Origin of the sequence: Chryseobacterium sp. GM_Chr_2 (genome assembly GCF_026540445.1) — a bacterium.
Classification (GTDB): Bacteria; Bacteroidota; Bacteroidia; order Flavobacteriales; family Weeksellaceae; genus Chryseobacterium.
The window spans coordinates 115,343-173,013 of the sequence record NZ_JALNUD010000009.1 but is presented as its reverse complement, the minus strand read 5'-3'; the positions used below and the strand labels follow the sequence as shown (position 1 = coordinate 173,013).

General features: G+C 34.5%; 51 protein-coding genes (2 of these 51 running past the window's edge). 37 read left to right on the top strand and 14 right to left on the bottom strand.

The genetic code is table 11. The features are described 5' to 3' along the window. Nucleotides 1-112: the start of a thioesterase family protein gene (locus OXQ85_RS14725; RefSeq protein WP_267405440.1), read on the bottom strand. It extends 305 nt beyond the left edge of the window; 112 of the gene's 417 nt are visible here — the first part of the coding sequence; it begins with the start codon at nucleotides 110-112; the stop codon falls past the left edge of the window. Between the two features lie 136 nt (nucleotides 113-248). Here OXQ85_RS14725 and dnaA point away from each other — a divergent pair, with 136 nt between their 5' ends. The 3 genes from dnaA (at nucleotide 249) to OXQ85_RS14710 (ending at nucleotide 3,016) form a co-directional block, all read left to right on the top strand. After that, the gene (dnaA, locus tag OXQ85_RS14720) at nucleotides 249-1,703 is read left to right on the top strand and encodes a chromosomal replication initiator protein DnaA (RefSeq protein ID WP_267405439.1); all 1,455 of its coding nucleotides are present in this window, start codon (nucleotides 249-251) and stop codon (nucleotides 1,701-1,703) included. Nucleotides 1,704-1,814: 111 nt separating this feature from the next. After that, on the top strand, nucleotides 1,815-2,273 hold the full coding sequence (locus OXQ85_RS14715; RefSeq protein ID WP_267405438.1) for a low molecular weight protein-tyrosine-phosphatase: 459 nt from the start codon (nucleotides 1,815-1,817) through the stop codon (nucleotides 2,271-2,273). 44 nt (nucleotides 2,274-2,317) lie between these two features. Beyond that, complete coding sequence (locus OXQ85_RS14710) at nucleotides 2,318-3,016, top strand: SAM-dependent methyltransferase (protein ID WP_267405437.1); 699 nt, start codon at nucleotides 2,318-2,320, stop codon at nucleotides 3,014-3,016. A 191-nt stretch (nucleotides 3,017-3,207) separates the two neighbouring features. Here the strand turns inward: OXQ85_RS14710 and OXQ85_RS14705 are convergent, their stop codons facing one another. Continuing rightward, complete coding sequence (locus OXQ85_RS14705) at nucleotides 3,208-4,059, bottom strand: DUF4349 domain-containing protein (protein ID WP_267405436.1); 852 nt, start codon at nucleotides 4,057-4,059, stop codon at nucleotides 3,208-3,210. A gap of 157 nt (nucleotides 4,060-4,216) precedes the next feature. Here OXQ85_RS14705 and OXQ85_RS14700 point away from each other — a divergent pair, with 157 nt between their 5' ends. Continuing rightward, nucleotides 4,217-5,284, top strand: coding sequence for a DUF2891 domain-containing protein (locus tag OXQ85_RS14700; protein ID WP_267405435.1), 1,068 nt, complete (start codon nucleotides 4,217-4,219; stop codon nucleotides 5,282-5,284). A gap of 85 nt (nucleotides 5,285-5,369) precedes the next feature. Here the strand turns inward: OXQ85_RS14700 and OXQ85_RS14695 are convergent, their stop codons facing one another. Then, the gene (locus OXQ85_RS14695) at nucleotides 5,370-5,843 is read right to left on the bottom strand and encodes an Mpo1-like protein (protein WP_267405434.1); all 474 of its coding nucleotides are present in this window, start codon (nucleotides 5,841-5,843) and stop codon (nucleotides 5,370-5,372) included. A gap of 70 nt (nucleotides 5,844-5,913) precedes the next feature. On the opposite strand from OXQ85_RS14695, the gene OXQ85_RS14690 reads away from it, so the two are divergent. The 4 genes from OXQ85_RS14690 to OXQ85_RS14675 all read left to right on the top strand — a co-directional run bounded on the left by OXQ85_RS14690 (nucleotide 5,914) and on the right by OXQ85_RS14675 (nucleotide 11,150). Further along, nucleotides 5,914-6,759 (top strand): AraC family transcriptional regulator, encoded by an 846-nt coding sequence (locus OXQ85_RS14690; protein WP_267405433.1) that lies wholly within the window; start codon nucleotides 5,914-5,916, stop codon nucleotides 6,757-6,759. A gap of 89 nt (nucleotides 6,760-6,848) precedes the next feature. Next, nucleotides 6,849-8,159 (top strand): TolC family protein, encoded by a 1,311-nt coding sequence (locus OXQ85_RS14685; RefSeq protein WP_267405432.1) that lies wholly within the window; start codon nucleotides 6,849-6,851, stop codon nucleotides 8,157-8,159. A gap of 137 nt (nucleotides 8,160-8,296) precedes the next feature. After that, entirely contained in the window at nucleotides 8,297-9,412 is a 1,116-nt protein-coding gene (locus tag OXQ85_RS14680) for an HlyD family secretion protein (RefSeq protein WP_267405431.1), read from the top strand. Between the two features lie 145 nt (nucleotides 9,413-9,557). Then, nucleotides 9,558-11,150, top strand: coding sequence for an MFS transporter (locus OXQ85_RS14675; protein WP_267405430.1), 1,593 nt, complete (start codon nucleotides 9,558-9,560; stop codon nucleotides 11,148-11,150). 382 nt (nucleotides 11,151-11,532) lie between these two features. Here the strand turns inward: OXQ85_RS14675 and OXQ85_RS14670 are convergent, their stop codons facing one another. After that, the gene (locus tag OXQ85_RS14670; protein WP_267405429.1) at nucleotides 11,533-12,987 is read right to left on the bottom strand and encodes a sigma 54-interacting transcriptional regulator; all 1,455 of its coding nucleotides are present in this window, start codon (nucleotides 12,985-12,987) and stop codon (nucleotides 11,533-11,535) included. A 101-nt stretch (nucleotides 12,988-13,088) separates the two neighbouring features. After that, nucleotides 13,089-14,228, bottom strand: a complete 1,140-nt coding sequence (locus tag OXQ85_RS14665; protein ID WP_267405428.1) for a VWA domain-containing protein — start codon at nucleotides 14,226-14,228, stop codon at nucleotides 13,089-13,091. A gap of 199 nt (nucleotides 14,229-14,427) precedes the next feature. Between OXQ85_RS14665 and OXQ85_RS14660 the strand changes: the two genes are divergently transcribed. From OXQ85_RS14660 to OXQ85_RS14650, 3 genes are all read left to right on the top strand, one after another. After that, entirely contained in the window at nucleotides 14,428-14,973 is a 546-nt protein-coding gene (locus tag OXQ85_RS14660; RefSeq protein WP_267405427.1) for a hypothetical protein, read from the top strand. A 12-nt stretch (nucleotides 14,974-14,985) separates the two neighbouring features. Continuing rightward, nucleotides 14,986-15,996, top strand: a complete 1,011-nt coding sequence (glsA, locus tag OXQ85_RS14655; protein WP_267405426.1) for a glutaminase A — start codon at nucleotides 14,986-14,988, stop codon at nucleotides 15,994-15,996. 319 nt (nucleotides 15,997-16,315) lie between these two features. Next, on the top strand, nucleotides 16,316-17,020 hold the full coding sequence (locus tag OXQ85_RS14650; RefSeq protein ID WP_267405425.1) for a class I SAM-dependent methyltransferase: 705 nt from the start codon (nucleotides 16,316-16,318) through the stop codon (nucleotides 17,018-17,020). A gap of 237 nt (nucleotides 17,021-17,257) precedes the next feature. Here the strand turns inward: OXQ85_RS14650 and metG are convergent, their stop codons facing one another. Beyond that, nucleotides 17,258-19,294, bottom strand: a complete 2,037-nt coding sequence (metG, locus tag OXQ85_RS14645) for a methionine--tRNA ligase (RefSeq protein WP_267405424.1) — start codon at nucleotides 19,292-19,294, stop codon at nucleotides 17,258-17,260. A gap of 333 nt (nucleotides 19,295-19,627) precedes the next feature. On the opposite strand from metG, the gene OXQ85_RS14640 reads away from it, so the two are divergent. The 22 genes from OXQ85_RS14640 to guaA all read left to right on the top strand — a co-directional run bounded on the left by OXQ85_RS14640 (nucleotide 19,628) and on the right by guaA (nucleotide 47,951). Next, nucleotides 19,628-22,348, top strand: coding sequence for a SusC/RagA family TonB-linked outer membrane protein (locus OXQ85_RS14640; RefSeq protein WP_267405423.1), 2,721 nt, complete (start codon nucleotides 19,628-19,630; stop codon nucleotides 22,346-22,348). Nucleotides 22,349-22,364: 16 nt separating this feature from the next. Then, nucleotides 22,365-23,957, top strand: a complete 1,593-nt coding sequence (locus OXQ85_RS14635) for a RagB/SusD family nutrient uptake outer membrane protein (protein WP_267405422.1) — start codon at nucleotides 22,365-22,367, stop codon at nucleotides 23,955-23,957. Between the two features lie 17 nt (nucleotides 23,958-23,974). Beyond that, nucleotides 23,975-25,048 carry a SusE domain-containing protein gene (locus OXQ85_RS14630; RefSeq protein WP_267405421.1) on the top strand — a complete coding sequence of 358 codons (1,074 nt, stop codon included), beginning with the start codon at nucleotides 23,975-23,977 and terminating at the stop codon, nucleotides 25,046-25,048. Between the two features lie 102 nt (nucleotides 25,049-25,150). Then, nucleotides 25,151-27,310: a glycoside hydrolase family 97 protein gene (locus OXQ85_RS14625; protein ID WP_267405420.1), complete on the top strand. Its 2,160-nt coding sequence runs from the start codon at nucleotides 25,151-25,153 to the stop codon at nucleotides 27,308-27,310. An 87-nt stretch (nucleotides 27,311-27,397) separates the two neighbouring features. Continuing rightward, nucleotides 27,398-27,634, top strand: a complete 237-nt coding sequence (locus OXQ85_RS14620; protein ID WP_267405419.1) for a hypothetical protein — start codon at nucleotides 27,398-27,400, stop codon at nucleotides 27,632-27,634. 71 nt (nucleotides 27,635-27,705) lie between these two features. Further along, nucleotides 27,706-28,947 (top strand): radical SAM protein, encoded by a 1,242-nt coding sequence (locus tag OXQ85_RS14615; protein WP_267405480.1) that lies wholly within the window; start codon nucleotides 27,706-27,708, stop codon nucleotides 28,945-28,947. Beyond that, entirely contained in the window at nucleotides 28,944-29,774 is an 831-nt protein-coding gene (locus tag OXQ85_RS14610) for a hypothetical protein (RefSeq protein ID WP_267405418.1), read from the top strand. Before OXQ85_RS14615 ends, OXQ85_RS14610 begins: the two co-directional genes overlap by 4 nt. A gap of 3 nt (nucleotides 29,775-29,777) precedes the next feature. Then, nucleotides 29,778-30,653, top strand: a complete 876-nt coding sequence (locus OXQ85_RS14605; protein ID WP_267405417.1) for a hypothetical protein — start codon at nucleotides 29,778-29,780, stop codon at nucleotides 30,651-30,653. Nucleotides 30,654-30,667: 14 nt separating this feature from the next. Next, entirely contained in the window at nucleotides 30,668-31,822 is a 1,155-nt protein-coding gene (locus OXQ85_RS14600) for a hypothetical protein (protein ID WP_267405416.1), read from the top strand. Between the two features lie 93 nt (nucleotides 31,823-31,915). Then, nucleotides 31,916-32,905 carry a bile acid:sodium symporter family protein gene (locus tag OXQ85_RS14595; RefSeq protein WP_267405415.1) on the top strand — a complete coding sequence of 330 codons (990 nt, stop codon included), beginning with the start codon at nucleotides 31,916-31,918 and terminating at the stop codon, nucleotides 32,903-32,905. 34 nt (nucleotides 32,906-32,939) lie between these two features. Then, nucleotides 32,940-33,989 (top strand): M14 family metallopeptidase, encoded by a 1,050-nt coding sequence (locus OXQ85_RS14590; protein ID WP_267405414.1) that lies wholly within the window; start codon nucleotides 32,940-32,942, stop codon nucleotides 33,987-33,989. Between the two features lie 397 nt (nucleotides 33,990-34,386). Then, the gene (locus OXQ85_RS14585; protein WP_267405413.1) at nucleotides 34,387-36,243 is read left to right on the top strand and encodes a glycoside hydrolase family 13 protein; all 1,857 of its coding nucleotides are present in this window, start codon (nucleotides 34,387-34,389) and stop codon (nucleotides 36,241-36,243) included. A gap of 286 nt (nucleotides 36,244-36,529) precedes the next feature. Then, nucleotides 36,530-37,045, top strand: coding sequence for a nuclear transport factor 2 family protein (locus tag OXQ85_RS14580; RefSeq protein ID WP_267405412.1), 516 nt, complete (start codon nucleotides 36,530-36,532; stop codon nucleotides 37,043-37,045). Nucleotides 37,046-37,049: 4 nt separating this feature from the next. After that, nucleotides 37,050-38,432 carry an MFS transporter gene (locus OXQ85_RS14575; protein ID WP_267405411.1) on the top strand — a complete coding sequence of 461 codons (1,383 nt, stop codon included), beginning with the start codon at nucleotides 37,050-37,052 and terminating at the stop codon, nucleotides 38,430-38,432. A gap of 95 nt (nucleotides 38,433-38,527) precedes the next feature. Further along, the gene (locus tag OXQ85_RS14570) at nucleotides 38,528-39,028 is read left to right on the top strand and encodes a YfbM family protein (protein WP_267405410.1); all 501 of its coding nucleotides are present in this window, start codon (nucleotides 38,528-38,530) and stop codon (nucleotides 39,026-39,028) included. Between the two features lie 222 nt (nucleotides 39,029-39,250). After that, a complete protein-coding gene (locus OXQ85_RS14565; protein ID WP_267405409.1) occupies nucleotides 39,251-39,979 on the top strand; it encodes a pirin family protein in 729 nt (242 codons plus the stop codon). A 185-nt stretch (nucleotides 39,980-40,164) separates the two neighbouring features. Continuing rightward, complete coding sequence (locus OXQ85_RS14560; RefSeq protein ID WP_267405408.1) at nucleotides 40,165-40,716, top strand: NAD(P)H-dependent oxidoreductase; 552 nt, start codon at nucleotides 40,165-40,167, stop codon at nucleotides 40,714-40,716. A gap of 268 nt (nucleotides 40,717-40,984) precedes the next feature. After that, on the top strand, nucleotides 40,985-41,977 hold the full coding sequence (purM, locus tag OXQ85_RS14555; protein ID WP_267405407.1) for a phosphoribosylformylglycinamidine cyclo-ligase: 993 nt from the start codon (nucleotides 40,985-40,987) through the stop codon (nucleotides 41,975-41,977). Nucleotides 41,978-42,126: 149 nt separating this feature from the next. Further along, on the top strand, nucleotides 42,127-42,693 hold the full coding sequence (gene purN, locus OXQ85_RS14550; protein WP_267405406.1) for a phosphoribosylglycinamide formyltransferase: 567 nt from the start codon (nucleotides 42,127-42,129) through the stop codon (nucleotides 42,691-42,693). Nucleotides 42,694-43,243: 550 nt separating this feature from the next. Then, the gene (purH, locus tag OXQ85_RS14545) at nucleotides 43,244-44,761 is read left to right on the top strand and encodes a bifunctional phosphoribosylaminoimidazolecarboxamide formyltransferase/IMP cyclohydrolase (RefSeq protein ID WP_267405405.1); all 1,518 of its coding nucleotides are present in this window, start codon (nucleotides 43,244-43,246) and stop codon (nucleotides 44,759-44,761) included. Between the two features lie 91 nt (nucleotides 44,762-44,852). Next, nucleotides 44,853-46,091, top strand: a complete 1,239-nt coding sequence (gene purD, locus OXQ85_RS14540; protein ID WP_267405404.1) for a phosphoribosylamine--glycine ligase — start codon at nucleotides 44,853-44,855, stop codon at nucleotides 46,089-46,091. Nucleotides 46,092-46,421: 330 nt separating this feature from the next. Beyond that, entirely contained in the window at nucleotides 46,422-47,951 is a 1,530-nt protein-coding gene (gene guaA / locus OXQ85_RS14535; RefSeq protein WP_267405403.1) for a glutamine-hydrolyzing GMP synthase, read from the top strand. Between the two features lie 290 nt (nucleotides 47,952-48,241). Here the strand turns inward: guaA and OXQ85_RS14530 are convergent, their stop codons facing one another. Next, on the bottom strand, nucleotides 48,242-48,718 hold the full coding sequence (locus OXQ85_RS14530; RefSeq protein ID WP_267405402.1) for a hypothetical protein: 477 nt from the start codon (nucleotides 48,716-48,718) through the stop codon (nucleotides 48,242-48,244). A 19-nt stretch (nucleotides 48,719-48,737) separates the two neighbouring features. After that, on the bottom strand, nucleotides 48,738-49,040 hold the full coding sequence (locus OXQ85_RS14525; RefSeq protein ID WP_267405401.1) for a hypothetical protein: 303 nt from the start codon (nucleotides 49,038-49,040) through the stop codon (nucleotides 48,738-48,740). A gap of 48 nt (nucleotides 49,041-49,088) precedes the next feature. Between OXQ85_RS14525 and OXQ85_RS14520 the strand changes: the two genes are divergently transcribed. Beyond that, nucleotides 49,089-50,591, top strand: coding sequence for a bifunctional GNAT family N-acetyltransferase/carbon-nitrogen hydrolase family protein (locus tag OXQ85_RS14520; protein ID WP_267405400.1), 1,503 nt, complete (start codon nucleotides 49,089-49,091; stop codon nucleotides 50,589-50,591). A gap of 54 nt (nucleotides 50,592-50,645) precedes the next feature. Here OXQ85_RS14520 and OXQ85_RS14515 read toward each other — a convergent pair whose 3' ends face one another. Continuing rightward, nucleotides 50,646-50,804 carry a hypothetical protein gene (locus OXQ85_RS14515; RefSeq protein WP_267405399.1) on the bottom strand — a complete coding sequence of 53 codons (159 nt, stop codon included), beginning with the start codon at nucleotides 50,802-50,804 and terminating at the stop codon, nucleotides 50,646-50,648. A 300-nt stretch (nucleotides 50,805-51,104) separates the two neighbouring features. Continuing rightward, nucleotides 51,105-51,461 carry a hypothetical protein gene (locus OXQ85_RS14510; protein ID WP_267405398.1) on the bottom strand — a complete coding sequence of 119 codons (357 nt, stop codon included), beginning with the start codon at nucleotides 51,459-51,461 and terminating at the stop codon, nucleotides 51,105-51,107. A 280-nt stretch (nucleotides 51,462-51,741) separates the two neighbouring features. On the opposite strand from OXQ85_RS14510, the gene OXQ85_RS14505 reads away from it, so the two are divergent. The 3 genes from OXQ85_RS14505 (at nucleotide 51,742) to OXQ85_RS14495 (ending at nucleotide 55,402) form a co-directional block, all read left to right on the top strand. After that, nucleotides 51,742-53,394 (top strand): AarF/UbiB family protein, encoded by a 1,653-nt coding sequence (locus tag OXQ85_RS14505; RefSeq protein ID WP_267405397.1) that lies wholly within the window; start codon nucleotides 51,742-51,744, stop codon nucleotides 53,392-53,394. A gap of 16 nt (nucleotides 53,395-53,410) precedes the next feature. Further along, nucleotides 53,411-53,920, top strand: a complete 510-nt coding sequence (locus OXQ85_RS14500; protein WP_267405396.1) for a VCBS repeat-containing protein — start codon at nucleotides 53,411-53,413, stop codon at nucleotides 53,918-53,920. A 129-nt stretch (nucleotides 53,921-54,049) separates the two neighbouring features. After that, complete coding sequence (locus OXQ85_RS14495; RefSeq protein ID WP_267405395.1) at nucleotides 54,050-55,402, top strand: DEAD/DEAH box helicase; 1,353 nt, start codon at nucleotides 54,050-54,052, stop codon at nucleotides 55,400-55,402. 47 nt (nucleotides 55,403-55,449) lie between these two features. On the opposite strand, the gene OXQ85_RS14490 is transcribed toward OXQ85_RS14495, so the two are convergent. The 4 genes from OXQ85_RS14490 to OXQ85_RS14475 form a co-directional block, all read right to left on the bottom strand. Continuing rightward, nucleotides 55,450-55,881, bottom strand: coding sequence for a lipocalin family protein (locus OXQ85_RS14490; RefSeq protein WP_267405394.1), 432 nt, complete (start codon nucleotides 55,879-55,881; stop codon nucleotides 55,450-55,452). Nucleotides 55,882-56,018: 137 nt separating this feature from the next. Further along, nucleotides 56,019-56,675 carry a GDSL-type esterase/lipase family protein gene (locus OXQ85_RS14485; protein WP_267405393.1) on the bottom strand — a complete coding sequence of 219 codons (657 nt, stop codon included), beginning with the start codon at nucleotides 56,673-56,675 and terminating at the stop codon, nucleotides 56,019-56,021. Nucleotides 56,676-56,745: 70 nt separating this feature from the next. Beyond that, on the bottom strand, nucleotides 56,746-57,219 hold the full coding sequence (locus tag OXQ85_RS14480; RefSeq protein ID WP_267405392.1) for a lipocalin family protein: 474 nt from the start codon (nucleotides 57,217-57,219) through the stop codon (nucleotides 56,746-56,748). Between the two features lie 205 nt (nucleotides 57,220-57,424). Then, nucleotides 57,425-57,671, bottom strand: the 3' portion of a protein-coding gene (locus OXQ85_RS14475) for an iron-containing alcohol dehydrogenase (protein ID WP_267405391.1). Its footprint extends 917 nt past the window's final position; 247 of the gene's 1,164 nt are visible here — the last part of the coding sequence; its start codon lies beyond the right edge, outside the window — the gene reads right to left on this strand; it ends in the stop codon at nucleotides 57,425-57,427.

Sequence of the window (57,671 nt, the reverse complement as noted above, 5' to 3'; positions counted from 1 at the left end):
AAAGCTCAACTCTGGCAACTTCAAAATACTCGGCGTAATTTCCGTAGTAAACATATTTCATGGGGTCTGTTTCTCCGTAACGTACTCTTATTGAGAGTGTTGTATGTATCATTTTAAGGTGTATTTTAGACATACAAATATATTTTTAAATAATCAATACCTGCAATATTTTTTTTTGAAAAGAAAAAATTCGACCTTTGTCCTCCTTCTAAAAATGTAATAATCTAGAGTTAATCGGGGCGTAAATTATGGATGAAAATTTAATGTTGATTTGGCAGAAATGTCTGCAGTTTATGCGTGATAACTTAAACGCGGCTGAAGATAATTCTGATTTAAAAAAGCTTGAAAAATCTTTCGATCTTCTGTTTGATAAAGTTCAGCCAATTTCTTTGGTTCAGAACAATCTTACGTTGATGGTTCCGAGCGATTTTTACAAGGAATATATTGAGGATAATTACTTGTCCTTACTTTCTGCTGCCCTGAAGAAAAATATTGGAAAAGGAGTGAAACTATGGTATTCTGTAATGGAAAATAAACCTAGCGGTTTAGAAAAGCCTGTTACCATGAATATGAAGGGAAAAACAGTTCCTCCTCCAAAAATGCAGGAAACGATGCCTCAAGGGTTTTCGTCAAATATAGTAAACCCGTTCGTGGTTCCTGGAATCAGAAAAGTAAATATTGATTCTAACTTAAAGCCAGACTTTTCTTTTGATAATTATATAGAAGGAGAAAGCAACAAATTTGCGGCTACCGTAGCTAGATCTATCGCTAAAAGACCTGGTGCAACGGCTTTCAACCCATTATTTTTATATGGTGGTTACGGAGTTGGGAAAACGCACTTGGGACAGGCCGTTGGTTTAGAAGTTAAAAGCCAGTTTCCGGATAAAGTAGTTTTGTATCTGTCTTCTGAAAAATTCATCCAGCAGTTTATTTCAGCTGCTAAAGCTCATAAGCAGACCGAATTTGCGAATTTCTATCAAATGGTAGATGTTTTGATTATCGATGATATTCAGTTCCTTTCAGGAAAATCTGCGACTCAGGATAGTTTCTTCCACATTTTTGATTATTTACATCAAAACGGAAAACAGATCATCTTGACATCGGATAAAGCTCCGGCTGATATTATGGATATTCAGGACAGGATTGTTTCCCGTTTCAAATGGGGACTTTCTGCAGAAATTAAATCACCGGATTTGCCAACGCGTAGACAGATTATTGTAGACAGATTAAGCCGCGACGGAATTGTTCTTCCGGATGATGTGCTTGATTTCTTAGCAACTGAAACTAAAACAAATGTAAGAGAGCTTATTGGAGTTATCAACTCGGTAATTGCTTATTCTACCATTTATAAGAAAGATCTTAGCCTTGAATTATTAAAAGATACCATTAATAAGATCGCTGCCAATCAGAAAAAGGTTATCAATATTCCTTATATTCAGGAAGTTGTTTGCGATTATTTCGGAATCAAAAAAGAACAGCTTTTATCTAAAACAAGAAAAAGAGAAATTGCATTACCAAGACAATTGGCAATGTATTTCTCAAAAGAATATACAAACTCTACATTCAGCAAAATTGGTGAAGAAATGGGAGGAAAAGACCACTCTACGGTAATGTATGCTTGTGATACGATTAAAGATGTTTCTAAAATTGATAAAGAGATCAAAAAGTATGTAAAAGACTTGACTGAGAAAATCAAGCAATAAGAAATAATTCAATTAAAAATATAAAAATGGAGAATAAAATTTATTCTTCATTTTTTGTTTAATACAATAATTTTTTAATCATTAAATCTTTTAATTTTTAAATAAAACAGTATGAAAATATTAATGGTTTGTCTTGGTAATATTTGCAGAAGCCCTTTAGCAGAAGGGATTATGAAAACAAAGGTACCTTCTCATTTTATGATAGATTCTGCCGGAACAATTTCCATGCACGAAGGAAAACATCCTGATAATAGATCGATAAAAACGGCAGCAAATCATCAGATTGATATTTCACAACAGAGATCAAGACCCATTACCAATGCTGACTTTGATAAATTTGATAAGATTTATTGTATGGATATTGATGTGATGGCAGATGTTATCTCAAAAGCTAAAAACGAAGAACAACGCCAGAAGGTTTCTCTGTTTTTGGAGGCTTTGAATGATGATGAAAATGCAGAAGTTCCTGATCCTTATTGGGGAGATATGAAGGAATTTGAAGAAGTTTTCCAGCTTATTGATAAAGGATGTGATGCTATTTTTAATCAGCTACAAACGATTCATCAGTAATTTTATAATTCATAACTTGCAACTTCTAATTTATAACTAAAATAATGCTTTTTTTACTGCCTGCTTATCTTTCTGAAAACACTTCTATCACACATTTTTCGCCTGTAATAAAGGAGTATATCATGCAAACGGATTATTTCTTTGTTGAAAACGAAAAAACAGCCAGAAAAGTGGTGAAATTCTTCGCGCCTGAGAAAAAACAAGCCGATCTGAAGCTTTTTTTGCTGGATAAATATACCGAAAATGCTGACATTAAAGAAGCTCAAGAACTGATGCTGAAGGGTCAGGATTTCGGATTGCTTTCCGAAGCCGGACTTCCATGTATTGCCGATCCCGGAAATTTGATGGTGAAGTGGTGTCATGAAAAAAATATCAAAGTTATTCCTATTTCAGGGCCTTCATCTATTATTTTAGCATTAATTTCAAGCGGTTTTAATGGTCAGGAATTCACATTTAATGGTTATTTACCAATTGATAAAGGAGAAAAGAAAAAGCAAATCGTTCATTTGGAAAGCTTAGTTCAGAGAACGGGATATTCGCAAATTTTCATGGAAACGCCTTATAGAAATAATGCGCTATTTGAAGATTTAGTTAAATTTTTATCGCCTAATACAAAGCTTTGTATTGCGGCCAATATCAACGATCCTGAACAGGAATTCATCAAAACAAAAACGATAAAAGACTGGCAAAAACAAAAACCAGAACTTCATAAAATTCCTGCTGTTTTTGTATTAGGGAAATAGTCATTGTGATGTACGTAGCAAGCTTATGCTAGGTTTTTAGAATTATATTTATCTCAAAATTTAATAAAACATTTAATAGATGCTTCGACAGGCTCAGCAAGACACATTGCTACAAATTTACCGTTGAAATAGACGGTTGATATTAGAGAAATGTCATGCTGAGCTTGTCGAAGCATTTTAATAATAAAAAACTATTTTTTCTTCCTATTTCTCCATTTTCTCCAAAGAAAAATCACAACAGGAATCAGCAGAAAGAACGGCCAAAGTGAAGTCAAACCAAGAAAGAAAGCAATAAAACTATTCCAGCCTTCTGTGAAAGAATCTCCAAAACGGCTTCCAAAACCAATCTTTGAAGTCATTGAACTTCTTACTTTTTCCTTATATAAAGTAAGATTCAGAGTGCTATAATTCACGCGATCATCAATAAATCGAAGCCTGCCTTCTGAAACATCAATTTCATCTTCCAGTTCCCTTATATTTTCCTGAATTTCCAGCATGTCTTTCGTGGTAGCAGCGCTTTTCAGCATATCCCGGTACTTTTCCAAATAGATTTTCTTATTGGCGAGTTTAATGGAAACATCTGTATATTCTTCCGTGACATCATTTGATGAAATATTTTTAGATAAAACAGAACCCATTCCGTCTGAAAACGAATTGATTAATGCGTCGAAATTTTTGTGCGGAACTCTTATTATTAAGTTAAGATTTTCATCGGTATCTGTATTTCGAAACTCTTCTTTCTGAATGTAGGCATTATTCTTTTTTACGATTTCATTCACCTGATTCTGAGCTTTTTTCGTGTCGCCAACCTGAATCGTCATTTCACCGTTTTTAATGATTTTTTTGGAAATTGTATCATTTGTATTTAAATACGGATTTTTATTTACACTGGCTGATTTTTCTGAAATGGCAGCAGGTGAATAATTTGCTACTTTATCTTCCTGAACAATATCCACTAAACTGGCATTTAAAGCCTGTGTTTCATTCTTTTTACAATGAATAAGAAGAGTACAAAATGAGAGTGATAACAATAATTTTTTCATGAGTTATTTTTTTTGAACCTTATCAAAAGTAGAGGTAAAAACCGAAACAGATTGAAATTTTAAAGAACAATTGAATTTTAGGGGAATGAATTTATAAATTTATTCTTGACCTGACCAGAAACGGCTAAAAATTGAATTTATTTTATATTTTTATTGAATGAAAAAGAGTCTTTTAGCCATCCTATTTTTACCATTTTCGATGTTCGCACAGGAAGTTCCGAAGCTGACAGACGAAATGGCGATTAAATTATCCGAAAAACCACTTCATTGCATCAATCAGGAATACCCGAACAAAACAGCGCATATTATTAATAATGCGGGTGAAGTTCCTTTAACCCCAAAAGATCTGCACCCTAGTTTTTATGGCTGTTTCGATTGGCACAGCTCAGTGCATGGGCATTGGATGTTGGTTCGTTTATTAAAAACAAAGCCCAACTTATCGATTGCAAAAGACATTGAAAATATTCTTGATAATTCATTTAAAAAAGAAAATCTTCAGACGGAAGCAGCTTATTTCACCAAATATCAACTGACGGGAACTTTTGAAAGAACCTACGGCTGGGCTTGGTTATTGAAACTGGATGAAGAATTAGCAACCTGGGACAATCCAAAAGCGAAAGTTTGGCATCAGAATTTAAAACCTTTGACGGATAAAATTTTAGCTTCCTGGAAAGCTTTTTTACCAAAACAAACCTATCCAAACAGAACAGGAGTTCACCCGAATACTGCTTTCGCAATGGTTTTTGCATTAGATTGGGCAAGGGCAACAGGCGACAAAGCTTTTGAAAATCAGTTAATAGAAAAGGCTAAATATTTTTATTTAAATAATACAAAAACGCCTGCTTACCTTGAGCCGGATGGTTCTGATTTCTTTTCGCCGAGCCTTGAAATTGCAGATTTAATGCGAAGAGTTTTACCTCAAAAAGAATTTATTTCTTGGTTAAATAATTTCTACGAAAAACGAAGTTTAGAGAATATTGAAAAAATTCCTGTTGTGAGTGATTTGTCTGATTATCAAACCGTTCATCTGGTTGGTTTATCCTTTACAAAAGCCTGGTGTATGAAAGGAATTGCAAAATCTCTTCCTGATAATCATCCATTAAAAAAGGAATTCCAAAAAACAGCAACCATATTTTTAAACAACGGACTTCCTTTATTATTCCAAGGAAATTACGGAGGCGATCACTGGTTGGCAAGTTTTGCAGTTTATGCTTTAGAAGATTAATTAGCTTGATGATGGAAAATGGGCGCTGGAAGTTTTTGTGCTGCATAAACTTCCAGCCTCCATCTTCTAACTTCCTTACAAAAAACTAATACTTGATTCCCAGCTTTTTAAGAATAAAACTTAAAAGCCAGATCGGACCTACTAGAAGGAACTGTAAATCTTTTAAGAAAGAAGGTTTTTTGCCTTCAATTTTATGTCCCGCGAACTGCAGAATCCACGTAATGACGAAGACAGAAAGATAAACGATCCAAGAGTTTTCTTCAAAACGAATATTGATTCCATAAGCGAAACTTTCCATTAAAATCATTACAAATAGCATGATTAAACTTACCAAAAAAGAAAGGCGCATATAGAAAAGGGTAACTAATGCAATCGCGATAAGGCTTATGTAACTGATTTCACCAATATATCTAAAACCAATGGATTTTGAGGGAATGAGTGAAATAAATCCTATAATCGTCCAGAAAATCAAAGGAACGCAGATCCAATGGATCAGCTTATTGGTCGGGTTTCTGTGGCTTTCGCCATATTCAGCAAAAAGTAAATCAATCTTTCTCATAGTAGAAATTTGGAAAATACTAAAATAATAAATTTTTGTAATCGCTCAGGAGATTGCTTACATTTGTGCTATGTCTGCCTTAGAAAAATTTGGGGTTGAGATTTTTACTCAACATAATATTTTCGAAAGAATTGCTGTCGATAAGCCTTTTCGACCTGATAATCCTGCGTTTATATTTATTAAAAGCGGCACTATAAAGCTTAAACAGCATTTTCGTGATCTTGAACTTTCTGCCAATATGTTTATGGTAACCGATCCGCAGACGATTTATGAAATGGTTTCCGTAAGTGAGGATTTCCAGTCGAGAATGGTTTCTTATAAACGTGAATTTATTTCAGCTTTATCATTGAAATTCAATCGATTAATTACGTATCGCTATTTCAGGCAACAAATGAATATTGGGCTTCCTTTTCATAAGGATGAAATGGATGTGGTCTGGAAAAGTGTCAATTTCCTTAAATATATTCTGGATTCTGAAACGGAAATGGCCTATAAAAAGGAGATCGTGGAGCATTTATTTTCTGTTTTCTGTTACCAGATGGCAGGGATTATCTCTCAGGAAGACAGCAGCTCTATGAACCAAATGTCGAGACAGGAAGAGATTGTTTTTGTATTTCTGAATGATCTTGCAGAGCATCATCTCACAGAGCGCACAGTAGAGTTCTACGCCGAACGGCAGTCGATTACAACCAGACATCTTTCATCGGTTATTAAAGAGATTACGGGAAGGTCGGCGAGCCAAATTATTGCTTTAATTGTAATCAATGAAGCAAAAGTGCTTTTAAACTCTTCCAGCAAACCTATATCGGAGATTTCGTCTATTCTTGGTTTTAGCGATCAATACTCATTTTCACATTTTTTTAAGAAACATTTGGGTGAAAGTCCGTCACAGTACAGAAATCAGTTCGAAAACTAAAATCCTACATTTGAACATCTTTTTCCAATTCTCAAACATTTGTTTGAGGGTGTAATCACCCTAACTTTGTACTCGTAAAACAAGGTAAAATGGTAAAGAATATAAAAACAGCACTATCATTAATGATAGCGGTCTTTCCTGCGCTGTTTTTTTCACAGGAAATAAAACAGATGACAGCGAATGAGGTGGCCGAACTCGCCGTACAAAATCATCAGCAGTTGAAAGTTTCGGCACAAAATATCGACATCGCGAAACAAAATACGAACGTTACTAAACTTCAAAAATTGCCGACAATTACGGCTTCTACAAGTCAATTCTATTTAGGAAACGTATTAGCAATTGATAAGGATTTTTCAAATTCTACGACTATTCCGATGCCTCATTACGGAAGTTCTTATGCTGTTCAGGCGACTCAACTCATCTTCAAAGGAGGATTGGTAAATAAATCGATTGAACTGGCGGGACTTCGTGAGCAACTTTCAGAATTAGATTTAGAAAAGAATAAGCAGGATGTGAAATTTTTGGTTATTTCTAATTATTTGGATGTTTATAAAATCATCAATCAACAGAAAGTTTTTCAAAACAACAAAAAACTGGCTCAGGAACGTCTGAAAAATATTCAGAAGTTTTATCAGCAGGGAATGGTGACGAGAAACGAGGTGATTCGTGGTGAACTGGCCATCAAAAACTTAGATCAGGGAATTTTAAGGTTGGTGAATAATAAAAAGATCCTTAATTATAATTTAAGTATTGCTTTGGGTTTACCTTCTGATACTGAGATTATTCCTGTTGAAAATGTTGAAAGCAAAGATGCCGGAATCGGTATGGATTATTACGTAAATCTTGCCCATGACAGCAATCCTCTAATGAAATCTGCTAAAACAAATATTGATGTGGCAGACAAAAATATTGAGATTATAAAGACTGATAAAATGCCTACGATATCAGGTTTCGGAGGATATACCTTACAAAGACCGATCACGACGAGAAATCCTGTGCTGGATATGTATTCGGGAGGTTGGCAAACGGGGGTTTCTTTAAGCTATAATATTGATAATCTGTATAAAACGAAAGAAAGAGTAAAGTTGGGCGAAATTCAGAAAAATCAGGCGAATGATGCAATGACGTTGACTCAGCAGAATATTGATATGGCAGTGAATGCGGCGTATGTAAAATATCAAGAGTCGATTCAACAGGCTGATATTCTGAATGATGCTAAAAGTTTAGCAGAAGAAAACTATAAGATTACAGAAGCTAAGTACTTGAATCAGTTGGCAGTACAGGCAGAAATGATTGATGCGCAAAATCAAAAATTACAGTCAGAATTAGATTATGCCAATGCAGAAATCAATGTGTTGTATCAATATTATAATCTTCTGAAATCTACAGGAACGCTGTAAATAAATTCTCTGAGGTCTTTTTTAAGTGAAACGCCTTTGAGAGCTTAATAACATTTAGTAGTCAAAAAAATCTTAGCGCCCTTTGCGTTTAAAATAAATAACACAAGGAAAAAAGTTTAAAACTGAAAATCAAAACAATGGAAAACAAGGAACAAAATACTCAAAATACAGCTCCGGCACCCGTACAATCTAGTGCTGTGGCAAAAAAGAAAGAAAATAAAAAGAATAAAATCAGAGCCATTATCTCCAACATTATTGTGTTTTTGGTGATTGGTTTCGGATTATTCTGGCTGGTACGTGAATATTTTCACGTGGGCGACAAAACGTATACCGAAGCGGCTCAGGTTGAGGAGTTTATCAACCCGATCAATACGAGAGTTTCAGCATATATCAAAGAAATAAAATTCATTGAACATCAACAGGTTAAAAAAGGAGATACATTGGTTATCCTTGATGACCGCGAGATTTTAACACAATTAGGTCAGGCAGAAGCGGCTTATCAGAATGCTTTGGCACAAAAGACAGCAACTAGTTCATCGGTAAATACCGTTTCCAACAACGTAAGCGTAATGGAATCTAATATTGCAGGAGCAAAAGCCAGACTTTGGAATGCAGAGCAAAATTTAACCAGATATAAAAATCTGTTGGCTTCAGAAGCCGTAACCAGACAACAGTATGACCAGGTGAAAACCGAATATGATGCACAGAAAGCGGCGTATGAAACATTAGTGAATCAAAAGCAGTCTGCAAATCTGTCGACAACGGAGGTAAGAAGTAAATTAGGGATTAACGATGCGGAAATTAAGAGAACAAAATCTGCATTGGATATGGCAAAAATTAACCTATCTTACACGGTAATCACCGCGCCATATGACGGAGTAATGGGAAGAAGAACGATTTCTGAAGGGCAATTGATTCAACCCGGACAGCAAGTGGCTACGATTGTTCTGAACGGACAAAAATGGGTAACCGCCAATTTCCTGGAAAGCCAGATGCCGAATATCAAAATTGGAGAAAAAATGATGATGACAGCCGATGCATTGGGCGGACAAAAATTTGAAGGAATCGTAACTGCTATTTCAGCGGCTACAGGTTCGAGATATTCCAGTGTTCCGACGGATAACTCTACCGGAAATTTTATCAAAGTTCAACAGAGAATTCCTGTGAGAATAGAGTTTACGGCTTCCAATAAAAAAGAAGATCTGGCTAAACTAAGCGCGGGAATGAACGTGAATGTGAACATTAATAAGTAACAAGTAATAAGTAAAATGAACCAAGTAAAATGTTGAATATTTAAGTAAAGTGAAGATTACGGATTTAGATTGATTTATTGAAATTTTTTACTTCTGTAATTTTTACTTATCTCTTTCCACTTTTTCCTTGGCTCTTATTCAAAAAATGTACAATAAAGGATTATACAACGACTGGGTTCCGAAACCCGTGCAGCTTTTGCTGATTGTATTGCTTCTTGCGGTGGTAATGCCGTTGGGGGGCGTGTATACGGGAAACATCAGCTATGTGGTGAGTGGAACCGGGGCGATGACAGAGTACTTCATGTGGGCGAATTATGCGACTACCATTGGGATGGGCGCGTGTATGCCGATTGTGATGAGAATGAAAATGAGATACAAAGTTCGTGATAAAATGACACTTTTACTGGTGCTTTTAGGTTTGTTGAGTTATTTGAATTCAACAACTTTTGAACCGATGATCTTCGTATTTTCCGCTTTGCTGATCGGGTTTTTAAAAATGATGGTAACGATTGAATTATTTTTACCGTTAATGGCCATGATCGGAAACAGAGGAATGTTCTACGGCGGATTTTATACCTTCGTTTTAGCCATGAATCAGGTTTCTGCCTATTATGCGGTGGAAGTTTCCATTCAATACAACTGGCAGCATTTTTATGTGATCATGGCGGTTGGGTGCTTCATTTTGGCTTTGCTGCATTGGGTTTTTATGCACGATAAATATTTTGCATTAAAAGTTCCGTTGCATTATATTGATTGGTTGAGTATCTTACTTTTCGTTTCCACATTTATGTTTTCGGCCTATGTTTTTTCGTTTGGAAAACAGCAGGATTGGCTCAATTCAAGAAATATTATCAATGCAAGTATCGCCGCTTTTGTGAGTTTTGCCTTGTTGGCGATTCGTCAGTTTACGTTGAAAAGACCTTATATATCATTTAAAATTTTCACTAAAAACAATGTTCAGCACGGATTATTTATGCTTTTTATGCTCGGAATGTTTTTAGGAACAACCTCTATTCAGAACACTTTTGCAGTCGGAGTTTTGGGATATGACCAATTAACTAATGCAAGATTAAATTTATTGATGATTCCCGGACTGGTTTTAGCCGGAGTTATTGCCATCATTTGGTTTAAAAAAGAAATTCCGCTAAAGATGTTCATTTTTTCAGGATTTTCAGCAATGGTGGGCTATGCGATGGTGATGTACTTTTCGATGGTGCTCGAATTCAGTTATGACAATTGGTATTTACCGATGTTCTTAAAAGGATACGGAATGGGCGCCTTATTCATTTCAGTCTGGTTTTATACGCTTGATAAACTGGAGTTGGATGAAATGCTTGCTGCCATAGGATTGGTCTTGGTTTGGAGAACATTTTTATCAGTCGGAGTTTTCTCAGCAATTTACGCTTGGTTTCAATATCATTTTCAGGTTGTTGCCATTGGAGATCTCGCTGTTTATATGGATGGAATGACGATAACTCCACAAAGTGTATCTGCTAATATGAAGACTATTCAGTTGAATGCCATTATTATAGCTAATAAAAAAATATTCGGATATATTATTTTGATGGGCTTGGGAGTGTTGATTTATGTTTTCACGCACCATTTCGGAAAAGAACGTTTCGAATATGCAAGATTTGTTAAAATATTAAACGGAAAATCGGCATTGGCGAGAAAAAGACTTCGCGAAAGAAAAAGATTAGTGAACGAAATAAAAGATGCAGCAGGTCCTGCGATATAAAGATACCTTGTTTTTCATTTGCAAAACTCCATTTTCATTGTAAAGTGGGGTTTTGCTTTTTTAGAAGCTGTTTAATTACATCGAAATGCAATATTAATTTTATTTGAAGCTTTTTCCCGCTTTCCACTATATCTTTTTTGTTACGGGCTCCGCTTCGCTGCGCCCGCAACAAAAAAGGATGCCGTTTCAATCGGGGCTAAAAAAGTTTGTAGGCTCAGAAAAAGCTTTCTGAGCCAATAAGGTTAAGTTTAAAAATGGACAAACCTCACAGGTTTCGAAAACCTGTGAGGTTTAGAATAATCGCCCAATTTAGGAATGTTTTAAAGTTTAAAGCAAAAAAACACGGACTGTAAATCCGTGTTATTATTAATTATGTATTTGTTTAATTTCTAAAAAGCTGTCTCACATCTGCAGAATCAAAAGTAAAAACAGATTGATTTTCAGACTTGTCTAATTTTTTACTAATCGTTAACGCCCATAAAACCAATTCTTTGCAGAAGTTTTTATCTTCTTGGCTAAATTCGTCTGCATTTTCTTCCACAACTCTATTAAGAGGTTCTACTGCACTTAGTTTTTTGTAAAATTCTTCGTCTGTATCGGCATAATTTAATTCCAGCTGATTTTTATTAAACCATTGAATTAAATCAGTATATGGCGTTTTGATTCCTTCTTTTTCCAGCTTAGAAATTCTTGGGAAAATACTTTCAAACTGTACCATCACAGCTTTGTCAATCAGTATTTTGGCTACATAATCGGCGCCTTCCTGTTCGCCTTCATACACCAATTCGATTTTTCCGGTAATGGATGGAATTATCGACATGAAATCAAGCAGACGAACCGTCGTTTTTTCTGCACCAGTTTCTATTAAACGCAACTTTGCTGCTGCAAAAAGATTTTCCATGGCGCTGATTGTTAATCTTGCGCTCACGCCACTTTTCGCATCTACATATTCACTGTCACGCGCTTCAAAAGCCACTTCTTCCAACAAATCTTTCGCCAGTCCCGGAATTTGGATCTGTGCTCTGTCTTCGTTTGAGATCGCTGCTTCCTGCTCGGTAATTTGTCTTGCCAACGCAATCGTTGTAGGATAATGGGTAAAGATCTGTGAACCGATTCTGTCTTTCAACGGAGTTACAATGCTTCCTCTGTTGGTATAATCTTCCGGATTTGCCGTAAACACAAACTGAATATCCAAAGGCATTCTCAATTGAAATCCACGGATCTGAATATCACCTTCCTGCAAAATATTAAACAATGAAACCTGAATTCTTGCCTGTAAATCGGGCAATTCATTCAATACAAATATCGAACGGTTAGCACGCGGAATCATTCCGTAATGTAAAACACGCTCGTCAGAATACGGAAGTTTCAAAGTAGCTGCTTTAATGGGATCGATGTCACCAATTAAATCCGCAACATTCACATCCGGAGTTGCCAGTTTTTCAAAGAAACGGTCGGAGCGGTGAACCCATGAGATCGGAGTTTCATCGCCTAATTTCTCAAGCAGATCTTTCGCAAATTTTGAGATCGGTTGAAACGGACTGTCATTAATTTCTGAACCTTTTACAATCGGCATATATTCATCCAAAAGATTGACCATGCTTCTTGCAATTCTCGTTTTTGCCTGTCCGCGTAATCCCAAAAGATTGATGTGATGTCCTGCCAGAATTGCCTTTTTTAATTGAGGAGCCACCGTGTCTTCATATCCCCAAAGTCCTTCAAATACAGGTTCTTTAGCTTTAATTTTAGCAATTAAATTAGCCTGAATTTCCTGATTGATGGTTTTATCTGTATATCCTGAATTTTTTAATTCCTTAAATGTAATATCGTTTTTCATTTGTCTTAATAATCTGATTATTTTTTATTGAATTCGATTTGAAATATTTTTAATGTAAAATTACTTTTACCCTTTTACTTTTAACTTTTTCCTTGGCTCTTTTAAATCCTTTTAATCCTATTTTTTTCGTAATCTTCAAAGATCATTTGACCTAATCCGGAAAGTCCTGTTAAGAAAGCTTTTCCTTTATTCTGAGCTGTAAATTCCTTCACAAACTGTCGCAAATAAGGATCTTGTGCGATCATAAAAGTCGTGATTGGGATTTTCAGTTTTCTGGCTTGTGCTGCTTTGTTGAGACATTGAGAAACAATCATTTCATCCAAACCGACACTGTTTTTGTAAAATTCACCGTTGGGTAGGCGAAGGCAGCTTGGTTTTCCGTCGGTAATCATGAATATCTGTTTGTTCGTATTTCTTTTTCGACGAAGGATATCCATCGCAAGCTCCAGTCCGGCAACCGTATTCGTATGGAAAGGTCCGACCTGTAAATAAGGAAGATCTTTCACTTTAATCGGCCACGCTTCATTTCCAAAAACAATAATATCGATTGAGTCTTTCGGGTATTTTCTTTTAATTAATTCCACCAGAGCCATAGCCACTTTTTTGGCCGGAGTGATTCGATCTTCACCATATAAAATCATGGAATGGCTGATATCGATCATTAAAACCGTGCTCATCTGCGCTTTATGTTTCGTTTCCTCCACAATCAGATCGTCTTCCGTCATGCGAAGGTCTGAAATTCCATTATTGATCTGGGCATTTTTCAGACTTTCGGTCATATTCACTAAAGAAAGATCGTCACCATATTGGAACGAACGGTTCTCGCCATCTTTTTCATCGCCAACACCTGTTTTAGTCGTTCTGTGATTCCCGATTCCTGTTTTCTTAAGTTTACCAAAAATTTGATCTAAGGCAAATTCACGCAAGGCAGCTTCCAGTTTTGGAGTCAGGATATTTTTACCTTTTCCCGTTCCCGAATTTCCGTCTTCAGGATCTTCTTCTTTTATATAACCTCTTTTTTTAAGGTCTTCTTCAAAGTCTTCCAAAGAATATTCATCATTAAAAATATCATATTCCTTGTCCAGCATATCCAGCCACTCGAAGGCTTCTTCAATATCCCCGGAAGTGTGTGTCAAAAGGTCTTTGAAAACATCAAAAACTCTGTCAAAATGCGAAATTTCCTCCGGAATATGTTTGCTGAAAGTGAAGCCTTTATGAAAATTAAATTCTTTATTTGTCATAAAATAATGATGTTCTATTTTCTTTTCTTCGATTTTTAAATTAGACAAGTTAGGAAATAATTGCAAGAATAAAGCCGATTAAAAAATAGAAAATGTTAATCGTGATGATGGTAATATTATTTGGAAGAAAAATTTAATGCTTAATTTCTTCATCGGGTACCCTCGGAATATTATCTTTGTGAAAATAAAAAATTAGATGATGAAAAAAGTAATCTTGTTGGCTTCAGTTGCTTTGATATTAAATTCATGCGTAGTTTCTACCGCTGCAAAAGTGGTAAAAGGCGCAGTGAACGTAAGTTATAAAGCGGTGAAAGGTACAGTAAACGGCATCAGTTGGGCGGTTCGAAAGGCGAATGGAAAAATAGATGAAGACCGTCTAGATGGAACCTGGAAGATCGTAGGTGTATATCGCGGTTCTTTTGAAGATTTTACGAAAGATCAAAATCCTGAAAGTTCTTTTACTTCGGAATGTGGAGATAGCTTTGAGCAGATTATTTTTAAGGCTAAAAGATCAAAATTTCAGCCGGTACACTGTAGTTCTGAAAAAGAAGACTGGGTGAAATATTCTCTGGAATTCGGTAAAAATCCTGTAACAAAAGAAAAGGAAAATTATATTGAATACAATTCCAATAATTATATTTCGGTAATTGAGGTCAATAATAAAACAATGGTTCTGGAAGGAAATGTAATGCCCAAATTGGCTTTTTCAGGGGCAAAACTTTATCTTTTGGAAAAAGTAAAATAGTGCGTATTCGATATGAAAAAATATAGCTTTTTATCTGCAAAAGGAATTTTATTTGCAGCGGTTCTGTCTTTTAACACGGTAGTTTATGCTCAAAAAGCAGCCGATATTTCCACGATTTCTGAGAAAACATTAAGTACAATTCTCGAAAAAAATAGAACGTATTACACGCAAGGTAAAGTGGCTGATTATATTCCTGAATTGGGTAAAATGAATGCCAAATCGATTGCCTTTTCAGTCGTAGGAAAGGATGGTAAAGTATTGAATGTCGGAGATGTGAAGCAGAAATTTACGATGCAGAGTATTTCAAAAATCATTTCGTTGATGGTAGCGGTGACGGAAAGGGGAGAAGCCAATGTTTTTGATAAAATAGGTTATTTCGGATCTGATAAACCTTTTAATCATTTTTCGAATCTTGAAACTACAGGAAAACCTCTTAATCCGATGATGAATGCGGGGGCGATTCTCACAACTTCTCTGATTTCAGGTGATGGTGATAAACCTTTCCTGAAAATTTTAGATATGGTAAGATATATTACCAAAAATCCTACAATTGAGTACAGTAAATCTGTGTATGAATCTGAAAAATTAACCGGACACCGTAACCGCGGAATGTTTTATCTGATGAAAAATAATGGATTGATTTCCGGAAATGAAGATCAACTAGATAATTATTTTAAGCAGTGTTCTATTGAACTTACTACAGAAGATTTGGCAAAAATAGGCTATTTCTTCGCCAATGAATGTGTTCGTTTTGATGGAGATGCTAAATACAAAAATAAAGACATCGCCAGATTGGTGGAATCTCAGATGCTGACGGCAGGAATGTATGAATTCAGCGGTGAATATTCTCGAACGGTTGGTTTACCGAGTAAATCCGGAGTCGGAGGCGGAATTACTGTAAGTGTTCCCGGGAAAATCGGAATCGGGGTTTTTAGTCCGGCATTGGACGGGCATGGAAATTCTTTAGCGGGTTATCATATGATTCTTGATTTGGTGAAACAATATGATTTGAGTGTGTTCTAATTTTTTTAGAAGTTTGCTCTTGTGGAGACTTAGGATCAAAAATCTTAGACTGATTGTTGATTAGAGTTTTAAAGGATGACAAACTAGATATATATTTTAGGTTTTGAATTATAGACTGAATTACTAGCCGCGATTTAGCGGTATGTTTGAGCTCTTTTCTAGGTTCGGCTCGGCGGCGAAGCCGCCGAGCCGAACCTAGAAAAAGGGAGTAGCGAAAGCGGGAAAATAGCTCCTAAAAAATTATACAACGTCAAGAAATTAAGGAAGCTCGTTTATTTTCAATATTCAAAATCTTATCTTTGCGGCTTTAAAATAAGATATGAAAGATTTAATGGGCAAAGCGATTTGGGATTTTTATCATGATGAAAATCCTGAAGATCTGCAGACTGAAACTTCAATTTCTGAGCTGGACGAACTTCCGGTGGATTATCTTTTCCGTGATTTTGAAGATATGAATGATATTGAACAAAAAGCTTTGGAATTATCTCAAGGAAAAACGTTGGATATCGGAGCGGGAGCGGGTTCACATTCTTTATATCTCCAAAATGAAAAGAATCTGGATCTTACTGCATTGGATATTTCGCCAAAATCAATTGAAGTTTGTCAACTACGTGGAATCAAAAAAGCTGTTTCTCAAAATATGCTGGATTTTGAAGGTCAAACTTTCGATACTATCTTATTATTGATGAACGGAACAGGTATTTTTGGAAGTCTAGAGAAAATTGATATCTACCTTAAAAAGCTTCATTCTTTATTAAATGAAAACGGACAAATCCTGATTGACAGCACGGATATTCTGTATATGTTCGATAAAGATTACGATGGTGGAGTGTATATTCCTGCAGGCGGATATTATGGTGAATTAGATTATATTGTTCATTACAAAGGCGAATCGGAAGAGCCTATAAAATGGCTGTATCTTGACTTTTATACATTGAAAAATGCTGCAGAAAATAATGGTTTTAATATTGAGAAAGTTTTGCAGGATGAGGATTCTTATTTGGCGAGATTGACAAAGAAATAAAGTGTAGGTCATTGCGAGGAGCGAAGCTACGAAGCAAACTCTTAATAATCTTAACTACTTAAATAAATCTTAATGTTTCAAATTTTTAACCATTAAGATTCTATTAAGGCTTTAAGGAAATTTAAGTTTAAATATTGTTTTTAAATTTGAGATTGCTTCGTCGCTTCGCTCCTCGCAATGACAATAAAAAATCCACATGAAACTCATGTGGATTTTTTATATATGAAATATCGAAAATTATCCAATCTCAATACCATTCTCAACATTATTGTCGTCTGGTGTTACGAAAGATAATTTTCCGTCTGGTTTTGTGGTTAATAATAACATTCCCTGAGATTCAATTCCTCTGATTTTTCTTGGTGCAAGATTTAATAAAATCATTACTTGTTTGCCAATAACTTCTTCCGGAGTGAAGCTTTCTGCAATTCCTGAAACGACAGTTCTTACGTCAACACCAGTGTCTACGGTCAGTTTTAATAATTTGTCTGCTTTTTCAACTTTTTCAGCTTCTGTAATTGTCGCTGTTCTTAAGTCGATTTTCGTAAAATCATCAAAAGTGATTTCGTCTTTCATAGGATTGGCGTTAGGGTTTGTTTTTTTATTGTTTTGTTTCGTGTCTTCCAGTTTTTGGATTTGAGCTTCGATTACATTATCTTCGATTTTTGAGAAAAGAAGAGATGATTCATTGATTTTATGACCTGTTTCAATTAAAACAGATTTTGTTTGAACATCATTCCAATCCGATTTTTGAACATTAAACATATTCAATAATTTCTCAGAACTGAAAGGCATGAATGGTTCACATAACTGAGCCAAAGCAACAGCAATCTGAGCTCCAACAAATAATGAATGTGCAGCTTTTTCAGGGTTATCTTTAATCGTTTTCCAAGGCTCTTCCGTTTGAAGATATTGATTTCCGAAACGTGCTAAATTCATCAAAGCTGTTAAAGAATTTCTAAATTCATAGTTTTCTAAGAATCCTGAAATTTCACTTGCGGCTTTGTTTATTTCTTTTAATTCAGGAGTATTTACATCCCCTTGAGGAACAATTCCATCATAATATTTATGAATTAAAACAGCAACTCTATTAATAAAGTTTCCGAAAATTCCAACTAACTCAGAATTATTTTTAGTCTGAAAATCCTTCCAGGTAAAATTATTATCCTTAGTTTCCGGAGCTGAAGAAAGAAGAGCATATCTCAATACATCTTCCTGTCCAGGGAAATCTTCAACATATTCGTGTGCCCAAACTGCCCAGTTTCTTGAAGTTGAAATTTTATCGTTTTCAAGATTAAGGAATTCAAAAGCAGGAACGTTTTTCGGCATAATATAATCGCCGTGAGCCTTCATCATCGAAGGGAAAATAATACAGTGGAACACAATATTATCCTTTCCGATAAAGTGAACTAAATCAGACTCTTCGCTTTGCCAGTAATCTTTCCAATCTTTTCCATTTTTCTCTGCCCATTCTTTGGTGAAAGAAATATATCCGATCGGCGCATCAAACCATACATAAAGCACTTTTCCTTCTGCACCCGGAAGTGGAACAGGAACACCCCAATTTAGATCTCTGGTCATCGCACGAGGTTTCAAACCGTCGTTTAACCAAGATTTAACCTGTCCGTAAACATTAGGTTTCCAATCATCCTTATGACCTTCAATAATCCATTCGTTTAGGAAATCTTCGTATTCGTTTAATGGAAGATACCAGTTTTTTGTTTCTTTTAAAATAGGAACGTTTCCACTTAACATTGATTTTGGATTAATCAACTCAGATGGAGAAAGGGTAGAACCACATTTTTCACACTGATCTCCGTAAGCATTTTCGTTTCCACAATTTGGGCAAGTTCCAACGATGTATCTATCAGCTAAAAATTCTCCAGCCTGTTCATCGAAGTACTGCTCAGACATTTCTTCTGTGAATTTCCCTTTTTCATACAAAACTTTGAAGAAATCTTGGCTGGTTTCGTAATGGTTTTTAGAAGTTGTTCTCGAATATTCGTCAAAAGAAATCCCTAAATCTGAAAAAGATTTTTTAATGATCTCGTGGTATTTGTCAACGATATCCTGAGGGGTTACTCCTTCTTTTTTTGCTCTGATGGTAATAGGAATCCCATGCTCATCTGAACCACAGATAAACGCTACATCTTTTCCTAATCTTCGCTGAAATCTTGCGTAAACATCCGCAGGAATATACACACCTGCCAAATGTCCTATATGAACCGGTCCGTTTGCATAAGGCAAAGCTGCCGTAATCATCTTTCTGTTTGACATTTATAGTTAAATTTTGACTGCAAAGATACGGATTCTCCCTGAAAATTGTTTGAATTACTGTTTTTAAAAGCTTTTGTCAAGATAAGGGATGCTCAAATGTTATATTTAGTTAAACGCATGTTTAATTTTTTGTTAAAATTAAATTAATATTATGTCTTGCATATTTTAATGTAAATAAATGGAAAACAGTTTTTTAACTTAAAACACTCGTTTAATCTACACAATTTTAACCAAATTTTTAATAAAATTAACATAATTCTAATTTTTTTTTAAATTGCAAGACTGACTTACAGTCTTTATTCTTAAAAAACGAAACTATATAAAAATAATATTGTGAGAAATTTTACAACGGTATTAAAAATAGCGCCCGCATTTCTATTGGCAAGCTCCATGATGCATGCGCAAACTCAGGATTCCACAACCAAGGAGAAAAAAATAGAAGAGGTTGTTTTGATTGGGTATGGAAAGCAGAAGAAGACAGATTTAACGGGATCTGTGACTGCTATCTCCGCAAAAGACTTCAATGAAGGGAGTATCAATTCACCAGAACAATTAATCCAAGGTAAGACTTCAGGAATCCAGATTACAAATAACGGAGGTGCTCCGGGAGCAGGATCTACGATAAGAATTCGTGGAGGTTCTTCGCTAAATGCCTTAAATGATCCTTTGATCGTGATCGATGGTGTACCTGTAGATACAAACGGGATAAGCGGGGCAACAAACCCTTTAGCTTTAATAAATCCTAATGATATTGAGAGTTTCAGTATTTTAAAAGATGCTTCTGCTGCTGCAATCTATGGAAGTAGAGCATCGAATGGGGTTGTAATTATCACAACAAAAAGAGGAACAACAGGAAAACTAAAGGCAAATTATACGACAACGACTTCCGTTTATAACAAAATGGGAAATATAGATATGTTGTCTGCTGATGAGTTCCGTAAGGTTGTAAAAGAAAAAGCAACATCTGTTTATCAAGGATATTTGGGAAATGCTAATACCAATTGGCAAGACCAAATTTACCAAACAGCGGTCGGAGTTGATAATAATATCTCTTTATCAGGTGGTATAAAAGGATTACCTTACAGATTGTCTTTGGGATATCTGAATCAGGAAGGTATTATCAGAACAAATACGATTGAAAGAACTACAGGGGCTTTGAATTTAAATCCTAAATTTTTTGATAAACATTTAGAAGTTAGTTTAAATTTAAAAGGAACTTATGTAGAAAACAGATTCAAAGATGATGGGGCTATCGGCTCGGCTGTTGTTTTTGATCCTACACAAAATGTTTATGATCCTTCTTTTACCAACTATGGAGGGTATTGGGAATGGTTGCAGGGTGATGGAAAGCCTAACACGAACGCAACAAAGAATCCAGTCTCTATGTTGAATCAAAGATGGGATCTTTCTTACGTAAAAAGATTGATAGGAAACATTCAGTTTGACTATAAATTCCATTTTTTACCGGAATTAAGAGCCAATTTGAATGTAGGTTATGATTATAGTGATTCTAACGGAAATACCAGAGTGCTTCCTACTGTAGCTTCTGCTTTTAATAATAAAGGTTCTTATAGAAGATATACACAAGAAAAGAAAAATAAATTATTAGATTTCTATTTTAACTATCTTAAAACATTTGAGTCTATAAAGTCTACCGTAGATTTCACTGCAGGTTATTCTTATCAGGACTGGCAGAGATCTGAGCCATTTGCACCGACAGTATTTGGAACAGGAGCTTTAGATCCTGCTACAGGAAATGATTCTTTTACTCAGAATACCATAATTTCTTATTTCGGAAGATTAAATTATACATTTAATGAAAAGTATCTTTTAACTGCCTCTTTAAGAAGAGATGCTTCTTCGAGATTTAGCGAAGAGAATAGAGTAGGGTATTTTCCTTCTGTTGCTTTAGCTTGGAGAATTGATCAGGAAGGATTCTTAAAAGATTCTAAAACAATCTCTACTTTAAAATTAAGAGCAGGTTGGGGGCAGACCGGACAGCAGGAAATAGATAAAAATGATTATCCTTATTTACCAAGATATATTTTATCTAATAGCGGTGCACAGTATCAATTAGGAGATACTTTCTACAATACTTACAGAGCGCAGGGATATGATAAAAATATTAAATGGGAAACCACAACAACAACTAACTTAGGTCTTGATTTTGGATTCCTTAACGATAAAATCAGTGGTACCATTGATGTTTATCAGAAAGAATCAAGAGATCTATTAAGTTTTATTCCGGTTCCTGCTTTATCCAATCTTACTAATTATTTGCTTACCAACGTTGGTAATATGCGTAACCGAGGAATTGAAGCCAACGTAAACGTTAAAGCTGTGAAAACAGATAGTTTCTCTTGGGAATTTAACGTAAATGCTACTCATTTCAGATCTGAAGTTACGAATCTTGATTCTTCTCAGGTTCTTGTAAATTCTATTGGTGGAGCTACAGGTACAACAATTCAGGTACATACAGAAGGGTATCAGCCAAATTCTTTCTACGTATATCAACAAGTTTATGATACTGCCGGAAAACCAATTGAAGGAGCTTATGTTGACAGAAATGGTGATGGAATCATTAACAATGATGATCTTTATAGATACAAATCTCCTGCACCAGATGTGTTGTTAGGTTTCTCTTCTAAATTCAATTATAAAAATTGGGATTTAGGATTCACCATGAGAGCAAGTATTGGGAACTATGTTTATAACAATGTTGCATCTCAATATGGTACAGAACAAGGAATTAATCTTAATCAATATCTTCAAAACATTCAAGTAAGTTACTTAGATACAGGCTTTAAGCGTACTCAGCTTTTATCAGATTATTATGTAGAGAATGCATCATTTGTAAGAATGGATAATATAAACTTAGGATACAATTTCCCAAGATTTATAAAAGATTCTAAACTAAGAATTTTTGGTTCTGTTCAGAATGCCTTTATCATTACAAAATATAGCGGCTTAGATCCGGAAGTTTTCAATGGTATAGATAATAATTTATATCAAAGACCAAGAGTATATTCTTTAGGATTTAATTTTCAATTTTAATTAAGACTATCATATCATGACATTTAAATATATCAATAAAACAATATTTGCTGCCGGGCTTACTGCGGTACTATTTCTTAGCTCTTGTGAAAGTGATTTGAATAGAATGCCTGAAACAGAAGTAACTTCAGCTTCTGTATATGCAGATTTTAACAATTATAAAAACGTTTTGGCCAAAATCTATGCAGGTTTAGCAATGAGTGGTCAGAATGGGGGTGATGGTGATCCTGATATCAGTGGAATAGACGGAGGAACATCTAACTATATCAGACAATACTTTCAGTTGCAGGAATTACCAACAGATGAAGCTGTTATTGCTTGGGGAGATGGCTCTTTGCCGGATCTTCATAGTATGACTTGGTCTTCTAGCAATGAATTTATTGCGGCATTATATTACAGAATATATTATCAGGTTGGGCTTTCAAATGAGTTTATCAGAGAGACAACAGATGAAAAATTAGCGTCAAGAAACATTACAGGTGCTAATGCAGACGAAGCCAGATTATACCGAAATGAGGCTCGCTTTATGAGAGCATTAAGCTATACTCACGCCATTGATTTATTTGGAAATGGTCCTTTCGCTACAGAAGCTGATGAGGTAGGTACAACTCCTCCTAGAAGAATTGAGCGTAAAGAACTTTTCAATTATGTGGAATCAGAATTAAAAGATCTTGAAGGTTTATTAAAAGACCCAAGAACAAATGAATATGGAAGAGCAGATAAAGCTGCTGTTTGGATGCTTTTATCTAAACTTTATTTAAATGCAGAAGTGTACACAGGGCAAGGAAGATATTCTGATGCAAGAGTGTATGCTGAGAAGGTAATTAATGCAGGATATTCATTAAAAACAAATTATGGAGAGCTATTCTTGGCAGATAATAATTTAGATAATAATGAAACAATATTCTCTGTAAATTACGATGGTACTCACACCAGAACATTTGGAGGAACTACTTATATTATTCATGCGGGCACGGGAGGCTCTATGGTGCCTGCCAATTTCGGAATCAACAGTGGCTGGGGTGGTTTAAGAAGTACGAAAAACATTGCAAATTTGTTTCCTTCGACGAACGGTTCTCTTGATAAAAGAGGAAACTTCCATACAGATGGCCAAAGTTTAGAAATTAATAATGTGGCAACATTTACAGATGGATATCCAATCATTAAGTTTAAAAATATCAAAAGAAACGGGCAACCGGGATCTGATATTGCCGGAGATTTTGTAGATACAGATTTCCCAATGTTCAGATTGGCAGAAGCTTACCTTACTTATGCAGAAGCTGTTCTACGTGGCGGTGGCGGGAGCAATGCAACTGCCGTTCAATATGTTAATTTGTTGAGAGAAAGAGCCTACGGAAATACTTCAGGAAATGTAACGTCTATTAATTTGAATTTTATTTTGGATGAAAGAGCGCGTGAACTTTCTTGGGAAGCGGTAAGAAGAACTGACTTAATTAGATTTGATAAATTTACTTCTGGAGCTTATCTGTGGCCATTTAAAGGAGGTGTGAAAGACGGTAAAGCTGTTGACAATTTTAGAAATCTTTATCCAATTCCGGCGAGTGACTTAAATGCTAATCATAATCTGATTCAAAATCCTGGTTATTAATTCTAAAAGTATTCAAAATGAAACAAATTTTAAACATATTTGCTTTTGCACTTTTATCTTTCATGATTATTTCGTGTGAAAAAGATGAAGATCAGGCAGTTATTCATGAAACAACTCAAGGGAAGGTTTCAACAGATAAAACGTCCATTGTTCTTGACAAAAATAATCCGGATGAAACTGCACTCAGTGTAACTTGGACTAAATCTACCTTTGATTTATCTGTTGTTTCTACTCAACAGGTACAGTTTGGTATAAAAGGAAAATCTTTTGCGGGTGCTTCAAGTACAGACGCAGTGAATTCTCCGACTACTTTTACCCATAAACAGCTTAATGCTATTGCTTTAGGTTTGGGAGCAACACCTGATGTTCCTGTAGAAATAGAAGTGAGATTAAGAACAAAAGTAGGAGAAGGCGGGTTTTATTCGAATGTAATTACGATGAATATTACACCTTATTTCTTAGGTCCTGTTTACAATTATACCGATTTATATCTGATTGGTGATGCAACTGCAGCAGGATGGACGAATGAGGTTACAAATACTAAATTTCTTCCTTTACAGAAATCAGCTACGGCAGGTGCTTATTCGTATACCGGATATTTTGCTCAAGGTAATTTTAAAATAATTAAAACTCCTGGGAACTGGGATGTTCAATATGGTTTAGGTGGTTCTGCTGGAACTTTAAGTACAGATGGTGGATCAGGAAATATTAATGTAGCTACGGCAGGGTATTATAAACTGACCATCAATACAACTGCTCTAACGTATTCTTTAGTTCCTATAACGCCTCCTACAAGTGCTTTTACATCTATTTCTATGATAGGATCTGCATCTGGAGATTGGAATACAGATGTTGATTTGCAAAAAAACACATTTGATGCGCACATTTGGGTGAAGAAAAATGTAGAGCTTAAAGCTGGAGAGTTTAAATTTAGAGCAAACCACGATTGGGGAACTAACTGGGGAACGGCTCAGGAGTTTTTTGGAGTAGGTGATATTGGTGGAGGAAACATTCCTGTAAGCACACAATTCAATTATGATGTCTATTTTAATGATATCACAGGAGAGTTTTCTTTTATTCCATTATTCTAAATCTCCTTAAAAAATTAACCTTAATTTAATCTGAACAACAGAGCAAAGTGCTGCTTTACAACAGCACTTTCTTTATTTTTAAAGTTTATATAAATAGTCATTATGAAGAAAATTACAGTTGGAGCTTTTTTGCTCTCAATGATGTTTGCGGGTGTTAATGCACAGTCTTTAAAATCGCCGGACGGAAAATTCGAAATGGATTTCCAGTTGAAAGCAGGCGTTCCTTACTACAACCTTAAATACAACGGTAAAACAGTTGTTGAGGATTCTAAATTGGGATTACGATTATTTAAAGATACTTCTATAAAATTTGCCTCAGAAATCGCGAAGCCTGAAGATGCTAAATTCGATCTGAACAGCGGTTTCACAAAAACAGAAGAAAAAAGAGATTCTAAAAATGAAACCTGGCAACCGGTGTTGGGTGAAAAGAAAAACTATATCAACAATTATAACGAATTGGCAGTTACGCTGAATCAGGCAACTACTGAGAGAAGTATTGTTGTAAAATTCAGATTGTTTAATGATGGTTTGGGTTTCAGATATGAATTTCCTCAACAGAAAAACCTGAACTATTTCGTGATCAGAGAAGAAGATTCTGAATTCGATTTTCCTACAGATATGAAATCTTGGTGGATGGTTGCAGATTACGATTCTCAGGAATACCAGTATCAGGAAACAAAAGTTTCTGAAATTCCTGCAAGATGGCCAAAAGCGGCAGATGCCAATGCATCTCAGACATTAATCAAAAATGCAGTTCAGTCTCCTTTAATGCTTAAAAAAGAAGGAAAAGAGCCTTTATATATCAACGTTGCAGAAGCAGCTGTTTTAGATTACCCGGCTTCTCACCTTGAAGTAGATGCTACGAATTTTAAGCTTAAAACTCACCTTACAGCCGACAGACAGGGAGCAAAAGGATATATTCAAACACCTTCTGTAACGCCGTGGAGAACGATTATCGTTTCGCCAAAAGCAGAAGATGTAATGGATTCTAAAATGATCTTCAACCTAAACGAGCCTACGAAATATACAGATACTTCTTACATTCACCCAACAAAATACATGGGTGTTTGGTGGGAAATGATCATCGGAAAATCTCAGTGGGCATACGGTCAGCCGGAATCTAACGTGCGTCTTGGCGTAACCGATTTCTCTAAATTAACGCCTAACGGAAAACACGCTGCCAACAATACAAAAGTTAAGGAATATATCGATTTCGCATCTGAAAACGGTTTCCAGGGATTATTGATTGAAGGCTGGAATGTTGGTTGGGAAGACTGGTTCGGTCACTCAAAAGAATATGTATTCGATTTTATCACGCCATATCCAGATTTCGACATTAAAATGTTGAATGAATATGCACATTCAAAAGGAATTAAACTAATCATGCACCACGAAACTTCAGGCTCGGCTACGAATTATGAAAGATGGTCTGATAAAGCATTCCAGTTGATGAACAAATACGGTTATGATGCTGTAAAAACTGGTTATGTTGGAGACATCATTCCGAGAGGAGAGCATCATTATTCTCAATGGACAATCAACCATTTCTACAGAATTGCTGAGAAAGCCAATGAGTATAAAATTATGGTAAATTCTCACGAATCGGTACGTCCGACAGGAGAAAGCCGTACTTATCCAAATTATATTTCTGCGGAAGCCGCTCGTGGAACGGAATATGAAGCTTTTGGAGGAAACAATCCGGATCATCAGACGATTCTTCCGTTTACAAGATGGATGGGAGGTTCTATGGATTACACGCCGGGAATTTTCCAGACAAAACTAGATTATTATTTCCCTGGAGATACTCGTTTTGTGAAAACAACGCTGGCAAAGCAGTTGGCTCTTTATGTAACGATGTATATGCCGCTTCAGATGGCAGCTGATCTTCCTGAAAACTACAAAAAGCACATGGATGCTTTCCAATTTATCAAAGATGTGGCAGCAGATTGGGATGATACGAAGATTTTATCGGCAGAACCGGGAGATTATGTGGTAACAGCAAGAAAAGCAAAAGGTACCGATAATTGGTTTGTAGGAGGAATTACCGATGAAAACAAACGTGATTATAGCGTAGATTTCTCTTTCCTGGATAAAGGTCAGAAGTATGAAGCAACGATCTATGAAGATGGAAAAGATGCAGATTACATCAACAATCCTCAAAGCTATAATATCTACAAAAAGCAGATCACGAGTAAATCTAAGATCAACTTTAAAATGGTAAGAAGTGGAGGGTTTGCGATATCTATTAAGAAAATAAACTAATAATTTTTTAATTAAAATTGTTTTTTACTGTGAAATTAATTTTCTATATTTGGTGAGATAAGTAAATTAATAACCAAAATTCATTTTATGAAAAAGAAATTTAAGATCACGAGTAATCTTGAACAAAAAGAAATTCTAAAAAAATCAATCCAAACTTCAGACAAAGAAAATGTAGATCTTTATAAGGCTATTTTTGGAGGTGTCGGAATCACTAATCCTGGAACAGGAATTGGAGGTGGTACAGATCCTAATTGTGGAATTTTGGCAGTAACAGGAGCTTCAGCTGCTTATGACAGAGCACCTGATCAATTTTTAAGAGCTTAAAAATTACTGATTTTTAAAACTTAAGTTCTTCGTTAGTAAAATAACGGAGAACTTTGTTTATTGATATAGATATGGTGACTTCTTTTGTTCTGAAGGTTGCAAGTAGGTGCAACCTTAATTGTTCTTATTGCTACATGTATAATTTAGGAGATAAAACCTACTTAAAGCAGCCTAAATTTATGTCTATGGATACCATTCGGATTTTTGCTCAAAAATTATCTCGTTATGGTACTGAAAATAGTTTAAAATCTTTTCAGATCGTATTTCATGGTGGTGAACCACTATTATATCCAAAAGAATTTTATCGCGAAAGTATAAAGATATTCAGAGAGCTACTTAACAATTCTTATTTTGATTTTGTCATTCAAACTAATGGTGTTGGCCTAGATGAAGAGTGGTATGATCTTTTTAATGAATTAAATATTCGCGTTGGAATTAGTATGGATGGGCCTAAAGAATATCATAATAAGTATAGAGTTTTTCATAATGGTAAAGGCTCTTATGATGATGTTCAGCAGGCCATAGAGCTAGGTTTGAATAAAGGAATGCATGGTGTTTTATCTGTTGTTAATCTTAATATAACTCCAATCGAGCTGTATCAGGAGTTCAAAAATCTAAATATACCAAGCTTTAATCTTCTTCTGCCAGACGGACATTTTGATAAGTTACCTGATGATACGATAAAAGAAAAAGTAAATACCAGTGGTTATACTCCATACGCGGATTGGTTGATTGAATTGTTCGAAATATGGAAAAGTGATTCTAAAAGACCGGACATGAGGTTTTTTAAAACTTTAATTCAACTTATTGTGGGTGAAGAAGTGGGCGATCAAATGATTGGTTTAAAAAAGAATGGTGTTGCAGTATTGGAAACGAATGGGAATCTTGAAGTAGCAGATTCTATCAGAGCTTGTTACGAAGGAATTACCAGAAATGAAATTAATATCCATACCCATGAAATTGATGCTGTATTAGAAGACCCTCTGTTTGATATATATATTAACTCCCACCAAATGGTAAATGAGAAATGTCTTAATTGCCCAATATATGAAATATGTGGTGGAGGTTTTTTATTAAATAGATATTCTAATGAAAACGGTTTTGATAATCCTACAATTTATTGTCACGATATGATAAAGTTAGTTACTCATATTCAAAACGATCTTATTGATAGTTTGCCTGCGGATGTTTGTAAAGAGATGCAACTTTCAAAAGTTTCCTATTTAGAAATTGTAGAAGAGTTGGAAAATAAAACTTCTTTTACAATTCACGAAAATATTAAAGATAAATTATTAGCCTACAGTTTAGTATGATTTTAAAGAAAGGTATTAAAGTTTATGATCGTCATATTGAAAATATAAAAGATCAAGTTTGGATTAATACAGGTGTTTCTCTGGTAGATAATAAAAATCTTGAGATTGAATACTTTCGTAATGCTTATTTACCAAATACAGATTGGCATAAACTTACTGATTTAGAGCATAAACAAATTTTAACAGATATTGCTGATGGCGAAATGTTTAATACTTTGGCAATCGGTTTTATTCCAGATTCGTTACAAGATTTGTTTAAAAAATTAAACCTGCATGAATGTGAATCTCTTTTTGATGTTCCAAAGAAATTTGAAAAAGATGAAGAATTAACAAAAAAAATAAATGATACACTGAATGTATTTTTGAGTGAAAAATCTAGTGAAAATAATTATAAATTTCACAGAATTGCAAGATCACTTCCTGATATGCAGAGTACTACTTTTCATCATTTAGGGCAAAATCAATTTAAGTATACGGGTTTACATATAGATAAAAGTAAATTATTTACTCCCCATACTGCCTATAAATCGAATAACAGAATTTCTATCAATATTAGTACAGAATCACGCTATCTGTATTTTATTAATTTAACACTAAGACAAATTTATGGGAAGGTTCAAAAAAAATATTCAGAAAAAATAACCTCGGAAAATATTGTGGAACAATTTTTTATTTTATATCCGGAATATCCTGTTTTAAAACTCGAAATAAAACCTTATCAATACTACATTGCGCCTACAGACAATTTTATTCATGATGGTACTACACTTGGCAATAAAGAGTTTGATATAACTATGGTTTATGTAGGAGTTTTTGATAAATATTAAAATATGGAAAAACTAAAACCAGGAATTAAAATATATGCAGATGACCTTTCTAAAATTGTTCAGATTAATTCAGGACTTATACATCATTCAAAACAACATTCTAATGAATTAATTTTTAAAGATGAAAAATTTTCACAAAAATATGAATCGGAGGCTTATTTACCTAAAAGAGATTGGCGAAAATTAAATCTTTCAGAATATAAAATTATAGCAGGAAATAATAAAGACAAAAAAGATTACAATTCTGTATTTATAGGTGAAATTCCTCAAAATATTCAATTATTATTTGATGGTTTGAATTTAAAAGAAGCTCAATCTGATGATGAGGTATTTAGGAAATTCAGAGAAAATCAAAATTTAATAAGTGAGATTAATTTGCTGTTAAATGAATTTCTTGAAAATATTTCGCAGGGGTCTTTCAGATTTATGAGTTTAGCGACTAATTATGCAAATAGTGAAGTTGTATCATTAGACAAACGAAAACTTCCAATAGGTTTTACAATTAATGATTTGAAATTTATTGGCATTCATAAAGATAGCTCCGAAACTATGACTTTACATACAGCTCATAAGTTTGGCAATAGAATTTCTTTGAATATTGGCAAAGAATCACGTTATCTGTTGTTAATTAATCTTTCCATGCTTCAAGTTTACAACATGATTAAAACGAAAATGAATGTACATGAAAATGAAGTGAATAATAAGAATATAACATCATATTTCATGAAATTATTTCCAGATTATCCTGTGCTGAAAATAGAGCAGCCTCCTTATCACTATTATATTGCTCCCACAGATAATTGTTTTCATGACGGCTCAACTTTTGGCAGTTCATCTTTGGATATTGTAATGACATATCTGGGGAAGTTTTTAATTTAATCATAATATATTATATGAAATATACATTAGTATTTGTCTTTTCAATATTCTCACTTATTCATATCATTGCTCAAAAGAAACTTCCTGTTTTAAGAGCTAATTCGTCTAAGGCAATTATTATTGAAGATGGCACTTTAAAAACAGATTGGAATATTGATCCATCTGTAAAACCAGATATTTATACGGTCTCAAAAATAGGAAAAGGATCTAAAATTGTTAAAGTAAAAACTGACGTAGATTCAGTTAAAATATTAATAAAACAGGGGGAAAAGAAAGATTTTGTGATTCTTTTAAAAGGAAAAGATTCATGCTACACAAGAATCGAAAGTTCTCTGTCTAAAGATTTCAGCAAGACAACGCCAGCATTTCATGACAGTATTCGTTTAGGAATCAATGAGCAGAATACGATGTTTGTGAAAACAGCGTTGAATAAGACAGATTCTCTTACACTCAATTTTGATACAGGAACGATTAACCTTTCTCTTACAAAAGATGCTTTGAAGGATAAAATTAAACAACCTCTAAAACCTGGTCCCAATATTCTTTCTATCGGAAATAAAAAATATCAAGGATTCAGAATTCGTCAGGTAGAGTTATCAGGGCATGGAACAGACGGAAGATTTGGCTGGGATTTATTCGATGGAATGGTGGTAGAACTCAATTACGATCTCGGTATAATGGTTGTTCATTCCAAGCTTCCCAATTTTGTACAAAAAGATAAATCGTATGAAAAGTTAAATATAAAATATTACGATCAATTATTTTTTGTAGAAACAACCATACAGGAAGGGGCAAAAAAGAATAAAGATTGGTTTCTTTTTGATACAGGATATCAACGAACAGCAATGCTGGATGAACCTTTATTAAAAGAACAAAGTTTTCCAACAGATCAAATGAAAATAATTAAAAAAGTAATGATGAAAGGCGGTCAGGGAAATGAAGTTCCGGTTGTTACAGCCAATCTTCAATCGTTATCTTTAGGAAAATATAAACTAAAAAGTATTCCGGCTCAATTGCTCTCAGAAAGTAGGTTAGTAAGCAATAGAAGAATGCATATTTTAGGAAATGAGATATTAAAGAGGTTTAATGTATTTCTCGATTTTCAACAAAATGTTATTTATTTAAAACCGAATAAATTATTTAATGATAATTATATTGAAAGTAAATGATAACATCATAAAATAAATATTCCATAAATTTAGAATCCTTAAAGACAAAAACTTTAAGGTTTTTTTATTTTTAAAACAATTTTATCTTAATTAATGATGTTGATGGCTAAAATTTTTAACAAGCAGAATACATTCCTTCTCCTGTTAATCGTAATGGTCTTTATGGCAAAATTGATCCCTTTTAAGGAATCTTATAATGAATATTTCAATCTTTCGGCATTTATCGATTGGGGAATTGCGGGGATCTTCCTTTTGTACGGGCTAAAACTTAATTTAAAAGAAGTCGTAAAAGATATTTCCAACTGGAAGCTGCATTTACTTATCCAGTCGGGAACCTTCATTCTTTTTCCGCTGTTGGTTTTACTGTTTTACCCATTGGTAAAAGGCTCGGAATTTGAAAACATTTGGCTTTCCATATTCTTTCTCGCCTGTTTGCCTTCAACAGTTTCATCATCTGTAGTCATGGTTTCCATTGCTAAAGGAAATGTGACTTCCGCAATATTCAACGCATCTATCTCAGGATTAATAGGAATTGTCATGACGCCATTATTGATGAGCTTTTTCCTTGAACCCACTTCCGGTTCCGAAAATCATGGCGAAGTCATTCAGCAGCTTTTAATTAAAGTTTTATTACCTATCATTTTAGGAATTTTGTTAAATCCTATATTCAAAAAATGGATTACCAAATATTCAACGATCATCGCAGAATTTGACAGGCTGATTATTTTATTAATTGTCTATGAAAGTTTCTCCACAGCATTTATTGAGAAAATTTTCGGTTCAGTTCCTCCAATTGTATTTTTAATTCTGGCATTCAGTGTGTTTTTTTTATTTTTTGCGGTTTACAATATTTTGCAATTCATTGCAAAAAAGATGAGGTTCAATGCTCAAGATATTATTACAGTAACGTTTTGTGGATCAAAGAAATCTTTAGTACACGGAAGTCTCTTCCTTTTGGTATTGGGAGTTCCTGATGATCAGAAGGTTTTATTTTTACTTCCGGTGATGGTTTATCATAGTTTTCAGCTGTTCTATGTAAGTTGGTTGGCAAGCAAAATAGCACAAAGAAAATCAGTCGTTTAAAAATTATTTGATTATCTTTAATTCTATGAAAATTATGAAGAAAGCGACATTGTTATCATTAGCAATAATGGGTTCCTGGGTCAATGCACAAAAAATAAGTCAAATCCTTGAACAGAAGGGTTCATTTAGAAAAGATACCGTTTTTACTATTAAAAGTGAGACAAAAGAAACTTATCTTCCTGTTTCTATAATTAAAGGGAAGGAAAAAGGACCGGTTTTCACTATCGTGGCAGGAATTCACGGTTACGAATATCCGCCAATTGTTGCCGTTCAGGAAATATTGAAGGAAATAGATCCCGATCAGATCAAAGGAACGATCATCATTGTTCCGATTGCGAATGTTGAATCTTTTCAGAAAAGAACACCTTTCATTAATCCTTTAGACCAAAAGAATTTAAACAACGCTTTTCCGGGTTCTGCAAATGGAACTCCGACGGACCAAATTGCAAATATTATCACCAAAGAAATTATCTCAAATTCAACGATATTTTTAGATATTCACGGAGGTGATGCCAACGAAGATTTACTGCCATTTGTATGCTATTACAACAGAAAAGATACTCCTGAAAATACCAAGTTGGCTCATGATTTATCAGTTCAGTCGCAAATTGATCACATTGTTTCATATCCTTACAATTTAACCCAAACTGAACCCGCAAAATATGCTTTCAAACAAGCTACTCAACAAGGAATTACCGCGTTAAGTATTGAGGCCGGAAAATTGGGAATGGTGCAAAAAGAAAATGTAGAAATGATAAAAACAGCAGTTTACAATATGCTCGAAAATTCCGGAAATTATATAAGAAGTAAATCGAAGTTCATCAACAAAAAAACAGCAATTCTGCTCAATCAGCAAGACTATATCAAAGTTCCTGAAAACGGAATTTTCTACAGCGATTTGAAAAGCGGAGACAAAGTAAAAAAGAATCAAATCTTAGGTTATATAACCGATGAATTCGGAAATAAAAAACAAGACGCTATTTCAAATACAAACGGAATTATCCTCTATAAAATAGGAACTCCGCCCGTCAACAAAGGTGAAACCTTATTTTGCATCGGCTATACCGAAAAAGATAAAATTTAAAACAAATATCAAAAGCACTGAGTGAAACGCCCTTGCGAACGAAAAAAGAATAGTAGTCAAAAAAACTTAGCGCTCTTTGCGTTAAAAAATATAAAATATAGGCTAAATTAAAATTTTAAAATTGACTTATGCAAAATAAAAGATCTTTGTGAGCTTCGTTAAGTGAAACGCCTTAGCGAACTTAAAAAACAATAGTAGTCAAAAAAACTTAGCGCCCTTTGCGTTAAAAAATACAAAAGCGTAAAGTTTAAAAAACTAACTTAAGACAAAAATCTTTGAGAGCTTAGTTAAGTGAAACGCCTTTGTGAACTTAAAAACGGTTAGTAGTTAAAAAGAAAACTTAGTGTACTTTGCGTTAAAAAATGTAGAAGAAATATTCAATAAATGTTAAATTAAAATGAAAAAAATATACACCATCATCGCTCTCTCAACTGCGATTATCGCTTTCTCACAAAAACCTTTAGACAAAGTAGAACCCGCATTTTGGTGGAAAGGAATGAAAAATCCCGAACTCCAGATCATGGTCTATGGAAAAGATATAGCCAATAATGAAATTGAACTTTCGGATGGTATTCAGGCGAAAGATATTCAGAAAACTGAAAATTCGAACTATGTTTTTGTAACGGTAAATACCAATGAGATCAACGTTCCGAAGTTTAAAATTAATATCAAAAAAGGTAAAAAAAATATAGGTTCTTATACGTATGAATTGAAACAACGAGAACCTAACTCTGCTAACAGAGAATCTTTTACCTCAAAAGATGTGATGTATCTGATTATGCCGGATCGTTTTGCCAATGGCGATGAAAAAAATGATTCTCAACCCAACTTGACTGAAAAAGCAAACAGAAGTCTTCCCAATGGGCGCCATGGCGGAGATTTGCGAGGAATTATCAATAATTTAGATTATATTCAAAATCTTGGTGCAACGGCTGTTTGGTTAACTCCGGTGAATGAAGACAATGAAAAAGTGTATTCTTATCACGGTTATGCGCAAACTGATTTATATAAAATCGACGGTCGTTACGGAACGAATGAAGAATACAAAGAACTTTCTCAAAAATTAAATAAAAGAAAGATGATGCTGGTGATGGATTATGTTACCAATCACTGGGGGATTTCGCATTGGATGATCAAAGATTTACCAACCAAAGATTGGATTCATATTTTCAAGGATGGTGAAAATGGTTTCAAACGTTCGAATTATAAAACCACAACTCAATTCGACACCAATGCTTCAGAAATTGACAAAAAAGTAGCTTTGGACGGCTGGTTCGACACAACAATGCCGGATATTAATCAGAAAAACCCTTTGGTTTTAAAATATTTAACGCAAAATGCAATTTGGTGGATAGAATACGCTGAATTGGGAGGCTTTCGGGTAGATACTTATCCTTACAATGACAAAGAAGCAATGGCAAAATGGGCAAAAGCGATTACCGATGAATATCCAAAATTCAATATTGTTGGAGAGACTTGGTTGAATACTGCTGGTCATATTTCGGCTTGGCAAAAGGATTCCAAAACGGGAGAAGCAGCAAATTATAATTCTAATCTTCCGTCGGTTATGGATTTTATGTTGTACGGGGATATGCCGAAAGCATTGAAGGAAAAAGAAGGCTGGGATAGCGGGATGAATCGTATTTACAATAGTTTATCAAGCGATTTCTTGTATCCTGACATTAATAATGTCATGGTTTTCTTCGAGAATCACGATACCGAAAGATGGAATGAAATTTTTAATGATGATCCGAAAGCATATAAATTAGGGTTGACTTTAATTTCAACGGTTCGTGGAATTCCACAAATTTATTACGGTTCTGAGGTAGGAATGCGCGGTGATAAAAACAAAGGCGGCGATGCCGATATCAGAAGAGATTTTCCGGGTGGCTGGAAATCGGATAAAATAAACGCTTTTAATCCATCAAATCAAACGCCTGATCAAAAGGAATTTTATCAGTTCACACAGAAATTACTGAACTGGAGAAAAGGAAAAGAAGTGATTCACACCGGAAAAACTAAAAATTTCGTTCCTCAGAATAATGTTTTTGTGTATTTTAGATATAACGAAAAAGAAAGCGTAATGGTAGTTTTAAATAACAATGAAAAAGAAGAAACATTGGATCTGAAACATTTTGCAGAATCTTTAAAGGGATTTTCAAAAGGAAAAGACATTATTTCCGACAAAGAATTTTCATTGCAAAACCGCTTAACAATCCCAGCGAAAACATCGATGGTCATTGAATTGAATTAAAACACGAATAGCACAAATGTTTTCACAAATATCACAACCAAGTCTCCGTGATCTTATTTAAGTGAAACGCCTTTGCTAACTTAAAAATGTTTAGTAGTTAAAAAAAGAAAACTTTGCGCTCTTTGCGTTAAAAAAAGAATTAAATACGAATAGCATAAATGTTTTCACAAATATCACAATCAAATCTTTATGATCTTGTTTAAGTGAAACGCCTTTGAGAACTTAAAAACAGTTAGTAGTTAAAAAAGAAACTTTGCGCTATTTGCGTTAAAAAATAAAATTAAACATGAAAAAAACAACAATATTCTTTACATTCATCCTGTTTGTATTGAGTTTTACAACCATTTCAGCTCAATCAAAATTCGACAAAGAAAAAACAGCAATCGGAACAATGCTCGATGGTTTCAACGTTGCTGCTGCAAAAGCTGATTTCATAACCTATTTCAATTATTTCGCAGACGAATCCACATTCATCGGAACAGATGCTACTGAAGTTTGGGACAAAAAAGCATTTATGGCTTGGGCAAGACCTTTTTTCGATAAAAAAACAACCTGGAATTTCACTTCATTAAAAAGAAATATCTATTTCAGCAAAGACGGAAAACTGGCTTGGTTTGATGAATTATTAGATACTCAAATGAAAATCTGTCGTGGTTCGGGCGTTGTCGAAAAAATCAACGGACAATGGAAAGTGAAACAATATGTACTTTCTGTGACGGTTCCGAACGATATTGTAGATAAAATAGTGGCAGAAAAAGCTCCGATTGAGGATGCTTTAATTCAACAATTAAAATCAAAATAATACAATGACGAAAAAAATAAAACCAAATTTATCAATGCTTCAAATCATCAACATGAGCATGGGATTTTTGGGAATTCAGATGGCTTTTGGACTGCAAAACGGAAACGCAAGTAGAATTTTGGCTAATTTCGGAGCTGATGTTCACGAATTGTCTTGGTTTTGGTTGGTTGCACCGATTACGGGATTGATTGTTCAACCCATCATCGGTCACATGGGTGACAATACCTGGAGTCCTTTGGGAAGAAGAAAACCATACTTTTTAATTGGAGCCATTCTTTGTGCAATAGGTTTGGTCATGCTTCCAAATGCAGCTTCTGCAACGCAAATGATGGCTGCAAATGTTTTATTATTGGCTGTTATTTTCTTAGCAATGATGGATGCTTCCATCAACGTAGCGATGGAACCTTTCCGAGCTTTGGTAGGAGATATGTTGCCAAAACATCAGGGAACGATTGGCTTTTCTGTTCAGACGATTTTAATAGGAATTGGAGCGGTTATTGGTTCGGATTTACCAAATTGGCTGACAAAATGGGGCGTTTCAAATTCAGCTCCCAAAGGTTTTGTTGCAGATAATGTGATTTATGCTTTTTACATTGGTGCGGCGGTTTTAATTGTATCCATTTTATATACGATTATTACAACTAAAGAATATTCGCCTGAAGAATTCGCAGCATTTGATGATGGTAAGGAAATCGTGGAACATCAATCTAAATTTTCAGATATTTTCAAAGATTTTAATAATATCCCATCTCAGATGAAAAAACTGGGAATTGTTCAGTTTTTCTCATGGTTTGCATTGTTTACGATGTGGGTTTTTACAACAAGTGCTTTGGCGACTCATCATTTTGGGCTTTCACCGGATGATACACATTCTGCAGAATTTAATAAAGCCGGAGATTTAACGGGAAGTTTGTTCGGAAGTTATAATTTCTATGCGATTTTCTTTGCTTTTGCTTTAACACCGATCGCTAAATTTATTGGAAAAAAACAAACTCACGCTTTAGCTTTGGCTTGTGGTGGTTTGGGGCTAATTTCGATGTATTTCATTAAAGATGTCAACAATCTTTGGATTTCAATGGTCGGATTGGGATTTGCTTGGGCAAGTATTTTGGCGATGCCTTATGCGATGTTGATCGATTCAATTCCACAAAAGAAAATGGGCGTTTATATGGGGATTTTCAACTTTTTCATTGTTATTCCGCAGATTATTAACGGTATTTTCGGAGGTCCTATTGTAAGTGGTGTTTTCGGAAAACAAGCCATTGATTATGTAGTTGTTGGTGGAGTTTGTATGTTGTTGGGAGCGGTTTTAACATTATTTTTCGTTAAATCAGAACATGATACTCCAAAAGAAATTGAAGAAGAAATTCAACAGGTACATTTTTAAAATAAAATTTCAATACTTATAAAACGGGCTTCGGTTCGTTTTTTTTATTTTTATCTAAAATTTAAACATCAAAATAAGCAAAAAATATTTGATTTATGAGTATGATAGGAAATTTACTTCGGGTAACAAAAGCTGAACTTGAAGGATATTTAAACGACAGTTCTTTGTTAGAAGCTAGGCTTTACGGTGAAAATGAAAACCCGGATTATCAAAATCCAGATGATATCGACAAAGCTTGGGACGGAATTCTGTTTTTATTGACGGGTGATGGAATATCGGAAATAAATCATCCGCTTACCAAAGTTTTATTCAGCGGGCAGTTGATTGATGAAAATCAAGATTTAGGATATGGCCCAGCTCATTATTTAACACCAGAGCAGGTTGTTGATTTGAGTAAACAGATTGCTGAAATTACCGTTAATGATCTTAAATTAAAATTCGATCCTGAGAAAATGACCGAGTTAGGAATTTATCCTGAAATTTGGGCAGAAGGAGATGATGCTTTTGAGTATTTAGCGGATAATTTTTTAGTCGTTCAGAAAATGTATGCGGAAGCTGCGAAGAATGGGGAAGGAATGATCACGTATTTAAATTAAGAAAATTTTTCATTTTTTTAATAGATCTCTGTGTCTTTATATAAGTAGAATGGCTTGGTGAAACTTAAAAAATCAATTTTCAAAAAACTTAATGAACTTTGTCTTCAAATCTCAGTGATGAATGTTCAATAATTGTTGATCATATTTCCATATCGTTTCTTACCTTACATCAACATTTTTCCGATTCCTCCACCGTACATTTGTATCATTAAATCAGACAATATGAAAACAGTATATCATAAAGCAGATACAAGAGGTCACGCCAATCATGGTTGGTTAGATTCTTATCATACATTCAGTTTTGCGAATTATCAGAACCATGACAGAACACACTTTGGTGTTTTAAGGGTTTTGAATGACGATACCGTTTCTCAGGGAATGGGCTTCGGAACACACCCTCACAAAAACATGGAAATCATTTCTATCCCTTTGGAAGGTGATTTGGAACATAAAGATTCTATGGGAACAACGGCTGTTATTAAAAAAGGCGAAATTCAGGTGATGAGTGCCGGAACGGGGGTGATGCACAGCGAATATAATAAAAATAAAGATGAAGCGGTAAAATTTCTTCAAATTTGGGTTTTCCCAAAAGAAATGGATGTGGAACCGAGATATGATCAGAAAAGCATCAAAGAAGGTGAAAAAATCAACGGATTCCAACAGATCTTATCCCCGAATAAAAATGATGACGGAGTTTGGATTCACCAAGATGCATGGTTCAATTTAGCCAATTTCACAAAAGGAAATGGCAAAAATTATATGCTTAATAAAAAAGGAAATGGTGTTTATGCTTTTGTATTAAAAGGAAGCGCAAAAGTGGGCGACAGAATTTTAAACGAGAGAGACGGTTTAGGAATCTGGGACACCCAAAGTTTCAACATTGAAGCTGAAGAAGACACAGAAATCCTATTAATGGAAGTTCCAATGGAATTACCGGTGTATTTGAAATAATTAAAACAAAATAATTTTCGCATAGTAAAAATTCCCCTCCATTGGAGGGGTGGCGAAAATTCGAAGAATTTTTGACGGGGTGGTTAAAAACATAAAATATTAGATTTTCACAAAAATCTTCCCGACCTTTGCGTTAAAATTCAAGACAGTTATAAATAACTTTACTTTAAAATAGATAGAAAACAATGAAAATTTTAGCAGTAGCAGGAAGTAATTCCGAGACGTCAATCAATAAACTATTAGTTTCTTACGCTTCATCATTAATTGAAAATGCAGAAGTTGAAATCGTAGACATGAACGATTTTGAAATGCCAATTTACAAACACCAAAGAGAAGCAGAAAGCGGAGTTCCTCAACAAGCTCACGATTTTGCTGCAAAAATTGATGGCGCAGATTTACTTTTAATTTCACTTTCAGAACACAACGGAACATATTCAACAGCGTTTAAAAATGTATTCGACTGGACTTCAAGAATCAAAGACAGAGCCGTTTGGAATCAGGTTCCTATGTTGTTGATGGCAACTGCTCCAGGAGGAAGAGGTGGTTTAGGTGTTTTAGAAGCTGCTGAAAAGCGTTTCCCGCTTCACGGAGGTAATATTGTTGATACTTTCACGCTTCCTTTCTTTAATGATAATTTTGATAAAGAAGCTCAAAAAATATCTAACGAAGAGAAAAACAGTGAGTTAAAAGAGAAAATTCAGAAAATTTCGGCTATTGAATCTATCCTTGAAAAATAGATTTGAAAATTAATATAAAATTAATATCTTTGCAAAAAGAAAAGAAATGAAAATTCAGACCTCCTATAAAGAATGTTTTTCCGAGAAAGGGAAAATTGTGGGCTCTGAAATTCTCAGATAAAATAACGGCCGATAATCTACTAAGATTGTCGGCTTTTTTGTTTTCTAAATTTGAATAAAAAGTAAAAATAAAATGTGTCAATCGGGCACCCTGGCAATTGAAATTATCGCTAGATTGTTAAACTGATACACTGTTACATTAAATACTATGAGCAACACGTACAAATCTGCAGGAGTAGACAAAGAGGAGGGATACAAAACCGTTGATAAGATCAAAAAAGCGGTGGGCGAAACTCACAATTCCAATGTATTGAATCATTTGGGAAGTTTTGGAGCTTTCTACGAAATCGGAGGCTACAAAAATCCTGTTTTGGTGTCAGGAACAGATGGAGTTGGGACTAAACTTAAAGTGGCTTTAGACTCAAAAAAATACGATTCTATCGGGGTAGACTGCTTCGCAATGTGTGCGAACGACATCCTTTGTCACGGTGCAAAGCCTTTATTTTTCCTTGATTATTTAGCTTGTGGAAAACTGGATTCAGAAATCGCTGCTGAGATCGTTTTAGGAATGGTAGAAGCTTGTAAAGACAACAACTGCGCATTAATCGGTGGTGAAACTGCCGAAATGCCGGGAATGTACCAACCAGGAGATTACGATGTTGCAGGATTCTGCGTAGGAATCGTGGAAAAAGATCAAATTATTGATGGATCAAAAATCAAAGCTGGTGACAAGATCGTCGCTCTTCCAAGTTCAGGTTTCCACTCAAACGGATTCTCTTTGGTAAGAAAAGTGTTCCCGGATTTCAACGAAGAATTCGAAGGAAAACCTTTGTACGAAACGCTTTTAGTTCCAACAAGATTATATTATAAAGATATTCATAAAGTTATTGCTGATGTTGAAGTGGCTGGTATTGCTCACATCACGGGTGGTGGTTTGTACGAAAACATTCCGAGAATTATCGGTGACGGACTTTGCGCGACAATCGACGCTTCAAAAATCCAGATTCCAAGCATCATGCTGGAACTTGAAAAAAGAGGTGGCGTAGCTCGTGAAGAGATGTTCGGAACATTCAACATGGGTGTCGGAATGATCATAGTTGTAGATGCTGAAAAAGCTGAAAAAGTACTAAGTCTTCTTGATGATGCTTACGAAATCGGAGAAATCACGGAAGGAGCTGAAAAGATTGATTTAAAATTTTAGGAGCTTAATCCCGCTTTCCACTGTATCTTTTTCGCCAACGCTTTTTTTCAAAGCCATTTCAGAAAAAGGATGCCGTTGCAATCGGGGCTAGTTAATAACATAGAAAGCCTTGTCAAGGTTTCAAATCTTGACAAGGCTCACAAAATAAAATGAAAAACTTAGTTATACTTGTTTCAGGTTCAGGAACAAACCTTCAGAGAATCATCGATACCATTGATAACGGAGAAATCCAGAATGCAAAAGTATCTTTAGTAGTTGCCGACAGAGAATGTTACGGACTTGAAAGAGCAAAAAATCATAACATAGAAAACGTTCTGATTCCGAGAGGAAAAAACTTCAGCAGCGAATTGAGTAGAATCATTCCGGAAAATACAGACTTAATTGTATTGGCAGGATTTTTATCAATCTTAAAACCTGAGTTTTGTGAAAACTGGGTCGGAAAAATAATCAATATTCATCCGGCGTTGCTTCCGAAATTCGGAGGAAAAGGAATGTGGGGACATCACGTTCACAACGCGGTAATTGAAGCAAAAGAAAAAGAAAGCGGAGCAACCGTACATTTTGTAACTCCGGGAATCGATGAAGGAGAAGCCATTCTTCAAAAATCATTCGAAGTCACAGAAAATGACACTCCCGAAACCGTTGCAGAGAAAGTTCATATTATAGAATACGAAATTTTTCCAATAGCAATAAATAAAGTATTAAATAATAATTAAAACACTAATTATTAGCGATACAAAAATTCCCCTCTTTTGGATGGATGGCAAAAATTCAAAGAATTTTTGACGGGGTGGTTAATAAAGATAAAGTATTAAAAAAACATCCACCCTTTGCTGAGTGAAACGCCTTTGCGAACGAAAAATATTCAGCAAGAAAAATAAAAATCTTAGCGCTCTTTGCGTTAAAAACAACAGTTTGTCATTCCATAGGAATCTAAGCAGATGCTTTCAGAATGATAAACAGAAAGTAAAAAAGTTAGTATTAGAGATGTCATGCTGAGCTTAAAGTTTATCCTAAGCTTGACGAAGGAAAGCAACTCTTTAATCAAAACAAAAAAACACATTTAGATTTAAAAATTTTTCAAGAAGCAAAATCTAAGTAAAAATAAATAAGATCGGAGGTGAAAGAACCGGTCTACAGTTTGAAATAGCTGTAAAAAGTAAAAATTGAAAGTAAAAGTTCTTGGTTAAAAGAGTCCCGAAGGGACGATTTAAATCAGGATAGGATGACAAATCCTGTCAAAAAAAGCAAAAAATCGAAAGTAAAATGAGCAAAAAGAGAGTTTTAATCAGTGTTTCTGACAAAAGCGGATTAATCGAATTCGCACAGTTTTTGGAAGCCCAAAATTATGAATTGATTTCTACAGGAGGGACGTTCAAACATTTGAAAGACGCTGGTTTAAATCCAATTCAGATTGATGAGGTTACCAATTTCCCTGAGATGTTGGACGGAAGAGTGAAAACATTACACCCGAAAGTTCACGGTGGTCTGTTGGCGGTTCGCTCCAACGAAGAACACATGAAAACAGTTCAGGAGCACGAAATTGGCCTGATTGACATGGTAATCGTGAATCTTTATCCTTTCTTCGAAAATGTAAACAAAGACATTTCTCTTCACGAAAAGGTAGAATTCATAGATATCGGAGGTCCTTCAATGCTTCGTTCTGCTGCTAAAAACTTTGATTCTGTAACGGTAATTACTGATGTTGAAGATTACGCAGCAGTAAAAATCGAAATGGAGCAAAACGGTGACACGTACATCGAAACTCGTAAAAAACTGGCAGGAAAAGTATTCAACCTTACTTCTGCTTATGACGGAGCCATCTCAAGAATGCTTTTGGAAGAAGATTATCCAACTTATTTGAATGCTTCTTACAAAAAAGTTTCTGACCTTAGATATGGTGAAAATCCGCATCAAACGGCAGCTTACTACGTTTCTACTTTCGAAAACGGTGCAATGAAAGATTTCGAACAATTGGGAGGTAAAGAATTGTCTTTCAATAATCTTCGTGATATGGATCTTTGCTGGAAAGTAGTAACTGAATTCAAAGAAGAAATGGCTTGTTGTGCAGTAAAACACTCTACACCTTGTGGAGTTGCGATCGGAACTTCAGCGTTGGAAACGTATACAAAAACTTTCGAATGTGATCCTGTTTCTATCTTTGGCGGAATTGTTGCAATGAACTACAAAATCGACGCAGCAACAGCAGAAGAATTAAACAAAACTTTCCTGGAAATTGTTATGGCTCCTGAATTTGATGAGGAAGCTTTAGAAATTTTAAGAAAGAAGAAAAATTTAAGAATTATAAAAATCGTGAATCCTGTTTCTGACAAACAGACTTGGGTGAAAATCGACGGTGGAATTTTAGTTCAGGATAACGACAGCATCTTCTCAGATGATATTAAAGTGGTAACTGAAACTCAGCCTACAGAAGAGCAGAAAAAAGCATTATTATTCTCTCAAAGGGTAGTAAAATATGTAAAATCTAATGCAATTGTAGTTTCCAACGGAATTCAGGCTTTCGGAATCGGAGGTGGACAGGTAAACAGAATCTGGGCAACTCAACAAGCGATTGAAAGAGCTAAAGAGAAATTCACAGGAGACTTAGTTTTGGCTTCTGACGCGTTTTTCCCTTTCCGTGATGTCGTAGATTTCTGCGCTCAGGAAGGAATCACAGCGATCATTCAGCCAGGAGGAAGTGTAAAAGATCAGGACAGCATCGAGGCGGCTAACGAGCATAAAATCCCGATGATGTTTACTGGAATTAGACATTTTTTACATTAATTAAAATAGAATTAAAAAATATTTTTGAGATTGTATTTATACCATCCAAAATTATATATTTGTAGAAATTAGACTAGATAATAAATAAAGTATGAGAATATTAATCATAGGTGAAGGTGGAAGAGAATCTGCTTTAGCATCAAAACTACAGAATGACCCGAGAATTTCTAAAATGTTCTTTGCTAACGGAAATGCGACTACTGATGTAATTGGGAAAAATGTTCATTTATCAGAGATTAAAGAACTTAGAGATTTTGCTATTAAAGAAAAAATTGATCTTACGATCGTAGGTCCGGAAGCTCCGCTTGTGGCAGGTTTGAAGGATGAATTTAAGAAGCATGATCTGAAAGTTTTTGGTCCTAACCAGAAAGTGGCAAGCTTAGAAGGAAGTAAGGCTTTCTCTAAAAAGTTTATGCAGACCTATGATATCAAAACAGCGAAAGCAGTAGTTTTTGATTCATACAATGAAGCGAAAGAATACATTCAGACTCAGGAATATCCTTTGGTAATCAAAGCAAGTGGTTTAGCAGGTGGAAAAGGTGTTGTTATTTGTGAAACGTTGGAAGAAGCTGATGCTACCATCCATGATTTCATGATCAGAAGAATCTTTGGAGATGCTGGAATCCGTGTGGTAATTGAAGAATACTTACAAGGTTTTGAAGCTTCTATTATTGCGTTTTCAAACGGCGAAAAACTATATCCTTGTATTGCTGCTAAAGATTATAAAAAAGCAGGAAACGGAGATACAGGTCCTAACACAGGAGGTATGGGTACGGTAGCACCAAGTCCCGAATTTACTGCTGAACATTATGCTGATTTTGAAAAAAATATTCTTGAAACTACTTTAAAAGGTCTTAAAGCTGAAGGTTTCAGTTTCAAAGGAATCATTTTCTTTGGATTGATGGTGACGAAAAAAGGGACTTATCTTTTGGAATATAACATGAGATTCGGTGATCCTGAAACTCAGGTATTGATGGCTTTAATGGAGAATAATCTTCTTGACGTTATTCAGGACTGTATGGATGGAAAGGAAATCGAGCTTAAGTTTAAAGACGAAAAAGCAGTTTGTCTGGTAATGTGTTCTGGAGGTTATCCAAGAAATATTGAGACTGGCTTTGAGATTACAGGCGAAGATAAAGTTCAGCACAGTAATCTTTTATATGCAGGAGCAATCAGAAAGGCAGACAAAGTAGTTTCAAACGGTGGTAGAGTTCTGAACATCGTAGCTACTGGCGCTACTTATGACGATGCCCGCAAAAAAGTTTATGAAGACGCAAGTCATGTACATTTCGATTACGGTTTCTACAGAGACGACATCGGAAAGTTTTAAAATAAAATCATGAAAAAAGATTTGGAGCAATCCAGGTCTTTTTTTGTAAAGATTTCATCATTGAAAAGATTTTCATCAATAGGATTGGGCTTTAGCCCGATTAATGAAAATAGAAATCGAATTGGCTTTAGCCAAAAGATTAATTAAAAAATATTTGAGTTAAATTTTAATTTAAAATAAAACCAATTTTTATCATTCCGTAGGAATCTCTACTGCAATGATAAAAATTTTAAATAGCTTAGATTCCTACGGAATGACAAACACTCTTTTTAAAGGTTTAAAACAATTAAAAACTCATCATTTATCAATCATCATTTATCAATTATAAAAATGAACAACGGTATTATCATATTAGATTTCGGATCACAGTACAACCAGCTTATCGGAAGAAGAATCCGTGAGATGGGAGTGTATTCTGAAATTTTGCCTTTCAATACACCCTTAGAATCAATTTTAGAAAAACAGCCGAGAGGGATTATCCTTTCAGGTGGACCAAGTTCTGTCAACGCAGAAAATGCACATTTAGTTCAGAAAGAATTATATGAGCAGGGAATTCCTGTGTTGGGAATTTGCTACGGAATGCAGTTAACAGCACACCTTTTAGGCGGAAAAGTTCATAAAGGGGTAAAAGGGGAGTACGGAAAAGCACATTTAGAAATCGTAAAAGAATCTTCTTTATTAAAAGGGGTTACCAACAATTCTGTTGTTTGGATGAGCCACTTTGATGAAGTTGGAGATTTACCTGCAGGTTTTGAATTAAATGCAAAATCAGGAGTTATTGCTTCGATTTCAAATGAAGAGAAGAAAATTTTCTGTGTACAGTTTCATCCGGAAGTTTCTCACACTGAGGAAGGTGGGAAAATGTTAGAAAATTTCGTTTTTGCAATCTGTGACGCAGAGAAAAACTGGAAACTGACCAATTATATTGATAAAACAGTAGAAGAAATCCGTGAAAGAGTAGGAGATCAGAAAGTGATCCTTGGACTTTCAGGAGGGGTAGATTCTTCTGTTGCGGCAGTTTTGATCCATAAAGCAATCGGCGATCAATTGACTTGTATCTTCGTTGATACAGGATTATTGAGAAAAGACGAAGGCAAAAAAGTAATGGATAATTACGGGGAACATTTCCACATGAACATCAAGTTGGTAGATGCTAAAGAAAGATTCCTTTCAAAGCTTGCCGGAGTTGATGATCCTGAGGCGAAAAGAAAAATCATCGGAAACGAATTTATTCATGTTTTTGATGAAGAATCTCATAAAATTGAAGGTGCAAAATTCTTAGCTCAAGGAACAATTTATCCTGATGTTATTGAAAGTCAATCGGTAAATGGTCCTTCAGCAGTGATCAAATCTCACCACAATGTTGGTGGACTTCCGGAAGATATGGAGTTTGAATTGCTTGAGCCTTTGAGAGAATTATTCAAGGATGAAGTAAGAAAAGTAGGTGAAGAATTGGGAATTCCTCATCATTTGGTTCACAGACATCCTTTCCCTGGTCCTGGTTTGGGAATCAGAGTCTTAGGTGCTGTTGATGAAGAGAAAGTAAGAATTCTTCAGGAAGCTGATGATATTTTCATCGAGGAATTATACAAAAACGATTTGTATGAGAAAGTTTCTCAAGCTTTTGTAGTTCTTCTTCCTGTAAAATCTGTCGGAGTAATGGGTGATGAAAGAACGTACGAATACACTGCTGTGGTTCGTTCTGCAAATACCATCGACTTTATGACTGCAACTTGGAGCAGACTTCCTTACGAGTTTTTAGATACAGTTTCAAGTAGAATTATCAACGAGGTAAGAGGAATCAACAGAGTAGCTTACGATATTTCAAGCAAACCACCTGCAACTATCGAGTGGGAATAATTTTTGACTTGAATTTTACATATAAATCCTGCCTTTTGGCGGGATTTTTTTGTTACCAATCTTACCAATACTTAGAAAAATAAACTGGTATTAAAAAAATTAAACCATTTAAAAGATAAAGTATTATTTTTCGATTGTGTTGATGAATAATGTAAAAATTAATAATCAAAATTAATAGAATCACAGGAATGAATTCAAGAAAGAAATCTGTTTGAAAATACATTGATATTAATAAGTAGATCAATGATATTGCTATATTAATTATTGATATTTTTTTCATCGGCTTGAAATTACCAAATTTTTATCGATCCATAATGATTATTAGCTCCTTCAATTGTCAAAGTGAGTGTATCTTTTAAATAGGGTGTTTTGGAATATCCCCAAACGACATCCGAACTATCTAATTTCTCAATACTTTCTTCGGTAAAATATAAAACGATAGAATCTTTTAGATTTCTTTCATAGCTAATATTGTAAGAAAAATTACTATTACTCCAAATTCGAGTATCTTCCATCGAATGTTTTCCATAAGAAAAACCTCTTTCTAAATAGGGTTTAAATTGGAAATTTTTAAAATTAGCTGAATCAATGATCTTATAATTTAATTCCTTTACAAAAACCTTTCTACTTTTAGAATCTTTGATACTTGAGGTTCTCCCTCTATATTTCCATTTTCCGTATCCATACCATCCAACAGAACTGGAGATATATGGTAAAGCAAGAAATATAATTAAAATGATGATAGCTGAAACTATAATTTTTTTCATAAAAATTAAAAGCGTTTTATTAAAAAATAAAATCAGAGAAAACTTTAGAATAATCTTCACTGAAAAAGAATATTCTGCTTATTCCGTTATATCTTGCCTTTACAAATTTAATATGTTCGTAGGATTGCTTTTCTATTAGATAAAAATCATCAAGAATTTGTTTGGTCAATTTCTTTACACTTTCATCTTTAGCTATATTATTTCGGAATTTATATAAACTTATCAATTCATTTATAGGCAATGGACGATTTGTAAATGAAATATCAAAAATTTCCATTTCAGAATCGTACTCTTGAATTTTACTATAAATTAATTCTTTCATTTATTCTGTTATAAGTTTTTTCCCTAAATTTAAGTAAAAATACATCAAATGCAAATAGAAACAAGACCGCTCTCCGTTCAGGATTATGATGAATTGGTAATCACAATGAAACGCGCTTATCCTCAAATGTCGGAGTCGATATGGTCAAAAAGGAGCATAGAAAAACTCACCAAAATGTTCCCGAAAGGGCAAATTTGTATCACGGTCGATGGTAAACTGGCGGCTGTAGCGCTTTCTATTATCGTGAATTATAACGAGTTTGGAGACGATCATACGTATAGCGATATTACAGGGAATTATACTTTTAATACACACTCTTCCACAGGCGATGTTCTGTACGGAATTGAAGTTTTTGTAGATCCGGAATACCGTGAGCTCCGTCTGGGAAGAAGATTATATGACGCGAGAAAAGAACTTTGTGAATTGTTAAATTTAAAATCTATTGTCTTAGGCGGAAGAATTCCCAACTATCATAAACATAGTGATGAACTCTCTCCAAGAGAATATATCAGAAGAGTAAGAGACAAAGAAATCTATGATCCGGTGCTGTCTTTTCAGCTTTCCAATAATTTTCTGCCGATTAGGGTCATGAAAAAATATCTGCCTGAGGATGAGTCTTCCAAAGAAAATGCCGTGCTTCTTCAGTGGAATAACATCTATTATAGCAAAAAACCAAACACGATGCAGGACAGCATTATCCGTTTGGGATTGGTGCAGTGGCAGATGAGGCATTTTAAAGACATTCACTCTTTTTACGAGCAGGTAGAATTTTTCGTGAATGTAATGGGAGATTACAAGTCTGATTTTGTTTTGTTCCCTGAATTGTTCAATACACCATTATTAGCACCTTTCAACAAGCTTTCTGAGCGCGACAGTATGATTGAACTCGCTAAATTAACGGAAGAAATTAAAGATAAAATTTCAAGTCTGGCGATTAGTTATAATGTCAATATTATTTCCGGAAGCATGCCGGTTTTTGAAAATAACGAACTGTATAATGTAAGTTATCTTCTTCATCGTGACGGTAGGATTGATGAATACAGAAAAATTCACATCACTCCGAATGAAAGAAAATACTACGGAATGAAAGGCGGAAACGAGATTAGAGTTTTTGATACCGATTGCGGAAAGATCGGATTGGTGATCTGCTACGATGTCGAATTCCCTGAACTGCCAAGAATTTTAGCCGATCAGGGCATGAAAATTTTATTCGTTCCTTATTTAACGGATACTCAGAATGCGTATATGAGAGTTCGCCATTGCGCCGCTGCGAGAGCTATTGAAAATGAATGTTATGTTGCGATTGCCGGTTGTGTAGGAAACCTTCCGGGAGTTAATAATATGGACATCCAGTTTGGTCAGGCTGCGGTTTTCACACCATCGGATTTTGCTTTTCCATCCAATGCAGTGAAAGGAGAGGCCACTCCAAATACAGAAATGACGCTTATTGTAGATGTCGATTTGAATTTATTGAAAGATCTTCATTACAATGGTTCGGTTCAGGTGATGAAAGACCGAAGAAAAGACCTTTACGAAACTTATCTCAGATAAAACAAAAACCGGAATCAACTTGCATTCCGGCTTTTTATTTTATTTCAGTTTGAATTAAACTTGCGGACAAAGAACATCCAAGCAATAAATTCCCGGGCAGGTTGGTTTGCCATCATCAGGGCAACAAAAGTTAGAACAGTTAGGCACGATTACACTTCCTGTAATTTTTTTAAGATCTTCTCTTGAAATTGATTTTTTGTTTGAATTTTTCATGGTTTAGTTATTGTATTATTGTAAATATAATATTTTTATTCAACAATTGTGAGTTTTTCATTTTCTTTAAAAGACTTAATTATATTTAAGGTAGAATCCTCCAGACTGTTTCTCTTTAATGTAAGAGCAAAATAGAGTTTATTCTTAATAATAACCTCATTTATTTCATCAATTAATATTTTCTTATTGTTTATTAATATGTATTTTAATGTTGTCAACTGTAGTTGAGGGTGAACAAAATTACCAGTGATAATATAGAGATCCCTACTTGCTATGTTAAATGAGCTTTTTATGTTGAAATTATTCATCTGAATCAGAAAATCGTGGATTATATTTATAGTTTTGTGGTACTGGAATTTTCTTCAAAATTATACCATGAGCAATGGTACTATCAAGTCTTTTTCCTCCGTAAATCAATAATGTATTTTCTAGTATCATGTGAAAATCGCGGTAACAATTTTCACATTTAAATATAGTATCTTTTGAAAGTTTGTGAATAATAATTAATTCGCTTGGGAAAATTCTATCAGTATAATTATCATAAGTATAGCCTTCAATTTTATAGCTTCCAGTTTCAATTTTCTTATAAAATAGTTTATGCTCATTACATGAAAGTAAAACTAATGAGATAAATATTAATCTTAGACTTTTTATCATTTTAATTGAAAATTTTCATATTTATTTAGTTTCGTAAATGTAAATATTATAGAAAGTAATAGTGCATCCTCATAACTATAAGCTGTAACTCCACAACCTAATTGTATGGTTGATGGAATTTTTTCGGATGGAATGAAGCGAAACCAAAAACGAATTAATTTGATCATCTTTTTTAGGATAAATATAAAGTTTAATATTAATTTATGGAGATGAATTTAATTTAAAAAGTGAATGGTATAGGAATAATTTTTGGAGTAATTTGCATTCACATTTATAGAGTATGTTTGATAAGCAACAGAGAAAGCTGAAAAGGTCTGCAAGATTGATTTCCGTATTGAGCAAATATGGTTTTAAAGATATGCTGGCGAGAATGAACGGTGGAAATAAGCAGGAACAAATGGTTTCCGAAAATCCTGATGAAATTGTTTCTAAAGGAACGGTTTACGAACGCATCAGGCTAGTTTTGGAAGAACTCGGACCTACTTTTGTAAAGCTTGGTCAAACATTTAGTAACAGGGAAGATTTGCTTCCTGCAGAGCTTATTCAGGAGTTACAAAAACTTCAGGATAAGGTAGAAACCGTTGATATGAATGTAGAAGAAATTCTGGAAAACGAATTGAATATCTCCGTGAAAGAACATTTTGCAGAAATTGAGGCAAAACCTTTGGCAACCGCTTCTATCGCTCAGGTTTATAAAGGAACTTTGCGTGATGGAAGCGAGGTGATTCTGAAATTGAAAAAACCTGATGTTCAGTCAGTCATTGAAGATGATTTGTTGTTGATTAAGGATTTGGAAAAGCTGGTTTCATCCTATTCTGAAATGGGTGAAAAACTCAATCTGAAACAGGCTATTTCTACTTTTGAAAGATCTTTGCTGGAAGAAGTTTCTCTCATTAATGAAAAGGAAAATATCCTACAGTTTAAACGAAATTTTAAAGACAATAAAGAAACGTACGTTCCGAAAGTATACGAAGAATTTTCTAACAATAATGTTCTTTGCATGGAATTTATTGATGGAATAAAAGTAACAGATAAGTCAGTTCTTTTAGCCAATAATATTGACCCTGTGAAAGTTTCTGAAGTTGGATTACGACTTTTTGTAACCCAAATTATGGATTTTGGCTTCTTTCATGCCGACCCTCACGCAGGAAATATTTTAGTTAAAAAAGACGGAAAGGTTGTTTTTATAGATTTTGGAGCAGTAGGAAAAATTCCGCCAAAAGATAAGGAAGATCTTGAAAATTTAATTGTAAGCTTCGTAGCTAAAAATCCGCATAAAATTGTTCGGTATTTGAAAAAAATGTCCTTAAGCTATGAAATTCCGGATGAAAGGAGATTTGAAAATGATGTGGAAGATATTCTGAATTTCGTTCACAGTACTTCATTAAAAGAAATCGATGCGCAGGAGATCATTAATAAAATGAAAGATGTTTTGGCGGATAACCGACTTCAAATGCCTGATTATTTCTATCTTTTATTTAAAGGAATTACTTTAATAGAAGGAGTTGGACGAAATATCAATCCGGATTTGGATGTGGTGAAAAGTTTAAGTCCGTTCACAAAAAAAATCTTTGCACGAAAAATCAGTCCGCAGAATCTTTTTAAAACCGGTGTCGACAAGGTAATGAATTTTACGGATAATGTGGATGAAATTCCCAGAGAACTCCGTTCTGTTTTGCAGAAATTAGACGAAAATAAATTCACTGTTTCCAGCGAAATAAAGAATATTGAAAAAACGAATCAACTCATAAAATCAAGTATTGTCAATTTAATTTTAGCAATGATTTTAGGAGCTAATATTATTGCCACAGCCATTGTTTTTGTTTCAGAATCGGGACCTAGAATCGGAGAAATGTCGCTTGTGGCAGTTCTTGGTTTTGCTTTCTCAGTTTTGCTGGTGATTATTATTTTACTAAGAATTACAAGGAAATAGATTAAAAAATAACCTTATGAAAATACTTATTTTATCCATATTTACATTTTGTTCTTCCTTATTATCTGCTCAATCTGAAAAATCAGATGGTCTCTCGGGAGACTTCAATGGTGACGGAAAAAAAGAATTCGCCTACGTAAAAGTGAGCGATTGTAATGATGATTGCGACGGAGTTTGCGAGACCACCATTTATTTCAGTGATAAAAGTATTCCGTCATTTAAAATTTCTCCCGCTAACAGCGGAACTTTATACACCGTTGGAGACTTAAATAATGACGGCAAAGACGAAATTGCTTTTTATCCCGGCTGGTGTACAAGCTGCTGGCATCCGTTGTATGTGTATACTTACAAAAAGAATGCATGGGAACCTTTAGTTTCACCAATCTCCACGCATTGTTCTCAATGGGAAGAAGATAAATTTCCGATTAAAAAAGATCCGAAGAAAAAAGGATACGTAATCATTACGTCAAGTGTCTGGAAAGATGATGATATTAAAATTATTAGCAAAAGCATGAAAGTGGAATAAATGGCTGAAGCTGGAGGTTGGAAGAAAGGAAGTTGATATTCAACTTGAAATATATGCATAAAGTTGATAATCTTCTAGCTTCAAACCTCCAGCTTCCTTACTACAAAATTAATTACCTATCTTTGCAAAATGGAAAAACTCACTTTTGCAGATTTTGACCTTCCGGTTAAAATTCTTGATGTTTTAGCGGATCTTAATTTGTTTGAACCAACACCAATTCAGGAAAAAAGTATCAAACCGATACTTTCAGGAAGAGATGTGATGGGAATTGCACAAACCGGAACCGGAAAAACATTAGCTTATCTTTTACCTGTTTTGAAGACGTGGAAATATAATAAAACCGGGAATCCAACGGTTTTGGTATTGGTTCCTACGAGAGAATTGGTAGTGCAGGTAACGGAAATTGTTGAGAAATTAACGGAAAATATCACGGCAAGAGTTATCGGAATTTATGGTGGAAAAAATATCAATACACAGAAATTGTTATTTAACGATGGATGTGATATTTTGGTAGGAACACCAGGAAGGGTGATGGATTTGGCGATTGATAATGCAATCTCTTTAAAAGAAGTTCAGAAACTGATTATTGATGAGTTTGATGAAATGCTGAACTTAGGTTTCAGACCGCAATTAACGCACATTTTCGAAATGATGAAGGAGAAGAGACAGAATATTTTGTTCTCTGCAACGATGACGGAAGCGGTAGATGATATGCTGGATGAATATTTTGCAAATCCGGTTGAAATTTCTTTGGCAAAATCTGGAACTCCGCTTGAAAAAATTGAACAAACTGCTTATAAAGTAGAAAATTTTAATACTAAAATTAATTTACTTGAAAATTTATTGAAGAACAATGAGGATATGTCCAAAGTGTTGATCTTTAATAATAATAAAAAGCATGCTGATCTATTGTTTACAAAGATTGATGAGCTTTTCCCTGAACAGTTTGATGTTATTCATTCTAATAAATCTCAAAACTACAGATTAAAAGCAATGAAAAGCTTTGAAAATGAGGAGCTAAGAGGTTTAATTACAACCGACGTAATGGCGAGAGGTTTGGATATTTCTAATATTACGCACGTAATCAACTTTGAAACTCCGGATATTCCTGAACAATATATCCACAGAATCGGTAGAACAGGTAGAGCAGATAAAGATGGAAAGGCGATTACTTTTGTAACCAAAAAAGAAGAACCTTTAATTCTTGATATTGAGGTGTTGATGGATAAAGATTTAAAATTCATCGATTTCCCTGAAGAAGTGAAAATTAATCCTAAAAAGATTGCTTCGGAAGAAGATCAGGTGGTGATGAAAAACCCGGCACAGGTGAAGTTGAATGATGGGGGAGGTGCTTTCCATGAAAAGAAAGCCAAAAATACCAAAGAAAACTGGGGTGGGCCTTCAAAAAGAAAAGCTCCGAAAAAATTTGGAGCTAACAGAGCACAACAAAAAGCAATTTCGAAATCGAAAAGAAAGAAATAAAAAAAGTCCCTCAATTATAGGGACTTTTTGGTTTTATGCTAGAAAGTTTATTTTGTAAGGACAATCATTATTTTGTCATCAATACCGTCGCCATCCTCGTCGTCGTAATCTGTAACGATTTGGATTTTATTGTTGGTGTGACTTATAACTTCTTGTTCTTCGCCGTCGATGGTTATTCTTTTCTTGTCATAATTATAAGAATATTGCACTGTATCGGTTCCTAAATTGGAGCATGCTCCAGCACCGTTTTCATCATAAATGGTTGCTACCATAGATCCGTTTGATTTAAAATCGAACGTACTTTTCTTATAACAGGTAGAAGCATTTTCTGTATCTATTACATTTCCTGTTTTACCAGATACGGTAATGGTTTGTGAAGGTCTCCAAGTGCCTATAATTGATGGATTGTCATCGTTGTCATTGCTGCATGAGCTAAAAACGAATCCGGCAGAAAGCGCCAGAAATAATAATTTCTTCATGGTTTAAATTTAGTTTTTAAGTGGCGCAAAGAAATAAAAAAATCTGAATAATGACAAATAAATTTTTGCCATGAAGTCTAAAAAAACAAAAAAACTCTCAATTTGAGAGTTTTAGAATTTATTTTAAAAATAAATAATTATTTCATGTAAGGATTCATCACATTCGTCCAGATTTTATAACCTTCTGGCGTCATGTGAAGCATATCTCCTACGAAAAGATCTTTTCTAACTTTTCCATTCGCATCTTCCATTGCTTTTGTAATGTCGATGAATTTTGAGTTAGGTTGTTTTTCCATAAAAGCTTTGATAATCTGGTTGGCTTCTTTCATTTGAGGCCAAAGTTTTTCGCGGCTCGGAGAATATTTGATAGAAATATAATCTACTTCGATATTAGGAAATTTCTCACGAACTTTTTTGTAAAAAGCAACATATCTGTTGGTTACCTCTTTTACCTTTAATTTATCATCGTCAGCAAAATCATTTTCACCGCAGTAAATGATGATTTGCTTTGGCTGATAAGGGCTTAAAAGATCCTCAGAATAAGTATTCAAATCTATTAATCTTGATCCTCCAAAACCTCTGTTGATGATGGTTTTAGTAGGGAAATAACTGGCAACATCTGTCCATTTTGTGAAAGATGAGCTACCAATTAAAAGAATAGCATCTTTAGGAGGTGCTGTCTCTTTATCAAGTTTTTTAAAATTTTGAATGTCTTGCCAATACATCGGTTTTTTTTCTTGTGAAAAGAAAAGGGCAAAAGTCAGCAATAAAAATGCTGAAAGGATCTTCTTCATTGTTAATAATTTAAAAATTAATATTATTCTCACTAAAAAACTCCCGAAGCCTTCGGGAGTTTTAGGTTTTTTATCTTACATAATTTATATAGACATAATCTAGCTTTCCATCTCCATCATAATCCTGCATGTCATCTTTATCTTGTAATTCCATCATTCTCAATTCTTTGCTTGTAAGAACTGTAACTCTGTACTTATCATCATCTTCATTTTTGAATTTCAAAGTAAGATCCTTTGTTTCTTCATTGTAAGTGTAGGTACCCTCACTCGTTGCACTTACCTGACAATCTGCTCCTCCTGTTCCTGTATAGGCAGTATATTTAGCATAAAGATCTGTTCTGAAAGTAATAAAACTCTTAGCTTCACATCCTGTAATTGTATCTGTAGTAATTACTGTTTTATTGTCTTTTCCTGAAACATACTCTATTTTGCTTACCTTCCAATCGCCCTTCATGATGTCTAATTCATAAGCTTTAATATTATCATCTTCGCAAGAAGTAAGTGCTAGCGCGGAAAAGGCAAATAAAAGTAATTGTTTTTTCATTTTTACAAATTTAAGAATATGCTAAAATATAAATAAATTTGAAATATCTCTAATGAAATTCAGGTTTTTTAAACGAATGTTTGTAAAAAATATAATTTGAGGGTTGGAGGATGGAAGGGGGGAGCTGGAAGCCTTGCGGATTCCTTGATGTAAATAATCTCAATGATTAAAACTTCCCGTATCCAACTTTCTGCATCCTTCTATATTAATAACTCATTTCCACAATTTTATAAGCATCTTGTGGTGTAAGATTTTTATGTTCTCCAAGACCTAACCAGTTTCTTTCTGTAAAGGCTTTTTCCACTCTCTCCGCTGTTCCGTTGAAATCTTCTGTATAGTCTGAAAGTTTAGTCTGAATATGAAGGCTGTGGAAGAATTCTTCTAATTTTTTAATTCCTAATTCTGCTTTTTCTTCAACAGAACCTTCTTTCACACCCCAAACTCTTTCTGCG

What these genes read in the sequence shown, in the direction of transcription:
- OXQ85_RS14520 (WP_267405400.1), top strand. Translation starts at nt 49,089, where the DNA reads ATGCAAATAGAAACAAGACCGCTCTCCGTTCAGGATTATGATGAATTG.
- OXQ85_RS14490 (WP_267405394.1), bottom strand. Translation starts at nt 55,881, where the DNA reads ATGAAGAAATTATTATTTCTGGCGCTTTCTGCCGGATTCGTTTTTAGC.
- OXQ85_RS14570 (WP_267405410.1), top strand. Translation starts at nt 38,528, where the DNA reads ATGAGTATGATAGGAAATTTACTTCGGGTAACAAAAGCTGAACTTGAA.
- OXQ85_RS14620 (WP_267405419.1), top strand. Translation starts at nt 27,398, where the DNA reads ATGAAAAAGAAATTTAAGATCACGAGTAATCTTGAACAAAAAGAAATT.
- metG (WP_267405424.1), bottom strand. Translation starts at nt 19,294, where the DNA reads ATGTCAAACAGAAAGATGATTACGGCAGCTTTGCCTTATGCAAACGGA.
- OXQ85_RS14590 (WP_267405414.1), top strand. Translation starts at nt 32,940, where the DNA reads ATGAAGAAAGCGACATTGTTATCATTAGCAATAATGGGTTCCTGGGTC.
- OXQ85_RS14700 (WP_267405435.1), top strand. Translation starts at nt 4,217, where the DNA reads ATGAAAAAGAGTCTTTTAGCCATCCTATTTTTACCATTTTCGATGTTC.
- OXQ85_RS14600 (WP_267405416.1), top strand. Translation starts at nt 30,668, where the DNA reads ATGAAATATACATTAGTATTTGTCTTTTCAATATTCTCACTTATTCAT.
- purN (WP_267405406.1), top strand. Translation starts at nt 42,127, where the DNA reads ATGAAAAACTTAGTTATACTTGTTTCAGGTTCAGGAACAAACCTTCAG.
- OXQ85_RS14560 (WP_267405408.1), top strand. Translation starts at nt 40,165, where the DNA reads ATGAAAATTTTAGCAGTAGCAGGAAGTAATTCCGAGACGTCAATCAAT.
- OXQ85_RS14565 (WP_267405409.1), top strand. Translation starts at nt 39,251, where the DNA reads ATGAAAACAGTATATCATAAAGCAGATACAAGAGGTCACGCCAATCAT.
- OXQ85_RS14695 (WP_267405434.1), bottom strand. Translation starts at nt 5,843, where the DNA reads ATGAGAAAGATTGATTTACTTTTTGCTGAATATGGCGAAAGCCACAGA.
- OXQ85_RS14690 (WP_267405433.1), top strand. Translation starts at nt 5,914, where the DNA reads ATGTCTGCCTTAGAAAAATTTGGGGTTGAGATTTTTACTCAACATAAT.
- OXQ85_RS14605 (WP_267405417.1), top strand. Translation starts at nt 29,778, where the DNA reads ATGGAAAAACTAAAACCAGGAATTAAAATATATGCAGATGACCTTTCT.
- OXQ85_RS14630 (WP_267405421.1), top strand. Translation starts at nt 23,975, where the DNA reads ATGAAACAAATTTTAAACATATTTGCTTTTGCACTTTTATCTTTCATG.
- OXQ85_RS14715 (WP_267405438.1), top strand. Translation starts at nt 1,815, where the DNA reads ATGAAAATATTAATGGTTTGTCTTGGTAATATTTGCAGAAGCCCTTTA.
- guaA (WP_267405403.1), top strand. Translation starts at nt 46,422, where the DNA reads ATGAACAACGGTATTATCATATTAGATTTCGGATCACAGTACAACCAG.
- OXQ85_RS14615 (WP_267405480.1), top strand. Translation starts at nt 27,706, where the DNA reads ATGGTGACTTCTTTTGTTCTGAAGGTTGCAAGTAGGTGCAACCTTAAT.
- OXQ85_RS14710 (WP_267405437.1), top strand. Translation starts at nt 2,318, where the DNA reads ATGCTTTTTTTACTGCCTGCTTATCTTTCTGAAAACACTTCTATCACA.
- OXQ85_RS14685 (WP_267405432.1), top strand. Translation starts at nt 6,849, where the DNA reads ATGGTAAAGAATATAAAAACAGCACTATCATTAATGATAGCGGTCTTT.
- OXQ85_RS14505 (WP_267405397.1), top strand. Translation starts at nt 51,742, where the DNA reads ATGTTTGATAAGCAACAGAGAAAGCTGAAAAGGTCTGCAAGATTGATT.
- OXQ85_RS14485 (WP_267405393.1), bottom strand. Translation starts at nt 56,675, where the DNA reads ATGAAGAAGATCCTTTCAGCATTTTTATTGCTGACTTTTGCCCTTTTC.
- OXQ85_RS14625 (WP_267405420.1), top strand. Translation starts at nt 25,151, where the DNA reads ATGAAGAAAATTACAGTTGGAGCTTTTTTGCTCTCAATGATGTTTGCG.
- OXQ85_RS14575 (WP_267405411.1), top strand. Translation starts at nt 37,050, where the DNA reads ATGACGAAAAAAATAAAACCAAATTTATCAATGCTTCAAATCATCAAC.
- OXQ85_RS14705 (WP_267405436.1), bottom strand. Translation starts at nt 4,059, where the DNA reads ATGAAAAAATTATTGTTATCACTCTCATTTTGTACTCTTCTTATTCAT.
- glsA (WP_267405426.1), top strand. Translation starts at nt 14,986, where the DNA reads ATGAAAAAATATAGCTTTTTATCTGCAAAAGGAATTTTATTTGCAGCG.
- OXQ85_RS14675 (WP_267405430.1), top strand. Translation starts at nt 9,558, where the DNA reads ATGTACAATAAAGGATTATACAACGACTGGGTTCCGAAACCCGTGCAG.
- purM (WP_267405407.1), top strand. Translation starts at nt 40,985, where the DNA reads ATGAGCAACACGTACAAATCTGCAGGAGTAGACAAAGAGGAGGGATAC.
- OXQ85_RS14495 (WP_267405395.1), top strand. Translation starts at nt 54,050, where the DNA reads ATGGAAAAACTCACTTTTGCAGATTTTGACCTTCCGGTTAAAATTCTT.
- OXQ85_RS14515 (WP_267405399.1), bottom strand. Translation starts at nt 50,804, where the DNA reads ATGAAAAATTCAAACAAAAAATCAATTTCAAGAGAAGATCTTAAAAAA.
- OXQ85_RS14595 (WP_267405415.1), top strand. Translation starts at nt 31,916, where the DNA reads ATGATGTTGATGGCTAAAATTTTTAACAAGCAGAATACATTCCTTCTC.
- OXQ85_RS14510 (WP_267405398.1), bottom strand. Translation starts at nt 51,461, where the DNA reads ATGATAAAAAGTCTAAGATTAATATTTATCTCATTAGTTTTACTTTCA.
- OXQ85_RS14610 (WP_267405418.1), top strand. Translation starts at nt 28,944, where the DNA reads ATGATTTTAAAGAAAGGTATTAAAGTTTATGATCGTCATATTGAAAAT.
- OXQ85_RS14635 (WP_267405422.1), top strand. Translation starts at nt 22,365, where the DNA reads ATGACATTTAAATATATCAATAAAACAATATTTGCTGCCGGGCTTACT.
- OXQ85_RS14530 (WP_267405402.1), bottom strand. Translation starts at nt 48,718, where the DNA reads ATGAAAAAAATTATAGTTTCAGCTATCATCATTTTAATTATATTTCTT.
- OXQ85_RS14660 (WP_267405427.1), top strand. Translation starts at nt 14,428, where the DNA reads ATGAAAAAAGTAATCTTGTTGGCTTCAGTTGCTTTGATATTAAATTCA.
- dnaA (WP_267405439.1), top strand. Translation starts at nt 249, where the DNA reads ATGGATGAAAATTTAATGTTGATTTGGCAGAAATGTCTGCAGTTTATG.
- OXQ85_RS14500 (WP_267405396.1), top strand. Translation starts at nt 53,411, where the DNA reads ATGAAAATACTTATTTTATCCATATTTACATTTTGTTCTTCCTTATTA.
- OXQ85_RS14670 (WP_267405429.1), bottom strand. Translation starts at nt 12,987, where the DNA reads ATGAAAAACGATATTACATTTAAGGAATTAAAAAATTCAGGATATACA.
- OXQ85_RS14680 (WP_267405431.1), top strand. Translation starts at nt 8,297, where the DNA reads ATGGAAAACAAGGAACAAAATACTCAAAATACAGCTCCGGCACCCGTA.
- OXQ85_RS14665 (WP_267405428.1), bottom strand. Translation starts at nt 14,228, where the DNA reads ATGACAAATAAAGAATTTAATTTTCATAAAGGCTTCACTTTCAGCAAA.
- OXQ85_RS14580 (WP_267405412.1), top strand. Translation starts at nt 36,530, where the DNA reads ATGAAAAAAACAACAATATTCTTTACATTCATCCTGTTTGTATTGAGT.
- purD (WP_267405404.1), top strand. Translation starts at nt 44,853, where the DNA reads ATGAGAATATTAATCATAGGTGAAGGTGGAAGAGAATCTGCTTTAGCA.
- OXQ85_RS14480 (WP_267405392.1), bottom strand. Translation starts at nt 57,219, where the DNA reads ATGAAAAAACAATTACTTTTATTTGCCTTTTCCGCGCTAGCACTTACT.
- purH (WP_267405405.1), top strand. Translation starts at nt 43,244, where the DNA reads ATGAGCAAAAAGAGAGTTTTAATCAGTGTTTCTGACAAAAGCGGATTA.
- OXQ85_RS14525 (WP_267405401.1), bottom strand. Translation starts at nt 49,040, where the DNA reads ATGAAAGAATTAATTTATAGTAAAATTCAAGAGTACGATTCTGAAATG.
- OXQ85_RS14585 (WP_267405413.1), top strand. Translation starts at nt 34,387, where the DNA reads ATGAAAAAAATATACACCATCATCGCTCTCTCAACTGCGATTATCGCT.
- OXQ85_RS14650 (WP_267405425.1), top strand. Translation starts at nt 16,316, where the DNA reads ATGAAAGATTTAATGGGCAAAGCGATTTGGGATTTTTATCATGATGAA.